General features: G+C 38.6%; 62 protein-coding genes, 1 tRNA gene, 1 pseudogene and 1 other annotated feature (1 of these 65 running past the window's edge). Of the genes and pseudogenes, 55 read left to right on the top strand and 9 right to left on the bottom strand.

Annotated features, from left to right (window positions below; all coding sequences use genetic code 11):
- The 3 genes in view from FZC40_RS03150 to FZC40_RS03140 are tightly spaced (at most 40 nt apart) and all read left to right on the top strand, a layout consistent with a single transcriptional unit that may run on beyond the window.
- On the top strand, positions 1–249 hold the end of the coding sequence (locus FZC40_RS03150; protein WP_148602485.1) for a DsrE/DsrF/DrsH-like family protein. Its footprint begins 2241 nt before the window's first position; only the last 249 of its 2490 coding nucleotides appear in the window; its start codon lies beyond the left edge, outside the window; the stop codon is at positions 247–249.
- Positions 250–273: 24 nt separating this feature from the next.
- A complete protein-coding gene (locus FZC40_RS03145; protein ID WP_148602484.1) occupies positions 274–594 on the top strand; it encodes a rhodanese-like domain-containing protein in 321 nt (106 codons plus the stop codon).
- Positions 595–634: 40 nt separating this feature from the next.
- The gene (locus FZC40_RS03140) at positions 635–1213 is read left to right on the top strand and encodes a class I SAM-dependent methyltransferase (RefSeq protein WP_311135679.1); all 579 of its coding nucleotides are present in this window, start codon (positions 635–637) and stop codon (positions 1211–1213) included.
- Positions 1214–1303: 90 nt separating this feature from the next.
- Here FZC40_RS03140 and FZC40_RS03135 read toward each other — a convergent pair whose 3' ends face one another.
- Positions 1304–1597: a hypothetical protein gene (locus FZC40_RS03135; protein ID WP_148602483.1), complete on the bottom strand. Its 294-nt coding sequence runs from the start codon at positions 1595–1597 to the stop codon at positions 1304–1306.
- Between the two features lie 176 nt (positions 1598–1773).
- On the opposite strand from FZC40_RS03135, the gene FZC40_RS03130 reads away from it, so the two are divergent.
- Positions 1774–2445 (top strand): response regulator transcription factor, encoded by a 672-nt coding sequence (locus FZC40_RS03130; protein ID WP_148602482.1) that lies wholly within the window; start codon positions 1774–1776, stop codon positions 2443–2445.
- Positions 2400–4058 (top strand): sensor histidine kinase, encoded by a 1659-nt coding sequence (locus tag FZC40_RS03125; protein ID WP_186843637.1) that lies wholly within the window; start codon positions 2400–2402, stop codon positions 4056–4058. Before FZC40_RS03130 ends, FZC40_RS03125 begins: the two co-directional genes overlap by 46 nt.
- Positions 4059–4088: 30 nt before the next feature.
- On the opposite strand, the gene FZC40_RS03120 is transcribed toward FZC40_RS03125, so the two are convergent.
- The 5 genes from FZC40_RS03120 to FZC40_RS03100 all read right to left on the bottom strand — a co-directional run bounded on the left by FZC40_RS03120 (position 4089) and on the right by FZC40_RS03100 (position 10472).
- Positions 4089–5225, bottom strand: a complete 1137-nt coding sequence (locus FZC40_RS03120) for an ROK family protein (RefSeq protein ID WP_148602480.1) — start codon at positions 5223–5225, stop codon at positions 4089–4091.
- A 36-nt stretch (positions 5226–5261) separates the two neighbouring features.
- Entirely contained in the window at positions 5262–7682 is a 2421-nt protein-coding gene (locus FZC40_RS03115; protein WP_148602479.1) for a plasma-membrane proton-efflux P-type ATPase, read from the bottom strand.
- A gap of 41 nt (positions 7683–7723) precedes the next feature.
- On the bottom strand, positions 7724–8497 hold the full coding sequence (gene lgt / locus FZC40_RS03110) for a prolipoprotein diacylglyceryl transferase (RefSeq protein WP_148602478.1): 774 nt from the start codon (positions 8495–8497) through the stop codon (positions 7724–7726).
- 322 nt (positions 8498–8819) lie between these two features.
- Positions 8820–9740 (bottom strand): SufB/SufD family protein, encoded by a 921-nt coding sequence (locus FZC40_RS03105; RefSeq protein ID WP_148602477.1) that lies wholly within the window; start codon positions 9738–9740, stop codon positions 8820–8822.
- 3 nt (positions 9741–9743) lie between these two features.
- On the bottom strand, positions 9744–10472 hold the full coding sequence (locus FZC40_RS03100) for an ABC transporter ATP-binding protein (protein ID WP_148602476.1): 729 nt from the start codon (positions 10470–10472) through the stop codon (positions 9744–9746).
- A gap of 207 nt (positions 10473–10679) precedes the next feature.
- On the opposite strand from FZC40_RS03100, the gene modA reads away from it, so the two are divergent.
- From modA to FZC40_RS03030, 15 genes are all read left to right on the top strand, one after another.
- Positions 10680–11468, top strand: coding sequence for a molybdate ABC transporter substrate-binding protein (modA, locus tag FZC40_RS03095; RefSeq protein WP_148602475.1), 789 nt, complete (start codon positions 10680–10682; stop codon positions 11466–11468).
- A gap of 9 nt (positions 11469–11477) precedes the next feature.
- The gene (locus tag FZC40_RS03090) at positions 11478–12302 is read left to right on the top strand and encodes an ABC transporter permease (protein ID WP_148602474.1); all 825 of its coding nucleotides are present in this window, start codon (positions 11478–11480) and stop codon (positions 12300–12302) included.
- Complete coding sequence (locus FZC40_RS03085; protein WP_148602473.1) at positions 12299–13036, top strand: ATP-binding cassette domain-containing protein; 738 nt, start codon at positions 12299–12301, stop codon at positions 13034–13036. The genes FZC40_RS03090 and FZC40_RS03085 overlap by 4 nt, the downstream gene beginning before the upstream one ends.
- Complete coding sequence (locus FZC40_RS03080) at positions 13026–13769, top strand: Rossmann-like domain-containing protein (protein ID WP_148602472.1); 744 nt, start codon at positions 13026–13028, stop codon at positions 13767–13769. Before FZC40_RS03085 ends, FZC40_RS03080 begins: the two co-directional genes overlap by 11 nt.
- A 329-nt stretch (positions 13770–14098) precedes the next feature.
- On the top strand, positions 14099–14239 hold the full coding sequence (locus FZC40_RS17015) for a hypothetical protein (RefSeq protein ID WP_186843636.1): 141 nt from the start codon (positions 14099–14101) through the stop codon (positions 14237–14239).
- Between the two features lie 9 nt (positions 14240–14248).
- Positions 14249–14503, top strand: coding sequence for a hypothetical protein (locus FZC40_RS03075; protein ID WP_148602471.1), 255 nt, complete (start codon positions 14249–14251; stop codon positions 14501–14503).
- Between the two features lie 141 nt (positions 14504–14644).
- Entirely contained in the window at positions 14645–15436 is a 792-nt protein-coding gene (locus tag FZC40_RS03070) for an MBL fold metallo-hydrolase (RefSeq protein ID WP_243135731.1), read from the top strand.
- 99 nt (positions 15437–15535) lie between these two features.
- The gene (locus FZC40_RS03065; protein ID WP_148602469.1) at positions 15536–15904 is read left to right on the top strand and encodes a NifB/NifX family molybdenum-iron cluster-binding protein; all 369 of its coding nucleotides are present in this window, start codon (positions 15536–15538) and stop codon (positions 15902–15904) included.
- Positions 15905–15907: 3 nt separating this feature from the next.
- Positions 15908–16771, top strand: coding sequence for an ATP-binding protein (locus tag FZC40_RS03060; RefSeq protein WP_148602468.1), 864 nt, complete (start codon positions 15908–15910; stop codon positions 16769–16771).
- A complete protein-coding gene (locus FZC40_RS03055) occupies positions 16749–17615 on the top strand; it encodes an ATP-binding protein (protein WP_148602467.1) in 867 nt (288 codons plus the stop codon). Before FZC40_RS03060 ends, FZC40_RS03055 begins: the two co-directional genes overlap by 23 nt.
- Positions 17616–17665: 50 nt before the next feature.
- Positions 17666–18160: a flavin reductase family protein gene (locus FZC40_RS03050; protein ID WP_148602466.1), complete on the top strand. Its 495-nt coding sequence runs from the start codon at positions 17666–17668 to the stop codon at positions 18158–18160.
- 90 nt (positions 18161–18250) lie between these two features.
- Entirely contained in the window at positions 18251–19453 is a 1203-nt protein-coding gene (locus tag FZC40_RS03045; RefSeq protein ID WP_148602465.1) for an iron-sulfur cluster carrier protein MrpORP, read from the top strand.
- Positions 19454–19609: 156 nt separating this feature from the next.
- Positions 19610–19939, top strand: a complete 330-nt coding sequence (locus tag FZC40_RS03040; RefSeq protein ID WP_148602464.1) for a CGGC domain-containing protein — start codon at positions 19610–19612, stop codon at positions 19937–19939.
- A 92-nt stretch (positions 19940–20031) separates the two neighbouring features.
- Positions 20032–20520, top strand: coding sequence for a C-GCAxxG-C-C family protein (locus FZC40_RS03035; RefSeq protein ID WP_148602463.1), 489 nt, complete (start codon positions 20032–20034; stop codon positions 20518–20520).
- A 101-nt stretch (positions 20521–20621) separates the two neighbouring features.
- A complete protein-coding gene (locus FZC40_RS03030) occupies positions 20622–20996 on the top strand; it encodes an LIM domain-containing protein (RefSeq protein ID WP_148602462.1) in 375 nt (124 codons plus the stop codon).
- Between the two features lie 122 nt (positions 20997–21118).
- Here FZC40_RS03030 and FZC40_RS03025 read toward each other — a convergent pair whose 3' ends face one another.
- Positions 21119–21982 (bottom strand): 4Fe-4S dicluster domain-containing protein, encoded by an 864-nt coding sequence (locus FZC40_RS03025; protein ID WP_148602461.1) that lies wholly within the window; start codon positions 21980–21982, stop codon positions 21119–21121.
- Positions 21983–22126: 144 nt separating this feature from the next.
- Here FZC40_RS03025 and FZC40_RS03020 point away from each other — a divergent pair, with 144 nt between their 5' ends.
- The 5 genes from FZC40_RS03020 to FZC40_RS03000 all read left to right on the top strand — a co-directional run bounded on the left by FZC40_RS03020 (position 22127) and on the right by FZC40_RS03000 (position 28747).
- On the top strand, positions 22127–22849 hold the full coding sequence (locus FZC40_RS03020) for an ABC transporter ATP-binding protein (protein WP_148602460.1): 723 nt from the start codon (positions 22127–22129) through the stop codon (positions 22847–22849).
- Complete coding sequence (locus FZC40_RS03015; RefSeq protein WP_148602459.1) at positions 22849–24531, top strand: putative ABC transporter permease subunit; 1683 nt, start codon at positions 22849–22851, stop codon at positions 24529–24531. Before FZC40_RS03020 ends, FZC40_RS03015 begins: the two co-directional genes overlap by 1 nt.
- Positions 24532–24577: 46 nt before the next feature.
- The gene (locus FZC40_RS03010) at positions 24578–26647 is read left to right on the top strand and encodes a thioredoxin domain-containing protein (protein WP_148602458.1); all 2070 of its coding nucleotides are present in this window, start codon (positions 24578–24580) and stop codon (positions 26645–26647) included.
- A 107-nt stretch (positions 26648–26754) separates the two neighbouring features.
- Positions 26755–27240 (top strand): ferritin-like domain-containing protein, encoded by a 486-nt coding sequence (locus tag FZC40_RS03005; RefSeq protein WP_148602457.1) that lies wholly within the window; start codon positions 26755–26757, stop codon positions 27238–27240.
- Between the two features lie 175 nt (positions 27241–27415).
- Positions 27416–28747, top strand: coding sequence for an HdeD family acid-resistance protein (locus FZC40_RS03000; RefSeq protein WP_148602456.1), 1332 nt, complete (start codon positions 27416–27418; stop codon positions 28745–28747).
- Positions 28748–28750: 3 nt separating this feature from the next.
- On the opposite strand, the gene FZC40_RS02995 is transcribed toward FZC40_RS03000, so the two are convergent.
- Positions 28751–29407, bottom strand: a complete 657-nt coding sequence (locus FZC40_RS02995) for a Crp/Fnr family transcriptional regulator (protein WP_148602455.1) — start codon at positions 29405–29407, stop codon at positions 28751–28753.
- Between the two features lie 97 nt (positions 29408–29504).
- Between FZC40_RS02995 and FZC40_RS02990 the strand changes: the two genes are divergently transcribed.
- From FZC40_RS02990 to FZC40_RS02845, 30 genes are all read left to right on the top strand, one after another.
- Positions 29505–30320: an ATP-binding protein gene (locus FZC40_RS02990; RefSeq protein WP_148602454.1), complete on the top strand. Its 816-nt coding sequence runs from the start codon at positions 29505–29507 to the stop codon at positions 30318–30320.
- 120 nt (positions 30321–30440) lie between these two features.
- Positions 30441–32000 (top strand): hydroxylamine reductase, encoded by a 1560-nt coding sequence (hcp, locus tag FZC40_RS02985; protein ID WP_148602453.1) that lies wholly within the window; start codon positions 30441–30443, stop codon positions 31998–32000.
- 415 nt (positions 32001–32415) lie between these two features.
- On the top strand, positions 32416–33198 hold the full coding sequence (locus tag FZC40_RS02980; RefSeq protein WP_148602452.1) for an ATP-binding protein: 783 nt from the start codon (positions 32416–32418) through the stop codon (positions 33196–33198).
- Between the two features lie 94 nt (positions 33199–33292).
- Positions 33293–35218: a corrinoid activation/regeneration protein AcsV gene (acsV, locus tag FZC40_RS02975; RefSeq protein ID WP_148602451.1), complete on the top strand. Its 1926-nt coding sequence runs from the start codon at positions 33293–33295 to the stop codon at positions 35216–35218.
- A 15-nt stretch (positions 35219–35233) separates the two neighbouring features.
- Positions 35234–35881, top strand: a complete 648-nt coding sequence (locus tag FZC40_RS02970; protein WP_148602450.1) for a DUF3786 domain-containing protein — start codon at positions 35234–35236, stop codon at positions 35879–35881.
- Positions 35881–36528, top strand: a complete 648-nt coding sequence (locus FZC40_RS02965; protein ID WP_148602449.1) for a DUF3786 domain-containing protein — start codon at positions 35881–35883, stop codon at positions 36526–36528. The genes FZC40_RS02970 and FZC40_RS02965 overlap by 1 nt, the downstream gene beginning before the upstream one ends.
- Before the next feature lie 176 nt (positions 36529–36704).
- Positions 36705–37640: an acetyl-CoA decarbonylase/synthase complex subunit delta gene (gene acsD / locus FZC40_RS02960; RefSeq protein WP_148602448.1), complete on the top strand. Its 936-nt coding sequence runs from the start codon at positions 36705–36707 to the stop codon at positions 37638–37640.
- 19 nt (positions 37641–37659) lie between these two features.
- Positions 37660–39000: an acetyl-CoA decarbonylase/synthase complex subunit gamma gene (acsC, locus tag FZC40_RS02955; RefSeq protein WP_148602447.1), complete on the top strand. Its 1341-nt coding sequence runs from the start codon at positions 37660–37662 to the stop codon at positions 38998–39000.
- 69 nt (positions 39001–39069) lie between these two features.
- Positions 39070–39855 carry a carbon monoxide dehydrogenase/acetyl-CoA synthase methytransferase subunit gene (gene acsE / locus FZC40_RS02950; RefSeq protein WP_148602446.1) on the top strand — a complete coding sequence of 262 codons (786 nt, stop codon included), beginning with the start codon at positions 39070–39072 and terminating at the stop codon, positions 39853–39855.
- A gap of 350 nt (positions 39856–40205) precedes the next feature.
- Positions 40206–42104: an anaerobic carbon-monoxide dehydrogenase catalytic subunit gene (gene cooS / locus FZC40_RS02945; RefSeq protein ID WP_148602445.1), complete on the top strand. Its 1899-nt coding sequence runs from the start codon at positions 40206–40208 to the stop codon at positions 42102–42104.
- A 26-nt stretch (positions 42105–42130) separates the two neighbouring features.
- Positions 42131–42916 carry an ATP-binding protein gene (locus FZC40_RS02940; protein WP_148602444.1) on the top strand — a complete coding sequence of 262 codons (786 nt, stop codon included), beginning with the start codon at positions 42131–42133 and terminating at the stop codon, positions 42914–42916.
- Positions 42917–42973: 57 nt separating this feature from the next.
- Positions 42974–45142 (top strand): acetyl-CoA decarbonylase/synthase complex subunit alpha/beta, encoded by a 2169-nt coding sequence (acsB, locus tag FZC40_RS02935; RefSeq protein WP_148602673.1) that lies wholly within the window; start codon positions 42974–42976, stop codon positions 45140–45142.
- A 176-nt stretch (positions 45143–45318) separates the two neighbouring features.
- Complete coding sequence (locus tag FZC40_RS02930) at positions 45319–45804, top strand: DUF8180 domain-containing protein (protein ID WP_148602443.1); 486 nt, start codon at positions 45319–45321, stop codon at positions 45802–45804.
- 221 nt (positions 45805–46025) lie between these two features.
- Positions 46026–48161 (top strand): acetyl-CoA decarbonylase/synthase complex subunit alpha/beta, encoded by a 2136-nt coding sequence (acsB, locus tag FZC40_RS02925; protein WP_148602442.1) that lies wholly within the window; start codon positions 46026–46028, stop codon positions 48159–48161.
- Between the two features lie 101 nt (positions 48162–48262).
- Positions 48263–48460 (top strand): CooT family nickel-binding protein, encoded by a 198-nt coding sequence (locus FZC40_RS02920; protein WP_148565658.1) that lies wholly within the window; start codon positions 48263–48265, stop codon positions 48458–48460.
- A gap of 3 nt (positions 48461–48463) precedes the next feature.
- A complete protein-coding gene (locus FZC40_RS02915) occupies positions 48464–48886 on the top strand; it encodes a DUF3842 family protein (RefSeq protein WP_148602441.1) in 423 nt (140 codons plus the stop codon).
- Positions 48887–49111 (top strand): DUF8180 domain-containing protein, encoded by a 225-nt coding sequence (locus FZC40_RS02910; protein WP_148602440.1) that lies wholly within the window; start codon positions 48887–48889, stop codon positions 49109–49111.
- 138 nt (positions 49112–49249) lie between these two features.
- Positions 49250–50041 (top strand): M15 family metallopeptidase, encoded by a 792-nt coding sequence (locus tag FZC40_RS02905; RefSeq protein ID WP_148602439.1) that lies wholly within the window; start codon positions 49250–49252, stop codon positions 50039–50041.
- A gap of 103 nt (positions 50042–50144) precedes the next feature.
- Positions 50145–50221, top strand: a tRNA-Arg gene (locus FZC40_RS02900).
- Between the two features lie 300 nt (positions 50222–50521).
- Entirely contained in the window at positions 50522–50707 is a 186-nt protein-coding gene (locus FZC40_RS02895; protein ID WP_148602438.1) for a hypothetical protein, read from the top strand.
- Positions 50708–50778: 71 nt separating this feature from the next.
- Positions 50779–51270 carry a GNAT family N-acetyltransferase gene (locus tag FZC40_RS02890; RefSeq protein WP_148602437.1) on the top strand — a complete coding sequence of 164 codons (492 nt, stop codon included), beginning with the start codon at positions 50779–50781 and terminating at the stop codon, positions 51268–51270.
- A gap of 238 nt (positions 51271–51508) precedes the next feature.
- On the top strand, positions 51509–51658 hold the full coding sequence (rpmG, locus tag FZC40_RS02885; RefSeq protein WP_148565665.1) for a 50S ribosomal protein L33: 150 nt from the start codon (positions 51509–51511) through the stop codon (positions 51656–51658).
- Positions 51659–51676: 18 nt separating this feature from the next.
- Positions 51677–52057 carry a preprotein translocase subunit SecE gene (gene secE, locus FZC40_RS02880; RefSeq protein WP_148602436.1) on the top strand — a complete coding sequence of 127 codons (381 nt, stop codon included), beginning with the start codon at positions 51677–51679 and terminating at the stop codon, positions 52055–52057.
- 13 nt (positions 52058–52070) lie between these two features.
- Positions 52071–52625: a transcription termination/antitermination protein NusG gene (gene nusG, locus FZC40_RS02875; RefSeq protein ID WP_148602435.1), complete on the top strand. Its 555-nt coding sequence runs from the start codon at positions 52071–52073 to the stop codon at positions 52623–52625.
- Positions 52626–52696: 71 nt separating this feature from the next.
- Positions 52697–53122 (top strand): 50S ribosomal protein L11, encoded by a 426-nt coding sequence (gene rplK / locus FZC40_RS02870; protein ID WP_148565668.1) that lies wholly within the window; start codon positions 52697–52699, stop codon positions 53120–53122.
- A 61-nt stretch (positions 53123–53183) separates the two neighbouring features.
- Positions 53184–53873, top strand: coding sequence for a 50S ribosomal protein L1 (rplA, locus tag FZC40_RS02865; RefSeq protein WP_148602434.1), 690 nt, complete (start codon positions 53184–53186; stop codon positions 53871–53873).
- Positions 53874–53944: 71 nt separating this feature from the next.
- Positions 53945–54069 (top strand) — a sequence feature (ribosomal protein L10 leader region).
- A 24-nt stretch (positions 54070–54093) separates the two neighbouring features.
- Complete coding sequence (gene rplJ / locus FZC40_RS02860; protein ID WP_148565670.1) at positions 54094–54615, top strand: 50S ribosomal protein L10; 522 nt, start codon at positions 54094–54096, stop codon at positions 54613–54615.
- Positions 54616–54666: 51 nt separating this feature from the next.
- A complete protein-coding gene (gene rplL / locus FZC40_RS02855) occupies positions 54667–55047 on the top strand; it encodes a 50S ribosomal protein L7/L12 (protein WP_148565671.1) in 381 nt (126 codons plus the stop codon).
- A gap of 222 nt (positions 55048–55269) precedes the next feature.
- Positions 55270–56721, top strand: a complete 1452-nt coding sequence (proS, locus tag FZC40_RS02850) for a proline--tRNA ligase (RefSeq protein ID WP_148602433.1) — start codon at positions 55270–55272, stop codon at positions 56719–56721.
- A gap of 23 nt (positions 56722–56744) precedes the next feature.
- Positions 56745–57323: a hypothetical protein gene (locus FZC40_RS02845; protein WP_148602432.1), complete on the top strand. Its 579-nt coding sequence runs from the start codon at positions 56745–56747 to the stop codon at positions 57321–57323.
- A gap of 157 nt (positions 57324–57480) precedes the next feature.
- Here the strand turns inward: FZC40_RS02845 and FZC40_RS02840 are convergent.
- Positions 57481–57671: pseudogene (locus tag FZC40_RS02840) on the bottom strand (transposase); the annotation flags it as partial.

Raw genomic sequence — 57671 nt, 5'->3', positions numbered from 1 at the left:
ATTTCAAAAATGAACATGGGGGGCATGGGAACGGCAATGATGCGAAAAGTCATGAACGATAAAAACATCACCTCGCTAGATGAACTGGTCAAAGCTGCAATTGATAGCGGAATCGAACTGGTTGCCTGTCAGATGTCCATGGACGTCATGGGTATTCATCATGAAGAAATGATTGACGGCGTCAAATTAGGGGGCGTCGGATACATGCTGGGAGAAGCCGAAGACTCCAATGTAAACTTTTTTATTTAAATATTCAGTATGGAGGAAAAGAATATGTTTTCACTTTTTAGTAAAAAGAAATTTGAATCAATCAATGTTCGCGATTTAAGCGAGAAGCTGGGAAAGATAAATTTAATCGATGTGAGAGAAAGCGGCGAATATAAAGCGGGGCATGTTCCAAAAGCTAAAAACATCCCCATGAATATTTTATTAAAGAGCCCTGAGAAATATCTCAATGAAAAAGAACAGTATCATATCATCTGTCAGTCAGGTTCAAGAAGTTCAAAAACCTGCGCGAATTTATCATCTCAGGGTTATCAGGTTGTGAATGTTTCGGGAGGTACCGGAGGATATCCGTTACCTTTAAAAAAATAACAAATAAGTTGCAAACAAATGACAGAGAAAGGCTTAATGGATGATGACGCATAAATTTGATGTTAAAAATAAACACAAGCTCGATAATCAAGCAAGAAGAGAGATGCTGCCGCCAGAAAAAACACTCATAAGTCTCGGCCTGAAGAGTGGCGATATTATGGCTGACATTGGTTGTGGTATCGGCTATTTCAGTATTCCGGCAGCTAAAATCGTTGGAAAGTCCGGACAGGTATATGCCCAGGATATTTCAGCTGAAATGCTTGGGGAAGTCGATCAGAAGATTATTGACAACCATATTGGCAATATCGAAACGATCGCTGCAGATGAACATAAATTGAATCTTGAAAATTCAAACATCACGTTTGCTTTTATCAGTACGGTGTTGCATGAACTTGATGACAAAGACTCAATGCTTGATGAAATAAAAGGGGTTCTGGCTGATAAAGGGAGAATCGCTATTGTGGAATGGCAAAAAATAAATAGTGAATTCGGTCCGCCGATGGGACATCGACTGGATAAAGCGGATTTGATGCAACGATTGGCAATACATGGATTTCAAAAAATATCGGCCGTAGATATTAGTGAACATTTTTACGGGATAACCGCATATAAAAATTAGGAAAAAAAAGCAGCTTTCTATGAAAATAAAACATCATAGAAAGCTGTTTTTCTGTTTTTATCCAGTTGCTCAAGACAAAATTATGGAAAACTATTTATTTCTTCCGTGCTGCATTCCAGTGCCATCCTGTGGGTGAGTTCCACCGCTAAGATCACAAACGCCATCACCATCAGAATCGACAAAGGATCCGTTACCATACTTCATGCCGGCACCGGCGCCAGTACCATCGCAGATGCCGTCGCCATTGGTATCACAAAGTCCCTGTTGGACACAGGTTCCGTTTCTGTTACCCTGGCCTTGTCCGTTTGCTGGAGCTGCTAATGCACTTCCGGCGGTTACCAGCATCAATGCCAATGATGCGACTAAAATTACTTTTGCTTTCATTTTTTATTCCTCCGTGTTTAAATTATTTTATAGCTGTATTGTACGACGTCCATGTGTCATTAGTGTGTCAAAATGGGTAGAAATATAAAAACAAGAAGTTTGAAGACATTTTGATTTGACACAAAATTGACATGATGATGTGATACACTATTATCATTATTATGGAGGTATTTACAATGAAAGGAATTCGTATTCTTGTCGCAGAAGATGAAGATAAATTGCGGGAAGTCATTTTAAAATATTTTAAAAAAGAAGGCTATGAAGGATTTGGTGCCTCTGACGGAGAAGAAGCGCTGAAACTTTGGGAGGAGAAAAAACCGGATTGTGTCATACTGGATGTGATGATGCCGAAAATGGATGGATTTGAAGTACTGCAAGAAATCAGACAGACGGACAACGTCCCGGTGATCATGCTGACGGCCAGGAGAGAGGAAGACGACAAAATACAGGGGTTTGAAGTCGGTGCGGATGACTATGTCACAAAACCCTTTAGTCCAAGAGAACTGATGGTGCGGATCAAAGCGCTGCTAAAACGCAGTGGGGTAGTGACTGTCGAGAACAATTTGGAAGTCTGTGGGATTCAGTTCAATCCTGAAGAACGCTTGATGACGATCAATGATGAAACGATTCAGTTGAGCCAGAAAGAATATGACATGCTGATATATTTTATCAATAATCAGAAACTGGTATTATCGCGTGAGCAGATTCTCGATCGGATTTGGGGATTTGATTATGAAGGGGATAGTCGAGTTGTGGATACGTCCATCAAACGTCTCAGAAAAAAATTGGGAGAAAAAGGAGAATGCATTCAGACAATTCGGGGTCTTGGATACAAATTTCAAAAATGAGAAGTTCGATTTTTTCAAGGCTCATGCTTTATTTGAGTATCTTTTTTCTGATTTTGTGTGGTTTGACTTATTTTGCACTCACTTCCTATTTTGAAGTTTATTATACGCAAAGCCGAACCGATGCTTTAATTGAAAAAACGAAGGAAGTGTTGTCGATTTACAATCAGGATGGTTTAACACCGGAACTTCAATCCTTCGTTGATCTTGCCGAAGAAGAGGGTACGGTGATTCAGATTATTCAGAAACAGGTGAATTCACAAGATACTTCATTGATTAAGAATATCGTTGCGGAATCGGGACAAGCTGAGCAACTGCAAGGGACAAAAACGACTCAAACTGAGAAACTGGGAAGCTGGGTAAGTAGTCAAAAACTGGTGGCATCTGAAAATAGTCAGAACGGATCAGGAAGCGGTGCCGGGCATGGTGACGGAATGAATGCTGGGCAAGGTTCTGGCAATGGGACGGGAAATGGATCAGGAAATGCTGGCGGTTCTGGTTCAGGAATGCAAAATAGCCTTGAAAATCAGGTGGATACCCATCAGGATGGTGAGAGTTTTGTGATGGTTTTGGGGAATAGCGATCATCAGGTCGAATGGCTGTCTTATAAAGAAGTAGCAGTCGACGGGTCTCAAATTGTTGGACGTATTCCATTGTACTCGGTTAACGAAGTGATTGCAATTGTACAGAACTTTTTATTGATATTTTTGATCGTTATTTTTAGCTGTTCATTGATATTCGCCTATTTTTTTACCAGTGGAATTTCAAAACCAATTATCAGATTGAACCGGATTGCGAAAGAAATGGGAAACCTCAGTTTTTCCGAAAAATACAAAGGAAACCGTAAGGATGAAATCGGACAATTGGGGGAAACGCTGAATCATATTTCCGATGAACTGGAAACGACGATCGAAAAACTTCAGGGAGAACTGAATAAGGAACGGACCCTGGATAAAATGCGCCAACGTTTTACGGCGCAGGTCTCACATGAAATTCAGACGCCTCTGGCAGTTATCAAAAGCTATGCGGAAGCACTGGAGGATGGGATTCTTGAAAATCAGGATGAGGAGTCGGAATACTACATCACGATCCAAAAGGAAGCAGATAAAATCAGCGGAATTGCTAACGATTTACTGGATCTGTCCCAGATTGAATCCGGCGCTTATCGGCTAAAAAAAGACAAATTTATAGGGCTTGAGGTGGTTTCCTCGGTGGTCGACCGATTCAGAAACACCTATCCGGAAAAAAACATCATTTTGAAGGACTGCTGTGAACCAGCGCTCATTATTGAGATGGACCGAAAACGGGTCGAACAGGTTTTTTACAATCTGATGAGCAATGCGATTAAACACGTGAGTCCGGAAGATGGCATCATTGAGGTTGAATGTGAGCTGTGTTCAGGCCAGTGGGTCGTATCGGTTTACAATACCGGGAATGTCATTCCGGAAAGCGAACTGGATCAGATCTGGAAATACTTTTACAAGGGTGAGTCTGACAAAAAAGGGACCGGCCTGGGTTTGGCGATTGTGAAGGGAATCATTGAATGTCATGGCGGAAAAGTTGAAGCAGTCAACAGGGAAAACGGGGTGCGATTTGAAATATCGCTGCCTCTGTAAAAGTACGTAATACAGGAAATCATCAATTCTTTAAGAATTAATGATTTCCTGTATTACCATTATCGAAGCACCAACCGAAATTGAATAATTTTCAAAGTAACCGCCTTTATTAAATTTAATCTGATTATTTATGACATGGCATTGTTCTAGTGCAACTTTTTTACATTCATCATAAAATAATTGCGAATGTTGGATAAGCGGACCGCTCAGTATAATTAACTGGGGATCCAGCAACCGAATAAAATTTGCGAGCCCAATTCCAAAATGCAGGGCGGAATCCGAAATAATTTTTTTTGCAATGATATTGTTGTTTTCCGCCAAATAACAAACATCGATATAGCTGATTTCGTTTAGGTTTTTATTCAGAATTCTCTTTCCGATTTTTCCTTCCTGGCAAATAAATTTTTGCGTGATGTTGATGATGGATGCATAGGTTTCTACACATCCATCATTTCCATCGGGGCAGAGATCGCCATGGTTACCCACAATCATATGACCAAGGGCATCTTCAGAAGAGTTTATCGCGCGAATTAAAATATCTGAAGAGATTACCCCGGTTCTGATACCAACACCACAGTGGATGTAGGCAATGTTTATTTTATCTTTACCAAAGCCAAGAAAATGCTCACCAATAACGGCAGCATTAGCGCCGTTATCAATCGATATCGGGACTTGATATGCTGCAATTAACTTAGTATATAATAATTTCGTATCGAAGCCCATAACGATGCCGATGCCGATCCCAACAATCATCGATTTATCAATATTCGATGTCTTTATCAAGTCACTAACGTTAACTGGTATAGTTTTGATGACTTCATTGACTTCGTAAGTGTCATCAATCCTTTTTTCAGCCATTATTCTAAATTTCAAATTTGTTATAATTATTTGGGTATAGGTTCTTGAAATGTCAATTCCGATCATATAAAAGTCACCGGGATTGACATCATATAAGGCCGGCTTTCTTCCCCCGGTTGATTCGGCAGTTGCCGTTTCAATAATCATTTTTCTAGCAATCAGGTTTTTCATATCGCGATTTAAAGTGGTTAATTTTAGTTGCGTTTTCACTAACAATTGATTCTTGGTTAGCGGACCGTATTTTTGAATAATATTAAAGATATATTTGCACCGATCGCTCAGTGTTTCAAAATATTTATATGCGTTCATTTAGAGGACACTCCCTTTTTGCGATAAGCGTTATCGTTATATTTTAAATTGTCTAAACAGAGCGTATTTAGCGAAATCAATAAACGGCGTAAATAATAACGCAATCCCTAATATAATAAAGACCTGATTGGCTGAAAGACTGGGAATAAATAGCCCGAAAATACCTAATAATACAAATCCGAAGATCGTTAAGGTGTTTACTATCAGTAAATTTTTATTGGGAATAGACGACCAGAAATGGCTTCTTTCCCTCACCATCAGGATTCTGAATTGCGTATTGAAAACAAGGCTCAGCATCACTAGGGTCTGCAATTGATCAAATTCCAGCTGAAAATAGCTTAGTCCGATAAAAATCAGAAATAAGTCTTCGCAGGCAAAGAATAGACCAAGAATTAATGATGCGGAAATAATATTCTTGATTTCCCACTTATTGGGTGAGTCGGTGGATTTTACATTATCAGTAGCAATGGACATGGTGACAAAATCATTGGCAAAGACCAATAATGACATGCCTAAAAGCGAAATAACGAGATCATGTAGCCAAAAAAATCCGATCGTAAATAATATCACGACTTCCACGACTTTTGTTATTTTGTTGATAACCCAGGTCAACATGCGTTGATAGGTTTTCCTGCTCACCTTCACAGCATCAATTATTTCACTTAAACCCGGTTGTGTTAAAACAATACTTGCGGATGCTTTTGCCACATCGGTTGCTTCACTGACAGCCGTCCCCAGTTCAGCTTGTTTCAAGGCGGGAGAATCATTTACCCCATCACCGGTCATGCCAACCATATGTCCATTATCTTGCAGCAGTTTTACTATTTTATATTTATCCTCGGGGTATACTTCGGCAAAACCATCACTTTCTTCAATGAGTCGAAGTTGTTCGCTATGTGATAATCCCTTCAGATCACCAATGCGATAGATAGTATTGCCGATCCCAACTTGTCTGGATATCTCTTGGGCAATGGCAATACTATCACCGGTAAGCATCAGGCACTTAATACCAAGATTTTTTATTTCAGATATCATGCTGGCTGAATCCATCCGTGGCGGATCGGCGATAGCCAACAGTCCCACAAGGGTAAAATGATTGCTGGTTTCATCTTCTGATACGGCAATGGCGATTGTTCGTGATCCTTTTTCAGAAAAGCGTTCAATTGCCTGGTTTGCCGTCGCTAAAGTTTTTGTTTCGAGTTCTTCGCACAATGCTATGATTGTTTGCGCAGCGCCTTTAATTATTTTGAACTTAATGACATTAGCTGCAGCAATGGCTTCGGTTTTTTTATTTTCAGGATTGAATGGAGTATAGGAAATCTGCTGATATCCATCAAAGATGGTATTAATTGATTTTGAATAATTGATAATTGAAAGATCGATGGCATCCAGTCCCTCCTCTTGGGAAGCTAATACCGCCATTTTGACAACATCATCCTTACAATAGTTTGCAAAAGCGATGCAATCGACGACTGATAATTTGTTTTGCGTAATTGTACCGGTTTTATCAAAGCAGAAAATATCGATGGATGCAGCATCTTCGATTGAATCAAGCCTGGTTACCAATACCCCTTTTTTAGATAGTTCCATTGCTCCAACAGCTTGAACGATTGTCAGCACCGCCGGCAGAGCCACCGGTATGGCTCCAATTAGAAAGACCACAATAAAAGATAAGATAAACAAAAAATCTTTGTGAAGAAATAACGCATATAATGAAACGATGATCGATGCTGCAATTCCCAAATACATCATATATTTGACGATGTTCATCATCAATTCTTCCTGTTTTGACTTCGGTTTGGCTATTTTTACCAATTCAACCGTTTTACCAAAGAACGTATTTGCACCAGTATTGAGAACCACCCCATTGGCATCGCCGCGTTTGACAATCGAACTGGAATGAACGATGTCTGAAGAATGCAGGTCTTTTGGCAGCGATTCGCCGGTTATCGCCGATTCATCAGCTGATATGTCACCGATTATGATTTTTATATCCGCCGGAACTAAATCTCCAAGTTTGATATGGATGATATCTCCCGGCACTAAATCTTCAGCATCTTTTACGATCCAGGTATGATTACGTAAAATATTCGTCTTAATTTCCAACTTTTTTTTAAGCAACTCGACTGCTTTTTGTGAGTTCTGTGCCTGCAGATATCCAATAATGGCATTTACAGTCAGTAAAATAAAAATGATTAAGCTTTCAGTGTAATGCCCCAATATTATTGTGAGTACAATTGCAAATTCCAATAGCCATGGCATCGGTCCCCAATAGCGTTTAAAAAAATCAAGAAGGGGCTTCTTGTTTACTTCCACAATTTTATTAAAACCAAATTTTTTAATGCGAATTTCTGCTTCATCGGTAGAAAGACCGTCTGTAGTTGTTTCAAGAAACTCAATTGTTTCTTCGGTGGACATGTTTCCATATTCAGAGGTACTTTTGATCTGTGTATCCATAAAAAAAGCTCCTTTAAATGAATTTTAAAATACTGAGTTATTTATAAAAGATGATCATCCGTTTTTTTATATTTTAAGAAAATGAGAAAGGCTACCCAGATAATAACGCCACTTAAACTCATTAATTGAGCAATTCTAATTGAACCAAGCATTAAACTGTCAGTTCGCAATCCTTCAATAAAAAATCTACCAACGGAATATAAGCCAATATAAGTAAAGAGCACAATTCCGCTGCTCTGATATTTTCTTAAAATAAGCATTAATATTAGAAATATTGATAAGTCCCATACAGATTCATATAAAAAAGTTGGCTGATAAAAAAGACCATCAATGTACATCCCCTTTTGGATAAAAAGCGGAAAATATTTAATGAATTCATAAGATACTGCCTCACCATGGGCTTCACCATTAAAAAAATTTCCCCATCGGCCAAGTGCTTGAGCAATGATAATTGATGGAGCTGCGACATCAGCTATCTTTAAAAAGTCAATTTTTTTATAGTTTGTTACAATATATGCAGCGATGAACGCGAATAGAATCCCACCGTGAATAGCAAGACCGCCTTGCCTAATATTGAATATATCAATCAAGTTATCTTTATAATCATTGAATTGAAAAACCACGTAATATAATCTGGCTCCGATAATACCAATAGGTAAAGAAATAAGAACGACATCTAAAAAGGAATCAAAATTTATATCTCTATATTTACAGTTGTATTTTGCAAAAATTAAACCTAAAATCATTCCAAAAGCAATTAATAATCCATACCATCTGATACTGACACCAAAAATGTAAAATGCAACTGGATTCATATGCGTTTCCTCCAAATATAATCAATTCTATTTTTATTATATACACTTTTGACCATTATGGCAATAAGATATTCTGATATTTTGATTAGGTCTTAATAGTGCTGTTTAAAGAATGATGCGATAAATATGAACATAGATAGCATTATTAATTTGAGAATTAGAAGATAGAAAGATCGTGGGTCGCAAGATAAGAAGGAACCAATGGATGCGATGATTATAAATAAAAAAAGCTTCCAGATTAATGTTAAAACAAATTAAATCTGAAAGCTTTTTTAAGTTAATACAAAATTATTTACAGTCTGACAAAAGTGGTGTTACGACATCAATTCAAAAAACCGTCGATGATCTTTGCTTCCGCTTCACTTTCTGTCAAGCCTAATGTCATCAGCTTGATCATCTGATCTCCGGCAATTTTACCGATGGCTGCCTCATGGATGAGCATTGCATCCAGACTATTGGCGGTAATTTCAGGAATGGCTTTTACCACGCCATGATCCATAATAATCGCATCACACTCGGAATGCCCCATACAGCGGGTATTGCCGTTGATTTTAGAAATAAACGTTTGTTTGGAATGCTCTCTGGCTACTGAACGGGAAATCAGATTAACACTGGAATCTTCACCATTCATATCCACTTCAAAACTCGATTCAGCAATTTGATCTCCGTGAGTCATCAACTTTTCTTTAATAACTAAGGTTGCATTGGCCTTTAGTTTTGCCTTTGTCAATCGTTTCGTGGAATCAACCCCCTTAATTTGAGAGGTTTCCATTTCCATATAACTGCCTTCTTCCTGTTCCACTTCTGTCACCGGATCAATGATCCGCTTGCCAGTCCCGGTACCTACGCCGATGTGCTTTTCAACATAAAGAACCCGTGAATTTTTGCTTAAAAAGAAACGATGAATGCCATTGTGTTCAGAGCCGTCACAGCTATTCCCGGTGCTGACTCCGCATCCAGCGATAATCGTAACATCGGCATTTTCCCCGATATAAAAATCATTGTAAACCAAATCGTGGACGCCGCTACAGGAAACCAAAGCCGGAATATAAACAGACTCAGATTTCGTATTGGGTTTCACGATAATATCAATACCGGATTTATCTTTTTTTCCGACAATTTCAATATTTTCACTGGATTGTCTGGCAACACTTTGGCTATTGTCTCTAATATTATAAGCACCCTTTGGCAGCTCTTCCAGTCCACTCACTTCTTTTAACAATTGTTTTGCTATATCATTCATTTTTTAAGCCTCCACGATATCTTGACAATTCAGACAGTTTAAGGGATCTTCGCAATGGAGCAATTCAGGCAAGACACTATCCTTGGCGCCACGTTTAATAATAGCCCCATCCACCATGGCAATGATTTCATCTGCCACATCTAAAATCCGTTCTTGATGGGAAATAATGATAATGGATACTTCCTTATTACTGTGCATTTTTTTGAACACATCAATGAGGTGGTTGAAACTCCATAAATCGATACCGGCTTCGGGTTCATCAAATATGGATAAGATCGTATTTCTGGCAATTATAGTGGCAATCTCAATTCGTTTGATTTCTCCGCCGGATAACCCAGCATTGAGTTCCCGATTGATGTAATCTTTTGCACATAAGCCAACTTCTGATAAATACTGACTGGCTTCCATTACAGATAAATCTTTACCGGCGGCAACATTTAATAAATTGTGAACGGTAATTCCCTTAAATCGTATCGGCTGCTGGAATCCAAAACTGATTCCTCGTTTTGCTCTTTCAGTAATACTTAAATTGGTAATATCTTCGCCATTAAAGGTGATTTTACCTCTGGTGGGTTTGATAACTCCAGAAATAACTCGGGCCAGGGTAGATTTCCCGCCACCGTTGGGACCGGTTATAGCAATAAATTTACCTTTTTCAATCGTTAAATTAACGTCTTTTAAAATCTCTTTTTCATTTTCCACTTCAAATGAGACATTTTCAAGTTTTAACATTTTTTCTCCTTACTTATTTGCTATATTTCAATTACTTATCAACATTATAGCAGAATTCACTGGCTATAATCAGACAAATTTTTGTGTTCTTTATTTGTACATAAAAATTAAAAGATTGACGTGACGTAAAAAAGTAGTGTATTATTCAAACTAATAAAACAATATTAAAAGCAATAAAACATAATAAAAAAAGATGAGGAGAGAAAAATGAAAAGAGTAAAGAAATGGTTGGCGGTTCTATTGGTTGCCGGTATGTCGATTGGACTGATGACAGCATGCAGTAGCAATACTGAAACACAATCGAAGGACACCGCAAAGGAACTTACTGGACAAAATTTATTTGTTTATTGCGGGGCAGGAATGACAGATCCGTTTGGTAAAATTACAGATGCTTTCAAGGAAGAAACAGGCTGTGAAGTGCAAGTCGTATATGCAAATGCGGCTCAAATTCAGAATCAGATTCAAACAACCAAGGAGGGTGATCTATTTATAGCAGGTTCAGCCGATGAGTTGGTACCGGTGAAAGATCTTGTGAAGGAAAGTAAAAATCTGGTCAAACATATTCCGGTTTTGGCTGTGAAAAGCGGAAATCCATTAGGTATTACAGGATTGAATGATTTGACAAAGGATGGCGTGGAGGTTGTACTGGGCGATGCAGATGCGACACCCATTGGCAAAATAGCAAATAAAGCGTTGACGGATTTAGGAATTCTTCAAAATGTAAATGTCATTGCACGAGCTTCCACGGCACCGGAAATTTTCAATGCCCTATCCGTTGATGAGTGCAATGCAATCATTGACTGGAAAGAAAATGTTACGGGATCAACCACCGAGATTGTTAATACAACCGATCTGGATGCCTATGTTAAAACGGTTCCAGCAGCAAGTTTAACGTGCAGTACAAATACCGAAGCTTTGGGAAAATTTTTGACCTTTCTTGATTCAGACAAAGCAAAAAGTATCTGGAAAAGTTATGGTTATGAATTGCTCAATTAAACTATATTTATGAAAGAACGCACCCATTTATTTAATCTGTTTGAAATTATTTCGATTATCACGGCGGCTGTTGTTGTTGTATTTACATCAGTGTTGATTCTGACAATTATTGTGAGAGGTTTTCCGTACTTGCAAGAAGCATTTCTTTCTAAAGAAATTCAATTTTCCATCAAATTGAGCTTGTATACGGCGAGTATCGCTACGTTTATCTGTATGTTTTTGGGGGTACCCACCGCTTACGCATTGACTAGAACGTCCTTTCCATTAAAAAAACTATGTCAGATCATTATTGAACTTCCCTTATCCATGCCGTATTTGGTTTTGGGCTTGAGTCTGTTGCTAATTTTTTCATCCGATCTTGGGAAAGCTTTAAAGGAGCTGGGCTTCAGAGTCGTATTTGACAAAAATGGCATTATCCTAGCTCAGACCGTTGTGAATTTACCTTATGTGATCCGCTTTATTCGAACGGCATTTCAGGAGGTGGATGAGCGATTGGAATTCATTTCGGGAAGTCTGGGCGCTTCAAAATGGAAACGGTTTACAACGATTACCGTGCCGCTGTCAAAAAATGCGATTATAGCAACGATTATTCTGACATGGTCGAGATGTCTCGGAGAATTTGGAGCGACATTAATGTTGGTTGGGGCGACGCGAATGAAGACAGAAACATTGACAACATCTATTTATTTGAATTTGGCAACAGGAGACAATGGTGCAGCGATGGCTTCAGCAACAATCATACTGATTATTTCATTTGCATCACTGTTTATTACAAATTGGTTGGGAAGAAAGAATTCCAAAGAAAGCAGAATGAAAGATGTGACTTTACGATGAATGCAATGGTGGAGATAAAAGATTTTTCAATTCAGTTGGGAAGCTTTAAGCTAAAAAATATCAATTTGAATATTTTTGATAATGAAATATTTGCCGTGCTGGGAAAAACCGGATCGGGAAAAACCGTGCTTCTTGAATCCATTGCAGGGTTTTACAGGCGCTTTTCGGGAAATGTGACTATCCAGGGAAAAAGTGTTATTGAGATTCCCCTGGAAAAACGGAAAATTGGATTTGTATATCAGGATTTCGGCTTGTTTCCGCATATGACGGTATATGATAATATTTGTTATGGATTGAAAATACAAAAAATGGATAAAGAAAAACGAAAGAAAAAAGTTGCTGAAATGGCAGAAATATTGTCAATTGAACATATTTTAAAGCAGTATCCGGGGACATTGAGCGGCGGCGAGCGGCAGAGAACAGCTCTTGCCCGGGCGCTTGTTCTTAATCCCAAAATGCTATTAATGGATGAGCCGTTTTCGGCATTGGATCCAGCGACAAAACAGAGCATGTATGAACAGATTAAAGAGATACATAAGATCTTTGGATGTACCATTCTCTTTGTAACACATGATTTTAATGAAGCTCAGATCATGGCTGACCGAATCGGTATTATGGTAAATGGTGAACTGAGAGGAATTCGAAAGAGCATCGATTTATTTAAAAAATGTCAAGATGAAGATATAAATAATTTTCTTTGTGGAAATTCGAGAGGAGAAAAAGATGCAATTTAAAGATGCACGAGAGGTTTTGAAGTCGCTGTTAAATCAAAATAAAGAATTAAATAACCTAAATATTACAATCAGCAGCAGAGCTTTGAAGAATGAGGAGGCGATCGGTCACCCAGATCGAAAAGATTTTCCACTATTAACAGGTAAAGAAGTTCTTTTGCAGGCAGAAGTGGATGGCAGCCTGGGCCAGGCATTTACCAGCGATCCGATTGCCTATCAGGGAAATATACCGGGCATATTGGATTTACCGGCCGATAGACTTGGAAATTATGCGCTTTTGGTTGCGACTCTCAATGCCGTTTCACGTAAGCTGGGTTTTGCCGATCACACCATTCATTGCGTTGACAATGAACCGGAAACATGTGCTGGAAAAATCAGTCAGACCGTTTTGGAAAAACATGGCCTCTGTAAAATAGGCATCATTGGATATCAGCCAGCTATCCTGGAAAACTGTGCCCGGGTATTTGGGGCAGACAATATAAAGATCAGCGATTTAAATAGAAAGAATGTTGGGAGTCTTCGTTATGGCGTGAAAGTGCTGGATGGATTAACCGATACGAAGGAAGTGGTGGAATTTGCAGATGTACTGCTGATAACCGGTTCAATTTTAGCAAATGGAACGGATCGAAGTGTATTGGATGAATTGGAAAATAAACAGTTTTATTTATTTGGAACAACCTGCGCAGCATTGGCGAATTTTAATCATTTCAAGCGGTTATGTCCCCTGTCAAGATAGGATGATAAGAGATAAAGATAATTAGAATAAAAAAACAAAAGAGAAAATCAAAAAAAAATTTACAGCGTTTTCACTTTTTTGGTATTGTTTTTTATGTGTACGAAGGTAATGACTTGAAGCAGCCTAGTGTTTAGGTTAGAAGCAGAATCGAATATTGAACAAAAGAATTTTTAATAACCGACAGTTGAGGATGATGACTCCTTGATTGGCGGTTATTTTCTATTTTTGGGCTCTTGTAAAAAAGTAAAATAGTTGTTGACATATGCCAATAACGGTCTATAATGAAATTATAAATAACATATGCCAAAAACTATTAGGAGCGGAAAATTATGATAAAAATAGGATTTCCGAAAGATTTTAGCCAATTAAAAGCGCTTTTCGCGGAAAAGGAAAAAGAAAGAGATTTATATATTACAGCCGAAGACACAGAAATTTCTCAGCTGCTGGGAGTTGTTCGTTTTATTTATTAAGATAACAAAGTGGATATTTTTGAAATGATCATGATTTATCGGAGCGACCAATACTTGGTAGTGTTTGACGGTATGATCAGAACACTTCTTGCAAAAATGGCTGAAGAGGGATGTACAATTGTATCAATTCATGATGTAAATGAAGAATTTAAAAAGTACTTTATCGATCATGAATTTATTGAAGAATCAGAAGTATTAATGCATAAAGATTTTCCTGGTGAATTTTTTAAACCCTGTCCTGGCTGCCGTGAAAATAAACAATAAGACATAAATATAGGCCTTATTATGATGGCTTGTAAAAATTTAAAGCAGTTTAATGATATCAACAGAGTAAAAGAAATAAAGATAAAATGAAAGTTATAGGTAAAGAATATGTTGATTAAAACTTTAGTGGAAAACACTTCAATGGATGAAGATTTAGGATGTGAACATGGCCTTAGTTTATATATTGAAACTAATAATCATAAAATGTTGTTTGATACCGGTGCAAGTGATCTTATTTTAGAAAACGCAAGAAAAATGCAGGTTGATTTATCAAAGGTCGATTTAGTCGTAATTTCTCATGGGCATTGTGATCATGGTGGTGGGCTCAGGGCTTTTATGAGTGTGAATAGTAAGGCAAAAATCTATCTGAACAGTAAGGCCTTTGGTGATTATTATTCAAATAGACTAAATGGTGAAAAGAAATATATTGGAATAGATAAAACACTGCTGCCTAATGATCGCTTTATTTTGGTAGACGGACAAACTGAAATTGATGATGAGCTGGAACTTTTCTCAAATGTAAAAGGAAATAAATTGAAACCATCAGGGAATCAGGATTTATTCATGAAGGTTGATTCTTTATTAGTTCTGGATGATTTTGCTCACGAACAGAACTTAATTATAAAGGAAAATGGAAATATCGTTTTAGTTGCAGGTTGCGCCCACAATGTAATTGTAAATATCCTGGAGCACTTTCATTTAAATAAAAACAGACAGCCAAGTTATGTGATTGGCGGTTTTCATCTTTATAATCGATCAGCAGGCAGATATGAGAATCCAAGTGCGATAGCGGATATTGGAACCTGCCTTCTCAGTACAGGAGCAATGTTTTATACCTGCCACTGTACAGGAATCAAAGCATATGAAAGTTTAAAATCAATTATGACTGATAAAATAGAATATCTATCAACTGGCAGTCAATTAATAGTTTAAGGATAAAAGAGCGAACCCAACAAGTGAGAATTTTAACCCAACGTTTAATTGGGTTGAAACACTTCTGAAAAAATTTTAGCAAATGGAGGAATAAATTTAATGAAAATAGCAATACCAGCAGATGAAAATACTCTGCAAAGTGAAGTTTGTATGTCTTTTGGACGGGCTCCTTATTTTTATATTTATGATACAGCCACTCAAACCGGTGACTTCATAATTAATGATGCAGCAACTGAGCCAGGTGGGGCAGGTATAAAAGCCGCTCAAATTATTGTCGACAATCAGGCCGAGGTATTAATTACACCGCGGTGTGGTGAAAATGCTGCAGACGTTTTTAAGGTTGCCAAGATTAAAATTTTTAAAAGCAGTGTGGGAACCATTCAGGATAATATCAATAGCTACAATGATGGAAAGTTGGATCTACTTGATCACTTTCATGCAGGATTTCATGGACGTGGGGGAAATTAAAAAATGAAACTAGCAGTACTCAGTGGAAAAGGTGGAACTGGTAAGACTTTAGTCTCTGTTAATCTGGCAGCGGTAGCTGGAAATTCCGTTTATATTGATTGTGACGTTGAAGAGCCGAATGGACACCTGTTTTTCAAACCGAAAGGGATAGAAAAAGAAAAGGTGACAATTAAAGTTCCAGTTGTTGATGAAGATCTTTGTATTGGCTGCCGTAAATGTGTTGATTTTTGTAAGTTTAATGCCCTTGCCGCTGTTTTAGATAAACTAATCGTATTTGATGAAATTTGTCATTCCTGTGGTGGTTGTATCCTGTTTTGTCCAACAAAAGCTTTGACTGAAAAGGATAAAGTGATTGGAGAAATACAAAGCGGGGTTTCTGATAGCGTCAAAGTGATTACCGGCATGATGAATACCGGAGAAGAATCAGGAATACCCATTATAAAGAAATTATTGAATAAAATTTCAAACGAAACGGCGATGACATTTATCGATTGCCCGCCTGGGAGTGCCTGCATTGTTATGGAAAGTATTCGAGATGCTGATTATTGTATTTTAGTTGCAGAACCGACAGTGTTTGGATTGCATAATCTCCAAATGGTTTATGAACTGGTGAAAATTTTCAAAAAACCCTATGGAGTTGTCATCAACAAATGTTTGCAGAGTGAAAATGATAATTTGATTGAAAAATATTGTAATGATAATAAGATAAAAATACTCACTAAAATCCTCTTTGAAAGTGAATTGGGAATACTCAATTCAAATGCGATGATTGTATCAAGAAAAAGCTCAAAGTACTATTCAATGTTTTCTTCTTTGCTTCAAATCATTACTAAGGAGGTGCACGATGAAACAGTTACTCATTCTTAGTGGAAAAGGCGGAACCGGAAAAACGACCGTAGCCAGTGCATTTATCAAGGTAGCACAGGCAAAAGCTTACGCTGATTGTGATGTGGACGCACCGAATCTGCATCTTGTTTTAGGCCAAACAAGTCAACCAAAACGAACAGATTTTTATGGAATGCCGAAGGCAGAAATAAATTCAGATTTATGTGCAAAATGTGACCGGTGCAGAGAAAATTGTCGCTTTGATGCAGTAACGGTGGTGAATGATGAATATCACATCGATTCTTATGCGTGTGAAGGATGTGGAGTTTGTCAAGTTGTCTGTCCGGTTCGAGCAATCACATTAGAACCGAATATCGCTGGTGAACTCATGCTGTATTCGAATGATACAGTGTTTTCAACCGCTCAGCTTAAAATGGGCAGCGGAACATCGGGGATGCTTGTTACTGAAGTCAAAAAGCAAATGAAATCAGTGGATGTCAACGCTGAGCTGGCAATTATTGATGGATCCCCGGGAATCGGGTGTCCGGTAATAGCATCCTTAAGCGGTGTGGATATGGTTTTAATTGTCGCAGAACCCTCAGTATCGGGAATTAGTGATATGGAACGGATTATTAAAACGGCTCAAACGTTTCATACAAAAATTGCGGTATGTGTTAATAAATATGATACCAATATGAAAAATACTGAAAAAATTAAATCTTATTGTGACCAAATGAATTTGCCTTATACAGGTAATATTCCCTATGATGAAGATGCTGTTAAGGCGATTAACAAGGGGCAAACGATTGTTGATATTTACTGTGAAGCCGGTAATGCGGTTCGAGAAGTATTTAACAATACCATGCAAGTATTATTGAATAAATAGCAAAATGAAATTTTCAGAAAAAATATAAATTGTTTAAAAGGAGTATGAAAATGAATAAAGTAAAAGCAAACATGAAATCTTGTTTAAATCCGGTTCCAAAAGTTCTGGTATCATGTCGCGGTTTAAATGGAGAAGAAAATGCCCTTGCAGTAGGTTATTGTGGAAATTGCAGTTACGATCCACCGATGGTTATGGTAGGAATTGTCCCTTCTCGTTATTCATATCACTTGATTAAAGAGTCCGGGTGTTTTGTAGTTAATCTGGTAGATGAAAGTTATCAGGAAACGTTTATTTATTTAGGTAGCCACAGTAAACGAAATGAAGATAAATTAGCTATTATGAAGGTCAAACTTGAAACGGCGAAAGTCGTTAATGCGCCTATTTTATCTGATTGCCCGGTGAATATTGAGTGTACCGTGGTTGATTCGATTGTGACGGGTTCTCATGAAATGTTCATTGGGAAGATTGAATACGTTCACGGAGATTCAAAACTTGTGAACAAGGATGGGATGATTGATTTTTCCCAAATCAATTTTCTTGGATGATTTTCAAAGGGATCGGCGAGTTAAGGGTAAAAGATAAAATAATACAAAATGGATTTTGACAAAAAAACAAACAAAAGAGGAGAAATTTGTATGAGTGAAAGTTGTAACCAGAGCTGTGGTACCTGTAGTGATGATGATTGTGATGAAAGAAAGGAAAATCCAGTGGATTTTTCAGAAAAACCACATGAGTTGAGTAAGATCAAAAAAGTAATCGGTGTGGTAAGTGGAAAAGGTGGGGTTGGAAAATCGTTAGTAACATCCTTATTGGCGGTTACAATGAATCGGAGAGGTTATAAAACGGCAATTCTGGATGCGGATATTACCGGACCATCCATTCCCAAGGCTTTCGGAATCAACACAAAAGCCATGTCGAGCGAATTAGGATTGTTTCCGATTGCAAGTAAAACAGATATTGACATCATGTCGATTAACTTATTGCTGGAAAACGAAACGGATCCGGTTATCTGGAGAGGTCCTATTATTGCAAATACGGTTAAGCAGTTTTGGACCGACGTTATCTGGGGCGATGTAGATTATATGTTTATTGATATGCCGCCAGGTACCGGAGATGTACCTTTAACCGTGTTTCAATCTTTACCGGTTGATGGTATTATCATCGTGACATCTCCTCAGGAACTGGTTTCAATGATTGTCTCAAAGGCCGTGAAAATGGCTGAAGTGATGGATATTCCGGTAATTGGAGTGGTTGAAAATATGTCCTATTTCGAATGTCCGGATTGTGGTAAAAAACATCAGATCTTTGGGGAGAGTCATATTGAAGAAGTGGCAAAAGAGCATGGCATTGATTTAATTGCGAAGATGCCAATTGATACAGCCCTCGCAGGTGCCTGCGATAAGGGCATGATTGAATTATTTGATGGAACATGGCTGGATCATATAGCTGATACTTTAGAAATGAATGGAGAAAAGAAAATGAAAATTGCAGTAGCAAGTGATAATGGGTTGGTAACAGGACATTTTGGTCATTGTGAAAGTTTTATGATCTTTGATGTGGAAAATAATAAAATTGTTAAAAGTGAAGCAGTTCCCAATCCTGGACATAAACCAGGGTTTTTACCTGTCTTTTTACATGACATGGGCGTTAATGTTATTATTGCCGGTGGCATGGGTGGCGGTGCGGTAGATATTTTCAATGAAAAAAACATTGAGGTTATCACGGGTGCGAGTGGAAAAGCTGAAGATGCGGCAACCAATTATTTACAGGGGATGCTTAAATCGACAGGATCTATTTGTCATGAACATCAACACAGTGATGAATGCGGAGAGGAATAAGAAGTTCTGAAAATAAAATGAGGAATTGCTGTTATTACTTTATTGAATGATGAGTGGTAATATCAGTTTTGATTAACATGTAGTTGTAGATCTTAAAAGTGATGGAACAATTATTTCTGTTCCATCACTTTTATAAAACAACTTAGGGAAGATGTTATGGAAAAAATAGGGATAATCAATTGTTATGAAACGGCCCAAAAATGCTCGGGAAAAGGATGTAAAAAGGCCTACAAAGAAAAAAAAGATGCCTTTGCCAGATATGAATCTAAGGAAGTTAAACTGGTTAGATTTGTCCGATGTCATGGCTGTGGTAAAAATGCTCTTGCCGGGGTAATAAAAGAAGCTGATAAAATGGCAAAAAAGGGTGTGACAACAATACACCTTTCAAGCTGCATGAGATCAATATGTAAATGGCATGATGAATTTGTGGACGAGCTATCAAAAAAATTTGAAGTAGTTGATTATACACATGGAAATGAAGAATAGCTGAGACCTGAATTTTATTATTTTGTTTGAAGGTATTCTTGAAAAACCTGATGGTACGATTTGGTGAAAATTAAAGGTGAGGAGTAAACGATTTGATAACACATGCTTGTCAGGCTAGAGAACTATTTGAAAAAGGCTATAATTGTTCACAATCGGTTTTTGCTGCTTTTTGCGATGAAACCGGAATGGAGTTGGAAACAGCTCTGAAGATTTCCTCTTCTTTTGGTGGAGGCATGGGTAGATTACGTGAGGTTTGCGGTGCCGTGACGGCGATGTTCATGATTGCAGGAATAAAATATGGATATACTGATCCCCGTGATGATGTTAAAAAGGCAGAGCATTATAAACGGATACAAGCACTTGCTTTCAAGTTCAAGGAGCGTAACGGTTCTTATATTTGCAGAGATCTTTTGGATATGGTCGGTACTGATAATCCAATACCAAAGGCGAGAACGGATGAATATTATCAAACACGCCCATGTGAACAACTTGTTGGTATTGCCGCAGAAATAATGGATGAGGTAATCAACAGAAAATCATTAGAACATTGTTGCTTTGAAAAAAATAAGAGAACAGTCTAGAAAGAAATATTGTCATAAATGCAAAAAATATTTTGCATAATTTTTGCATTTATGATAGTTTGAATAATTACATAAAACAATAAAATTTGTGGAGGTTCTTAATGAAAGAATGTTTTTCTTGCGGTGCTAAGTTGGAAGATGAAGATGTATATGAAGTAAAAGGTAAAATATTTTGTGATGATTGTGCCATGGGACAACAAAAAGTTTTGCAAACATGTGATCCCGGGGCTGTTCACAGCGCTTTGCTTGACCGAAAAAAATCAGGCTTTACAGGAACTGAAGGACTAACCGAAATTCAAAAAGAAATCTATTTATTTATTCAGGAAAAAAATGGCGTAACGGTTCCACAACTTATTGAAAAATTTAAACTTACTGCTGAAGAGGCTGGCGCGGCAACAACTGTTTTAAGACATCTCGAGCTGGGAAAAGGTCAAAAGCGTGAAGATGGTGTGTACTTTGTTCCATGGGAAGCTTAAACCTATCTGATACTTGGCAACTCTAAGTATCACCGAAAAGCAATTCTTCAAGGGGATAAAAATAAAACGAAAGAGATGAGCCGATATGATTTTGTCATATCGGCTCATTTAAATATAGTTGATTAATTTTCCAGACGTTCCAGCAAAGCGTTTTCAAAGGTTTTAATGCCGATTCGGTCAATAACAGCGGAGATCCGCTCGCCATCCACGCCAAGATCGGTGTAGGTTTCAAAAATTTTTTCAATCAGGTCGGGGATTTCTGCAACGGCATATAAATCCGTTAAACGATCCCCAAATCGGTAGCCACGTCCCATTCGGCCCCCCAGATAAATGGCAATTCCTTTGACCTCTTCAGTCATGGCTTCAGCTGGGCAGACTTTTGCGCATTCGCCACAATTCACGCATTTTATTTCATCCCACACTAGTTTTTTATCAACCATCGTCAGTGCCTTTGCCCGACAAACTTTGGTGCATTTTCCACAGTGTTTGCAGGCTTCGGAATCATATTGTACATAAGCTTGCCCAACAAAACCGATGTCATTAGTATTGGCTTTGGCACAGTTATTTGGACAGCCTACAAAAGTGAGCTTTGTTTTGGAATGAAGCTCTCGGCCAAAAAAACGGTCATGGCATTCACCGCAAAGCTTCTGGGTGTCGTAAAGCCCGTGGAGGCAGACGGTGCCTTTGCAAGCGACCAGCGGACGGACTTTTTTGCCGGTGCCACCATAGGTTAATCCGCCAGACTTTAGAGCCGTTTTGACGGCTTCAATGTCATCATATTTTATCCATGGAATCTCAATGGCTAAACGGGTTGTTTCACCCAGGTAACCACGGCCATATTTTTCAGCAATATCTGCCAGAGACCGGAATTCCTCTGAAGTCAAATTTCCTGCACGGCTCAAAATACGAAAGGAAAAATACCCTTCCTGTTGCTGGGCCAAAATTCCCTGAGCTTTCAATGCTGCAATTTCATTCTGTGTGATCACGATATTACCTGCTTTCTTTATAAGGGTTCATAATACTATTAAGTTATTGTATTCTTGTTTTCTAAAAACAATATTAAATTTGCCGTCATTATTGAAATGGATATGTTAAAATAATCTTAATCATATACGAAAAAGGAGCTTAAAATGCTAAAACTTGAGCAGGTATCAAAAACATATGGAAATAAAAGTGAAAAAGCGGTGGATAATATCAGCTTTCAGGTTTATCCGGGTGAAATATTTGGATTTGTGGGACCGAATGGGGCGGGAAAAACAACAACGATTAAAATGATTGTCAGTTTATTAGCCCCCAATAGCGGAAAAATAATAATAAACGGCATTGATAATCAGAAAAATATCCTTGAGGCAAAAAAACAGTTCAGTTATGTCCCTGATAATCCGGAGCTATTTGAAAAAATAAAAGGAATCGAATATTTGAAGTTTATGGCGGATGTTTATGAGGTGCCCGTTGCAGAGCGGCAGCAATTGATTGAAAAATATTTGGCTGTTTTTGAGATTAAGGAAGCGGTTAATGATCCCATTGGTTCTTATTCTCATGGCATGAAGCAGAAACTTGCTCTGGTTGGGGCTTTGATTCATGATCCGCAGCTGTTTGTTTTGGATGAGCCAATGGTGGGTTTGGATCCCAAAGCGTCGTTTGAACTCAAAAAAATCATGCGGGAACATTGTGATCGGGGACGATCGGTGTTCTTTTCAACCCATGTATTGGATGTGGCTGAAAAAATATGTGATCGGATTGCGATTATCAAAAAAGGAAAAATCATTGAAGTGGGAACGATGGCAGAAATTCGTGAAAAAGCAGGCAGCCAAGAATCTTTAGAAAATATTTTTCTGGAGTTGACGGAATAATGAAAGAAATAATGGCATTAACAAAATTATTTATTAATGAATCATGGGGATTTTCGAAATTCTTATACAATAGAACCAATAATAAGAAAGCGTTCTACAAACAATTAGTTCCCATGATTATTGTTCCGATCGCTTTGATTCCGGCATTTTTCATGTATGTTTCTTTTTATATCGCTTTGTATGCTGGATTACGCATGATCAACCAGACCTCTGTATTTTTAAGTGTCGGATATATCTTGACAATTGCATTGATCATTATTTTTGGAATTATGTATATCCTCTCGGAGTTTTATTTTTCGAAGAATATCGAAGAATTGATTCCCCTGCCGATACTTTCTCGTAATATTATCATTTCTAAGTTCCTTAGTATTTTGGTATCCGAATATGTTTTTACGGCGCTGATATTTGTACCGGCTCTTATTATTTATGGAGTCGGGGAGGGGATGGGTTTTGTCTATGCGTGCCTCTCAATATTGATGTTTTTAACCGTGCCGGTATTGCCGCTAGCATTGCTTACGGCACTGATTATGCTTATTATGCAGTCCGCCTCTATTAAAGGCCGTCAGGATATGCTTCGGATTATTTTTGCGTTTCTAGGTATCGCACTGATTATGAGTGTGCAAGTATGGTTTGGAAATCACATGGGGAATGCAAATAATGTGGATTTCCAAAATTTAATGAACAATTTGCTAAAGAACAATGAAAGTCTTTTGAACACCATTGGCTATTTTGTGCCCACGAGTCTTTTATTGGCATGGACACTTAATAAGATTACTTTGATGTCTTTGGCCTGGGCAGCGAGTAGCGTTGCCATTAATATCATAGCCTTTGCATTGATGGTTTTAGTTGGAAAACGGTTTTATATAAAAAGCATTGTGCGTGGAAAAATCATAAAAAAAGGGAAAAGATTGAGTCAGATTGAAACACAAAAGGCTCTGGGTAAAAAAAGCCATGGCGTGATGGCCATCTTTTCCATGGATTTGCGATTGCTGTTACGAACGCCGATTTATTTTTTCAATAATGTCAGTGTTGTTATTATTGTACCGGCATGTTTGTTGATCAGTCTTTCCTTTATTAAGTTGACGCCAGAAGATTTTAACAGCATCCGAAATTTTTATACTGAAATGCCAATACTTGTGAACTTCATATTGATTGCCTTTTTCATTTTTTTCGGAGCGACCACAGCGACCACAGCCACCACTTTTTCACGGGAAGGAAAGGCTTCATGGTTAACCCGGATGATCCCTATTTCATCAAAAGATCAGATTATTGGGCGGACCAGTGTAGCAGTTATCATTGAAAGCTTAGGGATTGTTTTTACGCTTATTGGGGTATCTTTCTATATCCCGCTGACCCTGTTAAGTCTTGTCTTAACTGTCATTTTAGGAATTTTAGGCTCGCTGCCAATTCTTTTGTTTGGATTATTTATGGATATGAATCATCCGCTGCTCGATTGGGACAATCCGCAAAAGGCCGTGAAAAATAATATGAATGTAGTAACTACGCTTTTTGTGGGAATGGCTTATATTGGGTTGCTCCTTGCGGTTTCCGGTCTTTTAGGGTATTTTATCAATCCCTGGTTGGGTTATGGATTGTTTTCAGTAATTAGTGGTATTATGACTGTTGTTTTTTATAAGATAATTGACAAACGTTTAGCAGTGAAATTACTAAATTTTGAATAAGTAATGGTTGTTGGTAAAAAAGGCAGCCGCAAAGGAGTGTGAATCAATGTCACAGAATGAAATACGGCTAATGCCAAAAGCAAACCGTTTAATCAATGAAAAGAGTCCTTATTTATTACAGCATGCCTATAACCCCGTTGAATGGTACACCTGGAGCGAAGAAGCGTTCAAAGAAGCAGAATTACAGAATAAACCAATTTTTCTTTCTATCGGTTACAGCACCTGTCATTGGTGCCACGTGATGGAGAAAGAATCTTTTGAAGATGAAGAAGTGGCAACAGTATTAAATAAATATTTTATCAGTATAAAGGTGGATCGGGAAGAAAGACCGGATATTGATCAAATTTATATGACTTTTTCCCAGGTAAGTACCGGACAGGGCGGCTGGCCGCTAAACGTTTTTTTAACAGCAGATAAGAAGCCTTTTTATACCGTAACCTATTTGCCGAAAATATCAATACACCAACATCCTGGGATCATCGATGTTTTAATGGGGATTGAAAGCCAATGGGAGAAAAACCCCGAAGATCTAAAAAAATCGGCTGATAAAATGACCAAGCTTTTAAATGACTTAGAAGTCAGCAAGAATGAAGAATTACTTAACGAAAACATTTTCAAGAATGCTTATACCTTTTTCGAAGAAAATTTTGATTCGCAATATGGTGGATTTGGGAAAGCTCCTAAGTTTCCGACACCCCATCATTTGTTTTATTTATTACGATACTATCAGGCATTTAAAGAACCACAGGCACTTGAAATGGTTGAAAAAACCCTTAAGCAAATGTATAAAGGTGGCATTTTTGATCATATTGGGTTTGGCTTTTCAAGATACGCAACCGATGAAACCTGGCTTGTCCCGCACTTTGAAAAAATGCTTTATGACAATGCCTTATTGATCATGGCTTATACCGAAGGTTATCAGGCAACGGGGAATGAGCTTTATCGAAAAATTGCAGAAAAAACATTAAGTTATGTGATCAGGGATTTGCGATCCCAAGTCGGCGGTTTTTATTGTGCAGAAGATGCGGATTCTGAAGGCGAAGAAGGCAAATTTTATGTTTGGTACATGAATAAGGTCGAGAAAATACTTGGGAAAAATCGCGCAGAAGTGTTTTTTCGGTATTATCCTATGTCAAAGGAAGGTAATTTTGACGGAAAAAACATTCCCAATTTAATTTCAACTTCAATTGAAGAAATCGAAAAATATCCAGAACTTCAAAAAGCTCTAAATGAGATGAGAGCAGATCTTTTTGAACAAAGAGAAAAACGAATTCATCCCCATAAAGATGATAAAATATTAACCGCCTGGAATGGTTTGATGATAGCAGCATTAGCCATAGCGGGAAGAGTATATCAACATTCTGTTTATGTTAAACTGGCGGAACAAACGATGAATTTTATTGAAAAGAATTTAACCCGGTCAGATGACCGCCTTTATGCCCGATATCGGCAGGGCGAGGCTAAACATTTAGGTTATTTAGACGATTATGCCAATATTATTTGGGGCTATCTGGAATTGTACCAGGCAACCTTTAATACCGACTATTTAGAAAAGGCTATTAAACGATCTCTTGAAATGATCAGCCTTTTCGGAGATGATGAATGCGGAACTTCAGGGTTTCATTTATATGGTAAAGATGCCGAGCAATTAATCGCTAACCCGAAGGAGATATATGACAATGCTCAACCCTCGGGGAATTCTATCGCGGCTTACTGTCTTTTGAGACTGGGTAAAATAACCGGCAAACAGGAATTTACGGATATTGCCAATGGAATGTTTGCTTATTTTGCAAATAATCTCAATCAGGCGCCGATGGCGTGTACCATGATGTTGAGTGCAAAACTGTATGAAGATCAACCCACAACAGAAGTTTTATTTGTCGGAAACAGTGAGGATCCGGTTATAATGAAAATGAATGATTATCTCAACAAACAGTATTTACCTTTTTCAGTGGTGGTTTCCAATAAAAAAGGTCAGGATCTGGAGCGGGTTAATGATTTTGTGGTCAATCAAAAAATGATTGATAACAAACCAACGGTTTATGTTTGTAAAAATTACAAATGTGAGCTGCCGGTAACAGAACTTGAAGATTTTATAAGAATTATGGATAAATGATACTGGTGATTAAATTTAATTTCTTAGGGTATAATGGTAAAGTAACTTGGGAGTGAATCAAGTGAAAAAATATACGAATTTAAAAAATTAAAAAAGGAGATAAAGTTATGAATAGTTTAGAATTTGCAATAAAGATGGAACATGATGGTGAAGAGTACTACAAGAAACAAGCTGAAATAAATAAAAACAACCGTTTGAATACCGTATTTCTTTTATTGGCAAAAGATGAAGGGAGGCATGCTCAAATTTTGGAAAACGAGTTTAAGGAATTAGAGTATTCATTAATTGATAATGATACCCTTTTGGAAACAAATAATGTGTTTAAAGGCAGCAAGAATTTTCAAAATGATTTCAAGGATATTCCCAATCAGGTTGAGGTGTACCGATTAGCCTTAGAAAAAGAAAGACAAAGTATTGAACTCTATGAAAAATTTTTATCTGAAGCATCGGATGATAAACTAAAGGAGTTATTTGGATATCTGGTTAAACAGGAAAAAAATCATTATAAAATATTTGAAGGCCTGATATTATTGGTGGAACGCCCGGAAGAGTGGGTTGAGTCTGCTGAATTTGGAACCAGAGAAGAATATTAATAAGAAAACTTCAGTGCTTACTTTTGCACTTAGTCTATCGGTTAAAGACAATTGGCAAAACAATTGTCTTTTTTTTTATTATATGTGATTCGTCAGGTAATTCACTCCAAACAATAAGATTGTGGATGCAAAAGAATTCTGATAGAATGGATGAAAGTGTAAAGGGGGAATTGCTATGGTTGCATTTAAAAACACGGCGCCAGTTGTCTGGATATTAGTGGCGATTGCAGTGCTGATCAGCGGAATTATTTTATTGTTTGATGTGAAACTGGCCTGGGAGATTATTGTAGCGATTGTATCCGGCTCAATATTTGTTGTCGGGATCATGTATCTATTGTCGATATTTCTAAAAAAGGGTGAAAGTAAGTTTAAAGAATTAGGAATTGGCTTGCTCTGTTTATTTGGCGGAGTTGCCATTTATGTGTTCCCTCAATTCATTAAAGGAACATTTGCTTTTGCTGTGGGGGCACTGGGAATCATCATGGGCTTTTTTGTGTTGTTAAGCAGCCTGAAATTAAAAAAAGATGGCGCATCCTGGGTGGGGACATTGTTAATCGCTCTTATATACATTGGCTTGGGAATAGAGATGGCTTTTTTTGCGACCCAGGGTCGACTTTTTGGAATTATTTTTGGCATCTATCTGATTCTATTTTCGCTTAATATTTTTAGTGACGCATTGGCAAGTTTTATGAAAAACAATGATGGCGCTCAAAAAATGAAAAAGCATATCCGCGTTTCACTCCCGGTGGTGATTGCCGCATTTTTGCCGATACGATTATTAAATAAAGTAAATAAACTAGTGGCGGAAGAACCGGGGGCGTTGCTGCTTCTATCTGATAAAAACAAAGAGCAGGAAATAGATATGGAAATTTTTATCCATACGAAAGCCGGACTGCTTCCGGGAATCGGTCATGTGGATGTTTCCATGGGAGATGTGGTTTACAGCTATGGAAATTATGACACCGCCACCTGGAAAATGGGTGGATTCTTCGCGGATGGGGTGATGGTGGAAATGGGTAAGGCATCCCACATCAAACAGTCATTGGATGTGGAGAAGAAAATTTTGATGGGCTATGGTTTATCGTTGCCGCCGGATCAAAAAAAGGGTGCTCGGGATAAACTTAATGAGATCATTTTGGATCTGGTTCCATGGGAACCCTTGGCAGAACAGGCTGAGAAAGGTGAAATAGACGGAAAGCCGGAAGATTACGATGATGTGTCCAGTCAGCTATACAATGACGCCGGAGCGCGATTTTATAAATTTAAATTTGGCGATCCATTTAAAACCTATTATGCCATGGGGACGAACTGTGTCAAACTCGTCGACACAATTGTTGGTAAAACTGGGATTGATCTTATGAAAATCAACGGAATCATAACACCGGGGGCTTATCTGGATTATCTGGACCGGTTGTATGAACGGGGAGATTCGATTGTGGTATCCCGAACGCTGTATCAGGATATCGAAAAAAACATCAAAAAAGACGTCCTGTCTGACTTGGGGTGAAAACTACAGCAGCTTGAAATGCTTATTTTGGTATTCGATGACTCCTTCTTTCTGGAGTTGGGAGAGAACTCGTGATAAGGCACTTCGATCCACACATAAAAAATCGGCTAGTTCATTGCGGCTAAAGGGGATCTCGAATTCGGGATGCCCTTCTTTTTCGGCATGCAGGGTAAGATAAGAGAGCACCTTGTCACGAATGGTTCGCTGTGAGAGTAATTGGTTTTTGCTGTTGAGAAGGATATTTTTTCGGGCCAATATTCTTAGTAAGTTTTCAATCAGTTGATTGTGAAAAATGCAACTGGTCGGACAGGTGGTAATGATTCGTTCAATACCCAGGAACAAAACCGTACAGCTGGATTTGGCCAGAATGGTGACCGGACTTTCAGTAATTCCTGCACTGGCAAAGGCTTCTCCAAAAATATGTCCGGGTTTTAATTCAGTGAGAATCGAACGATTGCCGTAATAATCTTCCTGAATAATTTGTACTTCACCGGATAAGACAACCCCGACCGAGGTAACTGGCTGTCCGGTCATCAAAATAATTTCTCCCCGTTCATACTGCTTTTCTTCGCCGCCCAAACATTGGAGCATGGCTTCAAGATCCTCATTTATCGATTCAAATAACTTAACTTTTCTTAAAATATCAATATTATTATTCATAATTTTCCTTTGTGTTGCATATGCAACGGCACTTTTGGGTAAATTGTACTATGATTAGGCCAAGAAATCAATACATGATATCGATAGGAGGAAAAAAATGATACGTAAAGTAATTTCAATCGATGAAAATAAATGTAACGGCTGTGGTTTATGTGCCGAAGCCTGTCACGAAAATGCCATTGGAATCGTAAATGGTGTGGCCACGCTATTAAGAGATGACTACTGTGATGGTTTGGGAGATTGTCTGCCAACCTGTCCAACCGGGGCCATTACCTTTGTAGAACGGGAAGCGGCGGCTTATGATGAAGCAGCGGTTCTTGAAAACATGAAAAAAAAGAATCAGATCACTGAAAGCAGTGCGAAAAAAACGGGTGGCTGCCCGGGAACTCAGGCAAAAACAATTGTCAGAGAAGACCTGAAGAAAGATGATGGTCTTGAATCGTTAGCCTGCGGCTGCCCGGGATCATCATCAAAAGCGATCAGTCGGGAAACCAGCTCCTGTGAATGTGAAAGCAGTAATGATTCCGCCGGAACCAAACCAGTATCCCAATTAAGTCAATGGCCAGTGCAAATAAAGCTGGCTCCGGTCAATGCACCCTACTTTAAGGGGGCCCATTTATTAATTGCCGCAGATTGTACGGCTTATGCATACGGTGATTTTCATAATCGTTTTATTAAAAATAAGATTACCTTAATCGGCTGCCCTAAACTCGATGCAGTTGATTATGCTGAAAAGCTGACCGAAATATTCAAACTCAATGATATCAAAAGTATCACTGTCGTACGGATGGAAGTGCCGTGCTGCGGTGGCATTGTCGCAGCCGTTACGAGTGCGTTGCAGAATTCGGGAAAAATGATTCCCTGGCAGGTATTGATGGTTACCACAGATGGTAGTGTTTTAGAAAATGCATAAAATATTTTAGAGTTTGTTTGCCAACAATAGGGGTAAGCTGATATTAATAACCGATCATTCTCCGTTATAAAACGGGTTGAAGCCGTAAAAAGGCTAAATAATAAAGGAAGAGGTAAAAGAATGAAAGATATGTTTTGTTTTCAATGTGAACAAACGGCAAAAGGAACAGGTTGCGAAGTTAAAGGGGTATGCGGTAAGACGGCATCCACTGCGGTTTGGCAGGACAAGTTGGTTGGGGCGTGTATTGGTTTAGCCCGGGCCGTTCAAAAAACAAAAGCAACGGAAGCAACGGATTCCTGTATCAAGAAAGCGTTATTCACAACCGTTACCAACGTGAATTTTGATGATGAAAGCATAAAATTCATGGTGGCCTGTGTCGAAAAAATGAAAGTTGCGTTAGATCCGACCGCAGAAAACTACGATATGGCTAAATTATGGGACGATAATGAGGATATCCGCTCATTAAAAACACTGATTCTTTTAGGCATTAAGGGCGTGGCTTCTTATGCCCATCATGCCGAAATATTAGGCTATAAAGATCCTGTTGTTGATGCATTCTTTTATAAAGCACTGGCGGCAATAGGGACAGATACGGTGGAAATGGGCGAACTATTGACGCTTGTTTTAGAAACGGGAACGGTGAACTTGGCCTGTATGGCGCTTTTAGATAAAGCCAATACGGAGACCTATGGCACACCCGTACCAACTGAAGTGACGTTAACCATTGAAAAAGGACCGTTTATTATAATTACCGGTCATGATTTGCATGATTTAAAACTTTTATTAGAACAGACAAAAGATCAGGGAATCAATATTTACACACATGGTGAAATGCTGCCAGCCCACGCCTATCCGGAACTAAAAAAATATTCGCAGTTAAAGGGAAACTTTGGGACAGCATGGCAAAATCAACAAAAAGAATTTGCCGATGTGCCAGCACCGATTCTTTATACCACTAACTGTATTATGCCGGTGAAAGACAGCTATGCTGACCGTGTTTTCACAACCGATGTCGTTCAGTATCCATCGATGGTCCATATCGGAAAAGATAAAGATTTTACACCGGTTATTGAAAAGGCCTTGGCATTAGGCGGCTACGCTCAAGACAAGGAAATGACCGGAATCAACGGCGGTAAAAAAGTAATGACCGGATTTGGTCACGGAACAGTTCTTGGCGTGGCAGATAAAGTTATTGATGCGGTTAAAGCCGGAGATATTAAACATTTCTTCCTGGTTGGTGGCTGCGACGGTGCAAAAACCGGACGAAATTATTACACCGAATTTGTTCAACAAACACCAAAAGATTCAATCATTCTGACCCTTGCCTGCGGTAAATACCGATTTAACGATTTAGATCTTGGAACCATTGGCGGTCTTCCGAGAATAATGGATATGGGTCAGTGTAACGATGCCTATTCGGCTATTCAGGTAGCCATTGCTTTGGCCGGTGCATTCAAATGTGATATCAATGAATTGCCGCTGAGTATGGTCCTTTCCTGGTATGAGCAAAAAGCGGTTTGTATTTTGCTGACCCTTTTATCTTTAGGCATTAAAAATATCTTATTGGGACCATCACTGCCGGCATTCATTTCCCCGAAGGTGTTAAATGTGCTGGTTGAAAACTATAACATTGGACCAATTTCAACCCCAGAAGCGGACCTGGCAAAACTCTTATCGTAAGATCAAAGTAAACATCAGAAAGAATCGCTAAAACCGGTTATCTTAAAAAATGCCATATCCCAAATTTGGGGGATATGGCATTTTTATTAAAAAAAAGCAAAAAGAAAGTGACCGTGACAGGCATGGATTCTAGTTATCAGATTACCAGGGTTTCATAGCGCCTCGTGGCACAGCGAATAATCTAAATAACGGGAAAAAAGCTGATGTTTACGACTGTTATTATAAACTTAAATTGTCAGTTATCGGATAAAGGTCTATTGTAAAATTAGAATGATTATGGTATGATAGCCCTGTCGATACATATATATACAAGTCGATAAATACAAATTTTTCCTGTTGTAAGATTGGGATAAATAACATAAACTAATCATAGCAAAGAAAATAACAGTGAAAAATTATTTCGGAGGAAAATAAAATGTCTTTTAATATTGCCATTGCAGGTAAAGGCGGGGTTGGAAAAACCAGTCTTACCGGTATGCTCATTGAATATTTAGTTGAACAGGGGCTAGGGCCCATTTTAGCAGTGGATGCAGATGCCAATGCAAACTTAAATGAAGTGCTTGGAGAAGAAGTTGATCTTTCAATTGGAGAAATAAAAGAGGAAATTAATAAAGCCGAAGTGGCCGGGGTACCCCTGCCTATAGGTGTGACAAAAGCAGATTTTATGCAATTGCGGCTAAACCAGGCGGTTGCTGAAAGCAATGGTTATGACCTTCTTGTCATGGGGAGAGGCCAGGGCGCTGGCTGTTATTGCTACGTAAATGGACTTTTAAAAAACCAATTAGATGTTTTAGCTAAAAATTATCAATATCTGATTGTCGATAATGAAGCCGGTATGGAACACTTAAGCCGCGGAACGTTAGGCAAAATTGACCTTCTGATACTTGTCAGTGACTGTTCCCGTCGGGGAATTCAAGCAGTTGGACGCATTAGAGACCTAGTGGCTGAGCTTAAGTTAAAAGTGCCAACCATCAAGCTGATCGTAAACCGCGCTCCGGATGGCGTTCTTAATGCGGGAACATCGGAAGAAATCGAAAAAGAAGGATTGGATCTTATTGGCGTTGTACCCATGGATCAAAATGTTTTTGAATTTGATTCTTACGGGAAACCATTGGTTGACCTTCCGGCAGATTCCCCGGCAAAGGCGGCACTAAGGGATATCGTCGATAAATTAGAGATCATTAAAAATAAAAAATAAAGTAAAGTTTATAATTGAGCAGATGCAGCGCTGTTAGACAGCACTGCATCTGCCGATAAGCTTTATAAGAGAAACTGCGGAGAGGGGAGATTAAATGCAAAAGGTTCAGTTTAAAATAAAAGGTAAAAGAACGGTTGATTTGGTTGCGACGGATAATGAAAATTTACTTGATGCAGCAAGAAGAGCCGGTGTAATGATTGACTCGCCTTGTAATGGGAATGCCACTTGTGGAAAATGCAAGGTAAAAATAGTGTCCGGTCAGGTTAAAACAACGGAAACCAGACATATCTCGGAGGAAGAAGCAGCTGCGGGAATCGTCCTTTCCTGTAATTCAAACATTATTGGCGATATCGAGGTGGAAGTACCTGATTTGGCGTCTTCCTTTGTAAACGAAATGCAAATAACCGATCTTTCTAAAAATGAAAATGATAATATCAAGCATGTCCGTAAAAAACTGATAAAAAATGGCATGACGAATGCCAGTCGGTTATGGTCGGAGGTCATTCAATTACCACTGCCCAACCTTGAAGATAATATTGGCGATGAAGACCGCTTAAAACGTTATTTCAAACAAAATTTAGGCTACAATGATATCGTCATGAGCCTGAACGTGATGAGAAAAATTCCAGATGCTTTCAGAGAAAAAGAATTTTTAATTGAAGTGGTTTACCTTAAACGTAGGGATGTGGCGGAAATACTTGATATTAAACCGGCAAACGAAAATAAGTCGGTTCTTTATGGAATAGCCCTGGATATCGGGACAACTTCTGTTTCAGCCTGTTTAGTGGATATGAATACCAATGAAATTGTAACAAAGGCGTCCATGGGAAATGCCCAGGTTAAATATGGCGCAGATGTTATTAATCGAATTGTCTATTCCCAAAAAAGCGGAGGATTGGAAAATCTCCGCCGGGCTATTGTCGATGAAAGTATCAATATGCTTATTGAAAAGTTAGTGAAAGCCACTAATATAGCCAAAGAAGATATTTATGAAGTCTGTGCCGCAGGAAATACCACCATGAACCATTTGCTGCTGGGGATAAACCCAGATTATTTAAGAAGGGAACCGTTTATTCCGGTAATTAATGACATTCCGGAAATGAAATGCTTAGAACTGGGAATTAATATCAATCCCGAGGGAAAAATATATCTTGCCCCATCGGTAGCCAGTTATGTCGGCGGGGATATTACTGCCGGAGTTTTTGCAGTGCCTATTTGGATACGAGAAGGATTCAGCATGCTGGTGGATTTGGGAACAAACGGGGAAATCGTTTTTGGCAACAAAGAATTTTTAATGACCTGTGCCTGTTCAGCCGGTCCGGCCTTTGAAGGTGGCGAAATCAGTTGTGGAACCCGTGCTGTACCTGGAGCAATTGAACAGATATATATTAACGATAGCGATTTAAGACCTTTTTACAATACGATCGGACATCAGAGCCCGATTGGAATTTGCGGTTCAGGAATTATCGACTTGATCTGTGAAATGAAACGAACCGGGATTATTGATGGCAGAGGCCGAATCGATCGGACTTTGGATCATCCCCGCATTCGTTTCGACGAATACAACATTGGACAATATATTTTATACTCAAAAGAATTAGATAATGGTTCCAGGGATGTTTATATTACTGAGATTGACATCAGCAGTTTTATTAAAGCGAAAGGTGCGGTATTTTCCGCTATTTATACTTTAATGGAAAGCCTGGAGATGCCCATTGATGTCTTAGACGACATTTATGTTGCCGGAGGCATTGGCACCAACCTGGTTATAAAAAATGCCATTGCATTAGGGATGCTACCGGATATACCGGTAGAAAAATATCATTATATTGGCAACAGTTCAATGCAGGGGTGTTATCTTGCATTAACTCTTACTGAAGGAAAAGATAAGATTAGAGAGATTTCTAAAAACATGACTTATATGGAATTGAGCGTCTACCCAAGCTATATGGATGAATTTATATCCGCTTGCTTTATTCCTCATACAAATTTGAAATTATTTCCTTCCGTTGAATACTAAAAATAGGAGAATTAAATGGAAATTACTTTACGGGATGAAGCCGCAATTGAAGAAAAAAGAAAAGATAAAATTCCTTATGAACATTACAAGTCTTTATTAAAAGACCAGGATCCCCAGAATGTTTCAAAATTAAGTACCTGTCCATATGATGAAGCAACAAGTTCATTCTTAGTCACCGTGATGGGCACACCATATAAGGTGACCTTTCCGCAGGGGGATGTCACTGATTCGGAAGGACAAGACTTTGACAATTACAAACTAAAAACCATGATTCTGAGATATTTAATCAATGCGAAAGGGATCCCCTCAACCGGAGAAAACATTGCTTATCGCGATGTTTCCGGTGGAAATGTGTATTTCGCATGTTTTGAAGGGCGCTGCCTGAAACGGTTTGCCTTTACTTTTAATTACAACATTGAAGGTTTGCAAAAAGCCATGGCCTTTTTGGGTGCAGAACCACAAAAAAATGGCGATTTTTCATGGCGGTTCGAGGTCATTAATAATATGTTCATGACAGCGATCCTTTGGCTGGGTGATGATGAATTTCCGCCAGAGGCGCAGATTCTGTTTGATGCTAATTTTCCATCGGCTTTCAGTGCAGAGGATATGGCAGTAATGGGAGATATATTCATCCCAATTTTGAAAGATTTAAGTAAGAAATAATGAAACAATCAAAAATAAAGGAAATCGATCCTCATTTTTCTGAAAGCAGCTATTTTGTCAGTCGGGATTTGCTTAAAAATTATGACCCGTTTGAAATGAGTGAAAAATCCCGATGTAGTTTTGATCAGGAAAGTGGGACTTTCAAAATAGAAGTGCTGGGAGAAAACTATATTGTTCATTATCCCAGTGGCGAGGTCGGTAACGTCGATGGAGAAGATTTTGACAATTATTCGGTAAAAATCATTATTCTTCGATATTTAATGAATGCCAAAGGAAAAGAAAATGAAGATGAGCTAATCAGTTTTAAAGAATTTCCAGACGGCCCCCTATACTATTCGAATTTTTATAAACGCTGTATTCAGGTTTTTGCGAACATTGGAAACGAAATGCCGGATGAAATTAAGAAGTACATGAACGCCATCAACGGAATCCCCTTAGGAAAAGGGGATTTATCCTGGCAGTTCACAGTCATGCCGGGAGTAACGGCTGCCGGTATCCTCTGGTTTGGTGACGATGAGTTTGAAGCAGAGGCGCAGATATTATTTGACAAAAGTTTAACAAAAGTCTTTAATATTAAAGATTTAGCAATTTTAGGAGATGTTTTGATCATTTCATTGAAAACCTTTACTTTCTCTTTAGAAAAATAAAAAAATATTCGAAAATTAATTGACAAACTTTTAACTAATATAGTACAATCTGTGTATACTTATATATACAGGTCAATATCTGTAAAAATATGTAATGGTTTTATTTTGGTTTTAAAGTGTCGAGCTTTGAAATAAATATTTTGAAAAAAGGTAACAGGTTAGGAGGAAACAAACAAATGCCATACAAAAGAACAGAACAAAAATTCAATGGCAAGATCAACGTATGTGAGATAGGTGCTGGAGATGCAGCTATAAGCATAGGTGGAGAAAAAACATTACCATTTTTAGGTGATGAAGGATTCAAAACCGCAGTTGGAATAGCAATTTCAGATGCCCCAGAAGATTGGGCTGATTGCTTCAAAACTATTTACGGTGATGATCTTAAAAACCCAGCCGCTTTCGCAAAGGCTGCAGTAGAAAAATCAGGTGCTGATTTCATACTGGTTAAACTTGCTAGCGCAGATCCAAATGGTGCTGACAATTCAGTAGAAAATTGTGTTGCTACAGCAGTAGCTGTAGAAGCTGCAGTTGAAGTACCAGTCGTTATTGAAGGATGCAAAAATGCAGAAAAAGATGCTAAGTTATTGGAAGCAGTAGCAAAAGCACTTGAAAACAAGAATGTTGTTTTATTCTCTGCAGTAGAAGATAATTACAAAACAATCGGTGCTGCCGGAGCAATGGCTTACGGACAGAAAGTATCTGCCGAATCTGCAGTTGATATTAACCTTGCAAAACAATTAAATATTCTATTGACACAACTTGGTGTTAAAAGTCAAGATATCGTTATGGATGTTGGTTCAGCAGCTGCCGGTTACGGTTTTGAATATGTTGCTTCAACCATGGATCGTATTCGCTTAGCAGGCCTTGGTCAAAATGATGAAAGCTTACAAATGCCAATTATAACAGATGTTTCTAGCGATTCCTGGAGCGTAAAAGAATCAGTATTTACAGAAGCAGAAGCACCAGAATGGGGTAATTTAGAAGCCCGTGGTATTGGCATGGAAGTAACAACAGCAGCAGCATGTGTTGTTGGTGGCTCAAATGCTATCATCGTAAGACATCCAGAATCAGCTAAAACAATCAAAAGCATGATTGCTGGACTAATAGGTTAAGAAAGGAAGGCGAATACAAATGGCAGTTAAAGGTTTAGATATTTTCAAACTCACTCCAAAGTCAAATTGTAAAGAGTGTGGATTCCCAACGTGTATGGCTTTCTCAATGAAAGCAGCAACTGGTGCTGTTCCCATCGAAAAATGTCCGCATATTTCAGATGAATCAAAAGAATTATTATCAGAAGCAACAGCTCCTCCTATGAAAACAATTAAAGTTGGATCTGGCGATGCTGAAAGAACTCTTGGTGGCGAAACAGTATTATTCAGACATGAAAAAACTTTAGTAAGTAAAAACTTATTCGCAATTGAATTATCAGATGCAATGAGTGATGCTGAAGTAGCAGCAGCTTGTGATAAACTTAAAAAAGTTAACTATGACCGTATTGGCGAAATGATGTTCGTTGAAATTGTTGGCGTTCGTTTTGCAGCTGATCAGGCTAAATTTGTTGCATTAGTTAAAAAAGTTACTGAATGCGGCAAAATTCCAATGATCATTACAACTGATGCTGAAGCAGCAAAAGCTGCAGTTGCAGTTGCTGGTACCGGCGCAATTATCATGGGAGCAACCAAAGATAACGCCGCAGCAATGGTAGAAGTTGCCAAAGCAGCAGATGCTGTTCTTGGTGTTTCTGCAGACAGCATTGACGCATTACATGATTTAGTAGAATCTATCGAAAAACTAGGATACAAGAAACTTGTATTAAATGTTGGCGAAACTTCTATTAAAGAAGCATATGCAAATGCAGTAGATATTCGAACAGCTGCTATTAAAGGCAGTGACCGTACCTTCGGATATCCTTCAGTTGTATTTACAAATAAACTGGCACCTGGCGATATCAACATGCAAATTGCATTGGCTTCAGCTTTCGTTCTTCGTTACGGTTCAATCATCGTTATGGAAGAAATGGACTTTAATGCAGCATTGCCACTGTTTGGTTTAAGACAAAACATCTTTACAGATCCTCAAAAACCAATGCGTGTTGAACCTAAAATTTATGAATTCAATAAACCAACAGGCAAAGATCCAGTACTTGTTACTGTCGATTTCGCTTTAACATACTTTGTTGTAGCCGGCGAAATTGAACGTTCAAAAGTACCTGCATATTTAGCTATCCCAGATGCTGGTGGTTACTCAGTACTAACTTCATGGGCTGCTGGTAAATTCGGTTCTACCGTAATTGCTAACTTTGTTAAAGAAAATAATATTGCAGACCTTACAACATCTCGTAAGTTAATCTTACCTGGTAAAGTTGCAGTACTTCAAGGTGATTTAGCTGAATTATTACCTGAATGGGAAATAGTTGTTGGACCAACCGAAGCAATGCAAATACCTAAGTTCTTAAGAGACTTACAAGCATAATATCCAATCTGTGTCCGGAATTTTTCCGGGCACACTTATAAATATTTTTTAATTTGAAAGGGGAACAATATGTCAAAATTCATGGTTATTGGTGAAAGAATTCACTGTATATCTCCAGCAATTCGACAGGCATTTGCAGACAGAAATCCTGATCCAATTCTTTTGAGAGCCAAAGAACAATTAACAGCTGGTGCAGACTATTTAGATTTAAATATCGGACCTGCTGAAAGAGACGGCGAAGATTTAATGCAATGGGGTGTCAAATTACTCCAGGAAAACTTCGACAATGTGCCTTTAGCACTTGATACTGCAAATATGAAAGCTATTGAAGCTGGAATTAAAGTTTACAACCGCGCAAAAGGAAAACCAATCGTTAACTCTGCAGATGCAGGCGATCGAATTGGATATCTTGACTTAGCAGCTGCTAATGATGCTATGTGTATCGCTCTATGTTCAAAAGAAGGCGTTCCAGCAGATAATGACGAACGTATCATGTATTGTTCTGAATTATTAGAACGTGGTATGGAACATGGCATGGAACCAACAGATATGTTATTTGACCCACTTTTCATCGTTATCAAAGGAATGCAGGATAAATTAATGGATGTTCTTGAAGCAATCCAGATGATTACTGACATGGGCTTGTTAACAACTGGTGGATTAAGCAACGTTTCTAACGGTGCACCAAAACATATCCGTCCATTATTAGACTCTGCAACGATAGCAATGGCTATTCAATGTGGATTTAGTTCTGCAATCGTTAATCCTTGTGATAGAAGATTAATGGAAACTGTTGTAGCTTGCGATATTATCAAAAATAATATTCTTTATGCTGATTCAGTATTAGAGTTCTAAGATACCTTTATAAATAAAAAAAGGTATTTAAAAATAATCGAACAAGCTATTTTATATAGATATAGTGCTCGACTTTTTAGATACCTTTTTAAAAAAAAAGCAATAGGTATTTGAAAATACTCAAAAAAGCCCCTGAATTATGTTCGTTACTTGCAGCACAAGAAACAAATGAACATTCAGGAGCAAAACAATAATGTATAATGTATCGATTGCCTACATTGTATAACATTTAACAATGTTTGTAAAGAACATTTTTTATTAAATGCGTACTTTTTTACAAATGCGTAAAAAAATATTATACGAACTGGTATTGAGATATAAATTATAAAATTTAGAGAGGTAGAAAAAATATGAGCAACGAAATTTTAAACTACGACAAAGTAGCTGAAGCATCACTAGCGAAAGCTAAAAGAGATGGCGCAGAAACTATGTGGGATCGTAAAGCCGCACAAAAAACACAATGCGGTTTTGGAGAAGCAGGAGTATGTTGCCGAATTTGTGCAATGGGTCCATGTCGAGTAAGTCCAGTACCTGGAAAAGGCGCTGAAAGAGGTATTTGCGGAGCAAATGCTGATACAATCGTAGCAAGAAACTTTGCTAGAATGATCGCTGGCGGAGCTTCTGCCCATTCCGATCATGCCCGTGATATTGTTCATGCAATGCATGCAACTAAAGCTGAGGGTCCATTTAAAATCAGAGATGAAGCCAAATTACGAAGAATCTCGGCAGAATGGGGCATTGAAGGAGCAGATACTAAAGAAACCTATGCTTTGGCTCATGAATTAGCTGAAATGGCATTAGGAGAATTTGGTAAACCTTTTGGAACACAACGTTTCTTAAAAAGAGCACCACAAGCGCGACAGGATGTTTGGGAAAGAGAAGATATTGCACCAAGAGCCATTGATATGGAAGTAACCACATTAATGCACTCGACTCATATGGGTTGTGCTTCAGATTATGAAAGCATCTTCAGAAGAGGCATGAGAACAGGTATGGCAGATGGTTGGGGCGGATCGATGATCGGTACTGAATTCTCTGATATTTTATACGGAACACCAACAGCAAAAGCATCATCTTCAAATTTAGGCGTTATCGATAAAGATCAGGTCAATATCCTGATTCATGGCCATGATCCCAATCTTGCCGAAATGATTGTTTTAGCTGCAGAAAACCCAGAATTTATTGAAATGGCAAAAGCAAAAGGCGCTAAAGGCATTAACATCGTTGGTATGTGTTGTACTGGTAATGAAATGACCATGAGACATGGTATTAAAATTGCCGGTAATTTCTATCAACAAGAAATGTGTATCATTACCGGTGCCATTGAAGCCGTTGTTGTAGATGTTCAGTGTATTTTCCCAGCTCTTCCTGCATTAGCAAAGAAATACCATACCCGTTTTATCAGTACTTCTGAAAAAGCAAAAATCGCTGGGGACATGTTCATTAAATTCTCTGAAGCAACCGGCTTGGACAATGCTAATGAAATCATTAAAATTGCTGTTGAAAACTTCCCTAACAGAGATGCTTCCAAAGTAGAAATACCAGATATTAAACAAGATACACTGGTTGGTTACTCTGTTGAAGCGATCATTGATCATTTAGATAAAGTAGTAAACACAAACACTTCTGACGCAATGGGAACTGTTAAACCATTAACCGATGTTATCTATGCCGGTGTTATTCGTGGCGCTGCTGGTGTTGTTGGTTGCAACAATCCTAAAGTTGAACATGATTATGCTCATGTTACCGTATTAAAAGAACTGATCAAACGCGATGTCATTTGTGTTGTTACCGGTTGTGCTGCTCAAGCGGCTGCAAAAGCTGGCTTACTAACATTAGAAGCTAAAGAAATGTGTGGACGTGGCTTAAAAGAAGTTTGCGAACGTGTCAACATTCCGCCAGTTCTTCATATGGGATCTTGCGTTGATATCAGCCGTATCCTTCACTTAGTTAACTTGTGTGCGGACGTAAAAGGTATCGACCCAGCATTATTACCGGTAGTTGGTATCGCACCAGAATGGATGTCAGAAAAAGCAGTAGCTATTGCTAATTACGTTGTTGGTTCTGGTATTAATACTTATCTGGGAATTATTCCACAAGTTTTGGGAAGTCCAAACTTCACAAAATTAATGACTGAAGATTGTCAAGAATTCCTTGGCGCTCACTTTGTATTTGAAAAAGATCCACTGGTTATGGTTGATAAAATCATGGTCGATTTAGAAGATAAAAGAACAGCATTAGGTATCTAATTTATAAAAGATAGACAGGTGTATAAATGAAAATTGCAATAACAGGAAAAGGCGGGGTTGGAAAAACGACCATCGCAGCTAGTTTAAGCCGATATTTTGCTGAAGCAGGATTTAATGTGTTAACTGTTGATGCAGATCCAGATGCAAATCTCGGGCTTGCTCTGGGCATGAGCGAAGAGATGATTGCCAGCATTGTGCCGATTTCCGAGATGAAAGATCTTGTCGAAGAACGGACCGCTGCTGATAAAGGATCTTTTGGTTCAATGTTTAGAATGAACCCTGAGGTTGCCGATATTCCAGAACGCTATGCTAAAGAATTTAATGGTGTTAAGCTTTTAACGATGGGAACAGTAGACACCGGAGGATCCGGCTGCGTCTGTCCCGAACATGTTTTGTTAAAAACGCTGATGAATCATTTGGTGCTTTATCAAAAAGACGTGGTTGTCATGGATATGGAAGCCGGAATTGAGCATTTGGGGAGAGGAACGGCCGGAGCAGTCGACGCATTTATTGTTGTTGTTGAACCAGGAGTTCGCAGTATTCAAACCTATCATAAAGTTAAATCCATGGCGATGGATATTGGTGTCAAGCAAGTTTATGTTATTGGAAATAAAATCCGGAACAACGGAGATATTGCCTTTCTTACAGAAAAAATCGGAGCAGAGAACATCGTTGGTTTTTTAAACTATCGTGATGAAATCTCAGAATCAGACAGAAACAATAAATCACCCTATGACGATCCAGTCATGAAGACTGATATTGCTGCTCTTGGCAAAAGAATTCAAGAGATCGTACAGGAAAAAAAGAAATAGAGTCACAAAAATCTTATGTTAGATGAACCAATTTAAGGAGGAAAAGTCCATATGAATATGAATCTTTTAGATATTATTTACGACGGTCAAGCCCAATATCTTCAACGTGCTGAAGAAATGGTTGCCAAGGTTGTCGCTGAACAGGGAAAAGAAACACCAGTTAAATTCCCAGGTACTGCCTACGCATTACCTTGCATCTACGCTATTACAGGTAAAAAAATCACCAATGTAGGTGAATTGGAAGAAGCTTTGGCACTGGCAAAAGAATACATTCACCCAGCAAAAACTTTACAAGCTGGTTTAGATGCTGGTACAGCTTCTGCTATGTTAGCTGAAATTATTGAAGCAGTAAAATTTGTATACGATCCAATCCCATATAAAGGTCGTGATGCAGAAGATTTAAATACTGCAGAAATACGTACTTTAGGTTTCTTACCAGATGCTGAAGTTCGTTCATTCGGTGTTGCGTTAGTTACACAGGATATTCCAGGTGTTGCTGTTCTTATCGGTGAAGCACCAGATGCTGAAACCCTGGCAAGTGTTGTTAAAGATTATCAGCAAAAGGGTTTATTGACCTTCATGGTTGGTAAAGTAATTGATCAAGCTATTGAACAAAACATTAAAATGGGTGTCGATCTTCGAGTTATTCCTTTGGGATATGAAATCGAATCTGTTATCCACGTTGTTTCTGTAGCAATCCGTGCCAGCTTAATCTTCGGGGCAACAAAACCAGGAGATTTCCTTGCTCATAGAACTTATACAAAAGATCGTGTTAAAGCGTTTGTTAATGTATTTGGCGGATGGGATAACAAAATTATCGCTGCCGGTGCTGCTGCCATTGAATTAGGCTTCCCAGCAACTGTCGATAAATACATCAATGAAGTACCAACATTATTACTCTATCAACCAGATTACGAAAAGGTTGTTGCTACTTCTCTTGAAGCTAGAGGAATTAAAATTAAAATTACCGAAATCGACTGTCCAGTATCTGTATCTTCAGCATTTGAAGGCGAACGTGTTCGTAAAGATACCATGTTTGCAGAATTCGGCGGAAACAGAACACCAGCTTGGGAACTTGTAACAACAGGTGATTTAGCAGATATCGAAGATCATAAGATCACTCTTATCGGACCAGATATCGATGATGCCATGTTTGAAGAAGGAAAAACGGTTCGTTTGCCTTTAGGTGTCTTGGTTGAAGTTGCTGGTAAAGATATGCAGGCAGATTTTGAAACCGTTCTGGAAAGACGTATTCACTATTTCTTGAACTATGTTGAAGGTGCTATGCATGTTGGACAAAGAAATAGTTCTTGGATCCGTTTAACCAAAGAAGCATATGGAAAAGGCTTCCGTTTGAAACATATAGGTGAAGTGCTGTATGCAAAAATGAGAGATGATTTTGATAAAGTTGTTGATAAATGTCAAGTAACTATTTATACAAACAAAGAAGATGTTGAAAGACTTTATACAGAAAAAGCTAAACCAGTATACGATAAACGTGATACTCGAATGGCTGCTTTGACAGATGACAATGTAGAGGAATTCTATACCTGCTTATTATGTCAATCATTTGCTCCAAGCCATGTTTGTATCGTTACACCAGAACGTTTAGGTCTTTGCGGTGCTGTTTCCTGGTTGGATGCTAAAGCAACCAAACAATTGGATCCGACCGGACCAAACCAACCAGTTATCAAGGGCACAGCTATTGATGAACGTCTTGGAATCTGGGATTCAGTTAACGAAGCAGTTGCTACCAACTCACAAGGTGCAGTTGAATCAGTAACACTTTATTCTATTCTTGAAGATCCAATGACTTCCTGCGGATGTTTCGAATGTATCTGTGGAATTATGCCAGAAGCAAACGGTGTTGTTATTGTAAATCGTGAGCATGCTGATATTACTCCAGTAGGTATGACATTTGGTGAATTGGCTTCGATGACAGGTGGTGGAGTTCAAACTCCAGGTTTCATGGGTCACGGTCGTCAATTGCTTGGTTCTAAAAAATTCATGTCTGCTGAAGGCGGCTTGGAAAGAATCGTTTGGATGCCAAAAGCATTAAAAGATGATGTTGCTGAACGTTTGAATAAAGCAGTCAAAGAAATGACAGGCATTGATAACTTCGCAGACATGGTTTGTGATGAAACAATCGCTGTTGATTCTGAAGCAGTATTAGAATTCTTAGAAACAAAAGGACATCCAGCATTAGCTATGGATCCAATTATGTAATTAATTTTTGACCGAGTCAAAAACCGTATGTCTGAAGGCAGAACACATTTGTGTTCTGCCTTTTTTCGCATCATAGACACAGATATCATTGAAAGTGCGGAGTTACCATGTATTTATTAAGTAAAAAATGTTATAATTAAAACAGTGAAATATGAAAAATAATAGGAGGAAATGAAATGTCTGAAGATAAAAAACTCCATAGTCATGGTGAACATCATGACCACACAGAGGGACATCCGCATGAAGGATGTATTGAACACGAACATGGAAGTGAAGAAGGCCATGAACACAGTCATGAACATGGTCATACCCATCCCCACAGTGATGACCACGGACATGAACATACCCCAGGTGAAGAACATGAGCATGAGCACACCCATGAACATACTCATCCCCACGAACATCCCCATACTCATGGCGATGAACACGGTCACTCCCATGAAGGAAATTCTGCTGTAGAAGATAAAGATCTCGAAATTATCAGTATTCTTTTAGATCACTGGGTTTCGCATAATCAGGATCATGCGGCAGAATATAAAACATGGGTTGAAAAAATGAACAAACTGGGAAAAAATGAAGTGGCTAAAGCGTTAACTGAAGCAATCGAGTTGATGGCAGAAGCAGACAAACATTTGATTAAGGCAAAAAAATATTTGATCTAGACCGGTGTATCAGAAATTGCTGGATTGATAATGTGAATCCAGCAATTTCTTTGTGAAAACTTGTATTTATTTGTATAAAAGCAGAAAATATAGTAAAATATATGTATAAATTTAGAAAAGTATATGTAATTTAGGAGATGGTAAAACAGTCCTTCAATTTCATATATAATACGATGCCTGAAGGCGTTGAAATTCTTTAGAAAAGGAAGAGTGAAATTGTTATGAGTTTGACAGATTTGATTTATGCTGGTTCTAACGCAGTCGCCGGTTTAACTGAAGGAGCTGTAAATGATGCCATTGAAAAATATGGCGAAAGCCATGCGGTAGGATACCCGGATACGGCTTATTTTTTACCTATTATTTATGCGGCAACTGGAGTTAAAATTAAGACCTTAGGTGATTTACCGGCGGCAGTGGGTATTTTGAAAAGTTTGATTACCAACAAGGATGATTTAGGTGAAGCATTAAATGCAGGTCTTGCAACAGCGGTTGGAGCGGAAATAATTGAAGCGATTCGTTATTTAGATGGCGATCCTTATGCCGAGGATGCTGGAATTGGCTTTGTATCAGATCCAATCATTCGTTCTCTTGGCGTGCCCTTGGTAACCGGAGATATCCCTGGAATTGCCGTTCTTTTAGGCGAATCAGCAGATCCCAAAACATTGGCTGCTATTGTTAAAGACTATCAGGAAAAAGGTCTATTGACTTTTATGGTTGGGAACATCATTGAGCAGGCTTCAGAAGCAGGCGTAAAAATGGGACTTGATTATCGTGTCATTCCATTAGGTCACGAAGTGACTTCAGTTATTCATGTTGTGTCGGTTGCCATCCGTACGGCTTTAATCTTTGGCGCTGTTGAACCTGGAAAACTAGCGGACTTCTTAGCCTATACCAAAGAAAGAGTTCCTGCTTTTGTTAACACATTTGGCCCGATCGATGAAGTGGTGGTAGCAGTTGGCGCCGGTGCCATTGCATTAGGATTCCCAGTCATTGCTGATGTTGAAGTGCCGGAAGTCCCGGGAGCACTGATGACACAAGCAGATCATTCTAAAACAGTAGAAACTTCTTTAGAATCAAGAGATATTAAAATTAAAGTTACAAAAATTGACGTACCGGTTTCAGTTGCCGCAGCATTTGAAGGCGAACGTGTTCGTAAAGATACCATGTTTGCAGAATTCGGCGGAAACAAAACACCGGCCTGGGAACTGGTAACAACCGGTGATTTAGCAGAACTTGAAGATCATAAGATTACCGTTATTGGACCAGATATCGATGATGCAATGTTCGAAGATGGTAAAACGGTTCGGCTGCCTTTAGGTATCTTGGTTGAAGTTGCCGGTAAAGAAATGCAAAAAGACTTTGAAACCGTTCTGGAAAGACGTATTCACTATTTTATGAACTATATTGATGGTGCTATGCATGTTGGACAAAGAAATACGGTATGGATTCGACTGACCAAAGAAGCATATGAAAAAGGCTTCCGGTTAAAACATATTGGCGAAGTTCTTTATGCAAAAATGCGGGCAGACTTTGACAATGTTGTCGATAAATGTCAAGTGACTATTTATACGAAAAAAGAAGATGTGGAAGAAATTTATGAAGAACGCGTTAAACCAATCTATGTTCAACGTGATGATCGAATGAGCGCCTTGACAGATGAAAGTGTTGAGGAATTCTACACCTGCTTATTATGTCAATCATTTGCGCCAAGCCATGTCTGTATCATTACACCAGAACGTTTAGGTCTTTGCGGTGCGGTTTCCTGGTTGGATGCCAAAGCAACCAAACAATTGGATCCATCCGGACCAAATCAGCCGGTTGTCAAAGGCCAAGCCATTGACGAACGACTGGGGATCTGGGCTTCAGTCAACGAAGCAGTTGCCACTAATTCCCAAGGAGCAGTTGAAAAAGTTACATTATATTCAATTCTTGAAGATCCAATGACTTCCTGTGGCTGTTTCGAGTGTATCTGCGGCATTATGCCGGAAGCAAACGGCGTTGTTATTGTAAACCGAGAGTTTAGCGATGTTTCACCAGTGGGTATGACCTTTGGAGAACTGGCTTCGATGACCGGTGGTGGGGTTCAAACTCCTGGTTTCATGGGTCATGGCCGCCAATTGATCGGTTCTAAGAAATTCATGTCGGCTGAAGGCGGCCTGGAAAGAATCGTCTGGATGCCAAAAGAATTAAAAGATGATGTTGCAGAACGATTAAATAAAGCAGTTAAAGAAATGACCGGCATTGAAAATTTTGCAGATATGGTCTGTGATGAAACGATTGCTATTGAATCTGAAGCGGTATTGGAATTCCTGGAATCAAAAGGACATCCGGCTTTAGCGATGGATCCAATTATGTAATTAGATTACTGAATAAAATAAAGATGCAGTCGCCCCTTAACTTGTGTTAAGGGGCATTCTGTGTTAGAATAATCTCAAATAAAAGAAAGGAGACTGAGAACATGTGTGAATCATCAGCTTATATGACTACTCCTGAAGGAGAAGAAAAAATAATGGACTACGTTGTTGATATTGTCCCGAATGATGATGGGAGTTTAACCCTGTCGGATTTATTGGGCGGTACAAAGATTGTTCAAGGCAGACTCAAGGAAGTAAAACTTCTTGCCCACAAAATTATTATTGAAGGAACTGTGGTCTAGTTTATGAACATCGTTGTGCTTGACGGTATGGGAGGCGGCATAGGGTCGCGAATTGTTGGAATTCTCAAAGAAGAAATGCCACCATATATTGAAATATATGGGTTGGGAACCAATGCTTTAGCAACAGCTGCGATGTTGAAAAAGGGTGCCAATAAAGGCGCAACCGGAGAAAATGCCATTGCAACAACAGTAGTTAAAGCAGATTTTATTATCGGCTCGATTGCAATGACCATTCCAAATTCGATGATGGGAGAAGTGACGCTGAGAATGGTTGAAGCCATTGGAAGTTGCGAAGGGATAAAAATATACATTCCGATTTTACCCGAAAATCATCATATCGTATCTTTGGAACAAAAACCATTGATGCTCCAAATTAGAGAAGCGATTGCTTTGATAAAAAAAGAACTGCATTTGGAGGATGTGTAAATGGATGGCAAATTAGATATTCAAAAACAAGAAGAAATTTTCAAAGTATTTCTGGCGCATTGGATTAACCATACAGGTGATCATATTGATGGCTATCAAGAATGGGCAGAAAAGCTCAAAGGCACATCAAAAGATGCTGTTTCGAAAGAAATATTTCTAGCGATTGAAGAAATGCGAGCTGTTCAAAAAAAAATGATGGAAGCAAAAATTCTTTTCAGAGGTTAAATTTTCAATAAATACAACAATCCATGCTTGAAAGCAGGACTAATTTGGTTCTGTCTTTTTTTGTTTAAAAGCAAAAAAAGTTAGGACCATTTTTCATGATCGTGTATAATAAAGGGAAAAGTGAGAGGAAATAATGAGATGAGGATTAAGGATAAGAAACGTTTTATTATTGCTTGCGGTGGATTAGCAGCAATATTAATTGCGATTATTGTGTTATTTACAGTCAGATTATATCACAGTGGAAATAATGCTCAGGTTGCAGATAAAACAGCAAGTGCAAAGATAACGTCAACACAGGAAGCGACTACAGAAAATAATTCTCCGACAACCACGGCTGAGACTGGAAACGATGCGGGAGATAAAACAAGTAGTACATCAACAGACAGCATTACAGCGCTGGTTAATAAAAATCACAGTATTTCTGCGAGTTACGTACCCAATGATTTGGTAACTTTGGATCTTCCATCAACAAGGGATACCCAACTTCGGAGTGATGCCGCGGAAGCATTGGTAAAACTCTTTAATGCTGCCAGAAGTGCCGGATTGGACCTTTATTGTTGTTCCGGTTATCGTTCTTACGAAAACCAATCGGAGTTATATGATTGGAACGTCAGCACTTACGGTGCTGAGCAGGCTGATCTTGTCAGTGCGCGACCGGGTATGAGTGAGCATCAGCTGGGTTTGGCGATGGATGTCACGAGTGCATCTGTTGGTTTCGATCTGTTGGAAAGCTTTGGGACGACAGCAGAAGGGCAATTCCTTAAAAATAATGCCTATAAGTACGGGTTTATCATTCGTTATCCTCAAGACAAAACAGACATTACTGGCTATGCCTATGAACCATGGCACATCCGTTATCTGGGTGTAGATGTCGCAACCGATATTTACAATAGCGGTAAAACGATGGAAGAATATTACGGCGTGAATTAGTAAAGAGGTGTCAGACAGATACCTTTTTATAGATGGAAACATTCCATACAAAATAATAGTTTCCAAAAGGCTGATTTATTGATATAATAATCACGAATTTTGTGCGCCCGTAGCTCAGGTGGATAGAGCAGTAGTTTCCTAAACTGCGTGCCGGAGGTTCGAATCCTCTCGGGTGCACCATTAAAAGATAATCTGATTGCAAGGTCGGATGATGTGGTTGAGTTCTATAATTTCGATAATATGGTTGATATTTTTTCAATGATGCCCGATCATCATGGTTCAAAGAAAGTGAAAAGAAAACTGAAATAAAAATTGATTGATTTAAAGCAACCTCGAGAGGGGTTGCTTTTTCAATGGAGATACAGTATTGTCTAAGTTTAATACAAAAATCTTGCAAAGTTGAATGACAAGGTTTATACTTCTAAATATTAGAAAAACGAATGAAAATCAGTTGGAATAATTTGATAAGGGGAGATAGATGTGGAAGATTACAAAAAAACATTGATCGTGTTCGGCTGCCTGTTATTATTTGCGCTGATTTCGCCAGTCATTATTGCATGGTTGGATGTGATTCTTTCGCCCTATATATCGACCATCGGTTTTATCATCATTATTTTTGCAGCTACGGTTATCATTGCGTGGTATGGAAAAATCGGTCGAAAATAATTTCCCATAAAGTTCTGATGACACGAAAAATAAATTAAAGTAAAATTCTAATATAAAACAGGAGATAACGTTTGAAAATAAGATTAGCAGAAGAAAAAGATTATCAGCGGGTATTGGATATACTAAATGAAGCGATTGAAGCAAGAAAATTTACGGCGCAATTATCTCCGGCTACGATGAAAATCCGAAAACCATGGTTCGTTCAGCATTCTGGAACCCGACATCCGATGTTTGTCGCGGAGTTGGACGGAGAAATAGTAGGGTGGACGACACTTACAGAATTTCGTTCTGGACGTGAGGGCTTCCGTTATACTTCAGAAATCAGCTATTATGTTGATAGCCGTGTCCATGGAAAAGGGGTTGGGTCAATGTTGATGAAGCGGGCAATTGAAGCGGCCCGAGAAATAGGGTTTAGAAATCTGGTTGCCATCATTTTTGACAGCAATATCGCCAGTCAATCACTTGCAAAAAAACATGGGTTTGAGCGATGGGGACATATGCCGGATGTGGTTGATATTGATGGAAATAATTTTGGCTGCGATTACTGGGGATTAAAATTGTAAAAAAAAGAAATCTTCCTTGATTGTTTCAGTTATTACTGATATAATGTCAATGTTGTTGAAAAGGCTGTGTGCCTTTTTTTATTGAGAAAATTTTAAGAGAATATGTCATGATTATTAATGTTTTTATTGACAAAAACAGGTTTATTGTGCTATTCTATGTTAGTGACTATGAAAATAGGGACCGTGTGCCTGCGTGTTCCTGCGGGTGTTGATATATAAGGATGTAGGAGGTGCTGGAATGAGAGTAAAAGTTACTTTAGCATGTACAGAATGCAAGCAAAGAAATTATGATACCATGAAAAACAAGAAGAATAACCCTGATCGTTTAGAGGCGGAAAAATATTGCAAATTTTGCAAGAAGCATACACCACATAAAGAAACGAAATAATGGATAAAGAGGGATATCATGGCAACAAATAAAAACGCGAAAAATGCCAGTAATAAACAAGGAAAAAATGATAACACCCAGAAACAGGCGCAAAAAACCGAAGATAAGGCTGCAAACCTGGTAAAAGAGGATAAAAAAACGCCTCAATCAACGGAAAAAAATGAGAAAAAAACGAAAAAGAAGTCAAGCGAAAAAGGGAAAAAACCAAATATCTTTCAACAAATGGTAGGCTTTTTCAAAGGGGTTTACCGTGAGCTGAAAAAAGTTACTTGGTTAACAAGGGAAGAATTGCTTCAGCGGACGGGCATAGTAGCTGGAGTTGTTGCAATTTTTACTCTTCTCACTTGGATTGTTGATACAGGACTAGGTGGACTTGCCGCGTTATTTGTAAACAAGTAGGTAAGGGAGAGCCATGGATAGTAATCAGCACGATCAACTCGATCAACTCGATCAGGCGCAATGGTTTGTTGCACATACTTATTCGGGATATGAGAATAAAGTAAAAGCAAGCATTGAGGCTACCGTAGAAAACAGAAATATGGAGGATTTGATCCTTGAGGTTCAAGTTCCTGTACAGGAAGTCGTTGAAAGCAAAAACGGCAAACGCGTCGTAAAAGAAAAGAAACTATTTCCTGGATATGTTATGATCAAAATGTTCATGACAGATGATTCATGGTATGTAGTTCGAAATACCCGTGGTGTTACCGGGTTTGTTGGTCCAGCGTCAAAACCTGTGCCGTTGTCCAAAGCTGAATTAAAAAGCATGGGCATTCGCCAACAGCGTGTGGAAATTAGCATGAAGGTTGGAGAAGAGGTCAAGGTTACTGAAGGACCGCTTGAAGGTTTCACTGGAATTATTGAAGAAGTACATCCAGAAAAATCAAAGGTTAAGGTCAATGTTTCCATGTTTGGCAGGGAAACGCTTGCTGAACTGGGATTTGAACAAATAGAAAAAATAAACACTTAAGGAAAAACTATTCTTCATGCTAGCTCCGTTCGGAGTAAAAAATACTATATTAAAATGAAGGAGGTGTTAACATGGCAAAGAAAGTAATGGGACTAATAAAATTACAAATACCTGCCGGTAAAGCAACACCAGCACCACCAGTTGGTCCTGCACTGGGACAACATGGTGTTAACATTATGGGATTCTGTAAAGAATTTAATGCAAAAACGGCAAATGAAGCAGGAATGATTATTCCTGTAGTGATTACTGTTTATCAAGATAGATCTTACTCGTTTATTACAAAAACTCCACCAGCAGCTGTTCTTCTAAAGAAAAGCGCAGGAATTGAGTCCGGATCTGGCGTACCTAACAAAACAAAGGTAGCGACTGTCACGAATGAACAGATAAGAGAAATTGCAACATTGAAAATGCCGGATTTAAATGCGGCAACAGTAGAATCAGCAATGAGAATGATCGCAGGAACTGCTCGTAGCATGGGCATCACAATCGAAGAATAATTTTAGAAGGTAGAAACACCTTAAGTGGGAGGGAAACCGCTATTACCACAAGGAGGCAGAGATGAAAAAAGGAAAAAAATATCAAGACTTGGTAAAAAGCTTTGACAAGCAAGAATTATTCGATCCTGAAGCAGTTATTGCTCAGGTAAAGAAACTTGCAACAGCAAAGTTTGATGAAACGATTGAATTGCATATTAGATTGGGTGTTGACTCACGTCATGCAGATCAACAAGTTCGTGGAGCTGTCGTTCTTCCACATGGTACAGGTAAAACAGTTAAAGTTCTTGTTATCGCAAAAGGCGATAAATTGAAAGAAGCTGAGGAAGCCGGTGCAGATTTCTTTGGTGAAGACGATATGATTGATAAAATTCAAAAAGAAAACTGGTTTGATTTTGATATTATGATTGCTACCCCTGATATGATGGGTAAAGTTGGTCGTTTAGGTCGAGTATTAGGACCTAAAGGGTTAATGCCTAACCCTAAATCCGGAACAGTAACCATGGACGTTGCAAAGGCTGTTGCCGATACAAAAGCTGGTAAGGTAGAGTATCGTTTAGACAAAACCAATATTATCCATGTAATCATTGGTAAGGCTTCTTTCTCAGAAGAAGCATTGCATGAAAATATGAGAGTAGTACTGGATGCAGTAAAAAAAGCAAAACCAGCAGCATCTAAAGGTTTATACTTTAAAAGTGTTACTTTAGCAAGCACCATGAGTCCTGGGGTAAAAATCAACACTGGAAAAATCTAGGGTCAATTAATTAGACAAAGCCCTAAAACGACTTGACATAGAAAATGACAAATGATACAATAACGTCGTTGTTAAAGAATATCATTCATCCATAGACAGTAGGTGTTCCATAAATCCTACCGAGGCTGAAGAGAAAAAGCTTATATTAATAATAAAGCTCTCTTCACACTGTGGAGTGAGCTTTTTTGATACGATTTTTTAAAGGAGGTGCACATAATACATGCCAAAGATTGAAATAAAACAAGTTGTTGTACAAGAAATTGCAGAAAAATTCCGCAATGCTCAGACAGCGATACTCGTTGATTATCGCGGTTTAAACGTTGAAGAAGTGACTGAGCTTCGTGCTAAAGCACGCGCAGCAGGCATTGACTACAAAGTTTACAAAAATTCAATGATGCGGTTTGCAGCCAAAGAAACAGGCTATGAAGGTCTTCTAGACGTTCTGGTTGGTCCGACTGCTGTTGCTTTCTGTGATACTGATCCAGTAGCACCAGCGAAATTATTAAATGATTTTGCAAAACTGCATAAAGCATTAGAAATTAAAGCAGGTATGGTTGACGGTAAGTGTTTAGACGTTAAAGGCGTTGAAGCTCTTGCAGAATTACCATCACGAGAAGTATTGGTTGCCAGAGTTCTTGGTGGCTTAAACGCACCAATTTCAGGTTTTGTCAACGTTTTAAACGGAAACATGCGTGGATTGGTTGTCGCTTTAAATGCGATTGCAGAACAAAAACAAGCCTAGTTCAATAGGTAAAATTAAATTATAGAAAGAATATTTGGAGGCAATAATAAGATGGCAAGTGAAAAAGTAACACAATTAATTGAAGATGTAAAAGGTTTAACTGTATTAGAATTATCTGAATTAGTAAAAGCTTTAGAAGAAGAATTCGGTGTTAGTGCTGCTGCTCCTATGGCTGTAGCTGCTGCTCCTGCTGCTGGAGCTGCTGTAGAAGCTGAAGAACAAACTGAATTTGATGTAATCTTAACGGCTGTTGGAGATCAAAAAATCAAAGTAATCAAAGTTGTTCGTGAATTAACTGGTTTAGGCTTAAAAGAAGCAAAAGCAGTAGTTGATGAAGCTCCAAAAGCAATCAAAGAAGCCGCTACTAAAGAAGAAGCTGAAGAAATTAAAGCTAAAATTGAAGAAGTAGGCGGAAGCATCGAAGTAAAATAATTGCTCGATAACCTATATGAAAAATCACTTGCTTGCGCAGGTGATTTTTTTGTTTATACAAGCGTAGGTTACTTTGGTAATCGAACCTTTGATTTTCGCGGAAGCACGATCCAAATGAGTGCTTGCACATGATTGGTGACGATCAGCCTTCGCAAACCAAGGAGAAACACGCAAAGCGTGTCGCTTGCGGTTTAACAGACGAGGATCTGAGAAAGAAGAATAATGGGAAAAAAACAGTCGAATCAAGTTAAGGAAATTACATCCATGGAGGTGGATTTTCCCCAATGGTATACGGACGTTATATCAAAAACAGAAATGGTGGATTATTCGCCCGTAAAAGGTTTCATGGTCATACGTCCCTATGGTTATGCTATTTGGGAATTAATCCAAAAAGCTTATGACAAACGTTTTAAAGAAACGGGTCATGAAAATATGTATTTTCCACTTTTAATACCGGAAAGTCTTTTAAAGAAAGAAGCGGAACATGTTGAAGGCTTTGCCCCGGAGGTAGCCTGGGTAACTCATGGCGGAGATAAGGAGCTGGGGGAACGATTGGCTGTCCGTCCGACTTCAGAAACCATTATCTGCAGTATGTATTCAAAATGGCTCAATTCCTACCGCCAACTGCCATTTTTATATAACCAATGGTGTAATGTTGTACGTTGGGAAAAAACAACCCGGCCATTTTTAAGAACATCAGAATTCTTATGGCAGGAAGGGCACACGCTGCATGAAACGGCTGAAGAAGCGCAGGCAGAAACGATGCAGATGTTGGGAATCTACCGAGAAATTGCCGAAACATGCCTGGCAATGCCGATGGTTGTCGGACAAAAGAGCGAAAAAGAGAAATTTGCAGGTGCCGACGCAACTTATACAATGGAAGCGTTAATGCACGATGGACAAGCTTTGCAGTCCGGAACATCCCATAATTTGGGGCAGCATTTCACAAAAGCTTTTGATATTACCTATCTTGATCGAAATAATGAACAATCATATCCTTATCACACGTCATGGGGAGTATCAACCCGTTTAATTGGGGGTATCATTATGGTACACGGGGATGACAATGGATTGGTTCTACCGCCAATGATTGCGCCGATTCAGGTGGTTGTTATTCCGGTAGCTCAGCATAAAGAAGGCGTTTTAGACAAGGCCTGGGAGATTGGCAAGATCATTGAGAAAGAATATCGAGTAAAAGTTGATGATTCAGAAGGTTATTCTCCCGGGTGGAAATTTAACCAGTGGGAAATGAAGGGCGTTCCGATCCGGTTGGAAATTGGACCGCGTGATATTGAAAATGGACAATGTGTTCTGGCACGCCGGGATAATGGTGAAAAGATTCAGGTCAGTCTGGAAGATGTTCTTAAAGCGGTTGGCGATTTATTAAAAGAAATTCAAAGTAATTTATATGATAAAGCACTGAAAATGCGTGAGGAAAAAACATCAACAGCAGAAAACACTGATGAATTTAAGAAGAACCTCAAAGAAAATCCCGGTTTTATAAAAGCCATGTGGTGTGGAGAACGCAGCTGTGAAGATGAAATCAAGGAGGATACCGGAGCTTCGATTCGTTGTATTCCTTTTGATGATGAACAGGAAGTTCTATATGAAGGTAAATGCGTATGCTGTGGAAAGCCAGCTAAAAAAATGGCTTATTTCGCACGAGCATATTAAAGTGTGGCGATATGTGTGAACACATGAGCAGCATTGAATTGACCAGCCTTAAGTTTATTTTGAACGAAACTGAATTTTATGAGCGGATCCGAATGGAAAGAGGAACGAGACGTGCAAAGCCCATTGAACGGATTTTAGATAGCGCCAAAGAGATCCCCAAGCCGAAGGCATTATATTGTGTATCCGAGGCGAAAATTGTCAATGATTCTCAGTTTACGTTAGACGGAATTTTATTCACCAGTAAAATTGGGGTTGAGAAAATTGCCGATTCAAAATTTGTTATTCCCAATATTGTGACTGCCGGTGTAGAAATAGAGGATTACTGTTTCACCCGAGAAAGTGTTCTTGAACAATACATTGTTATGGAAATATGCAATTTTGCGTGTCAATTTGCGAAGGATGAAATGATCCGTGATATTAAGAAGAATTATGGTATCGCATTAAAAGAATGTATTTTTCCTGGAGAAGAAGGCTTTCTTTTGGAGTCGGGGAAAAAAATATTTGATGTTTTTGGCGATGTTGAAAGTAAAATTGGCGTCAGTATTTCAGAAATGGGATTGCCAACTCCCAGTCGATCGGCTTATTCGATTTGTTTTGCCTAAAAATGATAACCAAAAAAGAGGCTCGATGAGCCTCTCAGAGCGAAGACAAACCCGATTACAAGCAAACAAAGCTGTGATCGGGTTTTTATATTGCTGCCGGAAAATGAAAAAATAGGAAAAAACGTGAAGGCACTACAAAACGGATTCGTTTCCGGTACAGCAGATTTGCCAGTTTTTTCATATTCAGGCATGCCAAAGTCAGCCCGATCTGCATGGCAACCCGGGCCTTCCCGACATACTGTGTATAGCGCATCCCGTGATGTTCCTTGGCCGTGCCAAAGACTCGTTCGATGGTTTCTTTACGCAGTTGGTATTCTTCTTTGCGTCCGATTGTGTGCCGGATTTCTT

Origin of the sequence: Acetobacterium tundrae (genome assembly GCF_008086615.1) — a bacterium.
Taxonomy (GTDB): Bacteria; Bacillota; Clostridia; order Eubacteriales; family Eubacteriaceae; genus Acetobacterium; species Acetobacterium tundrae.
Note: the sequence above shows the minus strand (reverse complement) of the source record. Positions and strands in the feature narration are given on the sequence as shown.

What these genes read in the sequence shown, in the direction of transcription:
- FZC40_RS03140 (WP_311135679.1), top strand. Translation starts at nt 635, where the DNA reads ATGATGACGCATAAATTTGATGTTAAAAATAAACACAAGCTCGATAAT.
- FZC40_RS02905 (WP_148602439.1), top strand. Translation starts at nt 49,250, where the DNA reads ATGAGGATTAAGGATAAGAAACGTTTTATTATTGCTTGCGGTGGATTA.
- FZC40_RS03130 (WP_148602482.1), top strand. Translation starts at nt 1,774, where the DNA reads ATGAAAGGAATTCGTATTCTTGTCGCAGAAGATGAAGATAAATTGCGG.
- FZC40_RS03145 (WP_148602484.1), top strand. Translation starts at nt 274, where the DNA reads ATGTTTTCACTTTTTAGTAAAAAGAAATTTGAATCAATCAATGTTCGC.
- rplL (WP_148565671.1), top strand. Translation starts at nt 54,667, where the DNA reads ATGGCAAGTGAAAAAGTAACACAATTAATTGAAGATGTAAAAGGTTTA.
- FZC40_RS03030 (WP_148602462.1), top strand. Translation starts at nt 20,622, where the DNA reads ATGAAAGAATGTTTTTCTTGCGGTGCTAAGTTGGAAGATGAAGATGTA.
- nusG (WP_148602435.1), top strand. Translation starts at nt 52,071, where the DNA reads ATGGATAGTAATCAGCACGATCAACTCGATCAACTCGATCAGGCGCAA.
- FZC40_RS03040 (WP_148602464.1), top strand. Translation starts at nt 19,610, where the DNA reads ATGGAAAAAATAGGGATAATCAATTGTTATGAAACGGCCCAAAAATGC.
- FZC40_RS03065 (WP_148602469.1), top strand. Translation starts at nt 15,536, where the DNA reads ATGAAAATAGCAATACCAGCAGATGAAAATACTCTGCAAAGTGAAGTT.
- FZC40_RS02930 (WP_148602443.1), top strand. Translation starts at nt 45,319, where the DNA reads ATGTCTGAAGATAAAAAACTCCATAGTCATGGTGAACATCATGACCAC.
- FZC40_RS02845 (WP_148602432.1), top strand. Translation starts at nt 56,745, where the DNA reads ATGAGCAGCATTGAATTGACCAGCCTTAAGTTTATTTTGAACGAAACT.
- FZC40_RS02940 (WP_148602444.1), top strand. Translation starts at nt 42,131, where the DNA reads ATGAAAATTGCAATAACAGGAAAAGGCGGGGTTGGAAAAACGACCATC.
- FZC40_RS03090 (WP_148602474.1), top strand. Translation starts at nt 11,478, where the DNA reads ATGAAAGAACGCACCCATTTATTTAATCTGTTTGAAATTATTTCGATT.
- FZC40_RS03085 (WP_148602473.1), top strand. Translation starts at nt 12,299, where the DNA reads ATGAATGCAATGGTGGAGATAAAAGATTTTTCAATTCAGTTGGGAAGC.
- FZC40_RS02970 (WP_148602450.1), top strand. Translation starts at nt 35,234, where the DNA reads ATGGAAATTACTTTACGGGATGAAGCCGCAATTGAAGAAAAAAGAAAA.
- FZC40_RS03135 (WP_148602483.1), bottom strand. Translation starts at nt 1,597, where the DNA reads ATGAAAGCAAAAGTAATTTTAGTCGCATCATTGGCATTGATGCTGGTA.
- FZC40_RS02995 (WP_148602455.1), bottom strand. Translation starts at nt 29,407, where the DNA reads ATGAATAATAATATTGATATTTTAAGAAAAGTTAAGTTATTTGAATCG.
- FZC40_RS02980 (WP_148602452.1), top strand. Translation starts at nt 32,416, where the DNA reads ATGTCTTTTAATATTGCCATTGCAGGTAAAGGCGGGGTTGGAAAAACC.
- FZC40_RS03105 (WP_148602477.1), bottom strand. Translation starts at nt 9,740, where the DNA reads ATGAATGATATAGCAAAACAATTGTTAAAAGAAGTGAGTGGACTGGAA.
- acsC (WP_148602447.1), top strand. Translation starts at nt 37,660, where the DNA reads ATGGCAGTTAAAGGTTTAGATATTTTCAAACTCACTCCAAAGTCAAAT.
- FZC40_RS03055 (WP_148602467.1), top strand. Translation starts at nt 16,749, where the DNA reads ATGAAACAGTTACTCATTCTTAGTGGAAAAGGCGGAACCGGAAAAACG.
- rplJ (WP_148565670.1), top strand. Translation starts at nt 54,094, where the DNA reads ATGCCAAAGATTGAAATAAAACAAGTTGTTGTACAAGAAATTGCAGAA.
- proS (WP_148602433.1), top strand. Translation starts at nt 55,270, where the DNA reads ATGGGAAAAAAACAGTCGAATCAAGTTAAGGAAATTACATCCATGGAG.
- hcp (WP_148602453.1), top strand. Translation starts at nt 30,441, where the DNA reads ATGAAAGATATGTTTTGTTTTCAATGTGAACAAACGGCAAAAGGAACA.
- FZC40_RS03115 (WP_148602479.1), bottom strand. Translation starts at nt 7,682, where the DNA reads ATGGATACACAGATCAAAAGTACCTCTGAATATGGAAACATGTCCACC.
- FZC40_RS03010 (WP_148602458.1), top strand. Translation starts at nt 24,578, where the DNA reads ATGTCACAGAATGAAATACGGCTAATGCCAAAAGCAAACCGTTTAATC.
- FZC40_RS02990 (WP_148602454.1), top strand. Translation starts at nt 29,505, where the DNA reads ATGATACGTAAAGTAATTTCAATCGATGAAAATAAATGTAACGGCTGT.
- FZC40_RS03015 (WP_148602459.1), top strand. Translation starts at nt 22,849, where the DNA reads ATGAAAGAAATAATGGCATTAACAAAATTATTTATTAATGAATCATGG.
- acsB (WP_148602442.1), top strand. Translation starts at nt 46,026, where the DNA reads ATGAGTTTGACAGATTTGATTTATGCTGGTTCTAACGCAGTCGCCGGT.
- FZC40_RS03125 (WP_186843637.1), top strand. Translation starts at nt 2,400, where the DNA reads ATGCATTCAGACAATTCGGGGTCTTGGATACAAATTTCAAAAATGAGA.
- FZC40_RS03080 (WP_148602472.1), top strand. Translation starts at nt 13,026, where the DNA reads ATGCAATTTAAAGATGCACGAGAGGTTTTGAAGTCGCTGTTAAATCAA.
- FZC40_RS03070 (WP_243135731.1), top strand. Translation starts at nt 14,645, where the DNA reads ATGGATGAAGATTTAGGATGTGAACATGGCCTTAGTTTATATATTGAA.
- modA (WP_148602475.1), top strand. Translation starts at nt 10,680, where the DNA reads ATGAAAAGAGTAAAGAAATGGTTGGCGGTTCTATTGGTTGCCGGTATG.
- FZC40_RS03050 (WP_148602466.1), top strand. Translation starts at nt 17,666, where the DNA reads ATGAATAAAGTAAAAGCAAACATGAAATCTTGTTTAAATCCGGTTCCA.
- FZC40_RS03120 (WP_148602480.1), bottom strand. Translation starts at nt 5,225, where the DNA reads ATGAACGCATATAAATATTTTGAAACACTGAGCGATCGGTGCAAATAT.
- FZC40_RS02965 (WP_148602449.1), top strand. Translation starts at nt 35,881, where the DNA reads ATGAAACAATCAAAAATAAAGGAAATCGATCCTCATTTTTCTGAAAGC.
- FZC40_RS02920 (WP_148565658.1), top strand. Translation starts at nt 48,263, where the DNA reads ATGTGTGAATCATCAGCTTATATGACTACTCCTGAAGGAGAAGAAAAA.
- acsE (WP_148602446.1), top strand. Translation starts at nt 39,070, where the DNA reads ATGTCAAAATTCATGGTTATTGGTGAAAGAATTCACTGTATATCTCCA.
- FZC40_RS03060 (WP_148602468.1), top strand. Translation starts at nt 15,908, where the DNA reads ATGAAACTAGCAGTACTCAGTGGAAAAGGTGGAACTGGTAAGACTTTA.
- FZC40_RS03100 (WP_148602476.1), bottom strand. Translation starts at nt 10,472, where the DNA reads ATGTTAAAACTTGAAAATGTCTCATTTGAAGTGGAAAATGAAAAAGAG.
- rpmG (WP_148565665.1), top strand. Translation starts at nt 51,509, where the DNA reads ATGAGAGTAAAAGTTACTTTAGCATGTACAGAATGCAAGCAAAGAAAT.
- FZC40_RS03045 (WP_148602465.1), top strand. Translation starts at nt 18,251, where the DNA reads ATGAGTGAAAGTTGTAACCAGAGCTGTGGTACCTGTAGTGATGATGAT.
- acsD (WP_148602448.1), top strand. Translation starts at nt 36,705, where the DNA reads ATGCCATACAAAAGAACAGAACAAAAATTCAATGGCAAGATCAACGTA.
- lgt (WP_148602478.1), bottom strand. Translation starts at nt 8,497, where the DNA reads ATGAATCCAGTTGCATTTTACATTTTTGGTGTCAGTATCAGATGGTAT.
- rplA (WP_148602434.1), top strand. Translation starts at nt 53,184, where the DNA reads ATGAAAAAAGGAAAAAAATATCAAGACTTGGTAAAAAGCTTTGACAAG.
- rplK (WP_148565668.1), top strand. Translation starts at nt 52,697, where the DNA reads ATGGCAAAGAAAGTAATGGGACTAATAAAATTACAAATACCTGCCGGT.
- acsB (WP_148602673.1), top strand. Translation starts at nt 42,974, where the DNA reads ATGAATCTTTTAGATATTATTTACGACGGTCAAGCCCAATATCTTCAA.
- FZC40_RS02915 (WP_148602441.1), top strand. Translation starts at nt 48,464, where the DNA reads ATGAACATCGTTGTGCTTGACGGTATGGGAGGCGGCATAGGGTCGCGA.
- secE (WP_148602436.1), top strand. Translation starts at nt 51,677, where the DNA reads ATGGCAACAAATAAAAACGCGAAAAATGCCAGTAATAAACAAGGAAAA.
- cooS (WP_148602445.1), top strand. Translation starts at nt 40,206, where the DNA reads ATGAGCAACGAAATTTTAAACTACGACAAAGTAGCTGAAGCATCACTA.
- FZC40_RS03005 (WP_148602457.1), top strand. Translation starts at nt 26,755, where the DNA reads ATGAATAGTTTAGAATTTGCAATAAAGATGGAACATGATGGTGAAGAG.
- FZC40_RS02910 (WP_148602440.1), top strand. Translation starts at nt 48,887, where the DNA reads ATGGATGGCAAATTAGATATTCAAAAACAAGAAGAAATTTTCAAAGTA.
- FZC40_RS17015 (WP_186843636.1), top strand. Translation starts at nt 14,099, where the DNA reads ATGATAAAAATAGGATTTCCGAAAGATTTTAGCCAATTAAAAGCGCTT.
- FZC40_RS03020 (WP_148602460.1), top strand. Translation starts at nt 22,127, where the DNA reads ATGCTAAAACTTGAGCAGGTATCAAAAACATATGGAAATAAAAGTGAA.
- FZC40_RS03000 (WP_148602456.1), top strand. Translation starts at nt 27,416, where the DNA reads ATGGTTGCATTTAAAAACACGGCGCCAGTTGTCTGGATATTAGTGGCG.
- acsV (WP_148602451.1), top strand. Translation starts at nt 33,293, where the DNA reads ATGCAAAAGGTTCAGTTTAAAATAAAAGGTAAAAGAACGGTTGATTTG.